General features: G+C 39.0%; 57 protein-coding genes (1 of these 57 running past the window's edge). 22 read left to right on the forward strand and 35 right to left on the reverse strand.

All coding sequences use genetic code 11. The features are described from left to right. Positions 1–74: 74 nt before the first annotated feature. Positions 75–347, forward strand: a complete 273-nt coding sequence (locus VKY50_RS02980; RefSeq protein WP_324298693.1) for a hypothetical protein — start codon at positions 75–77, stop codon at positions 345–347. Positions 348–529: 182 nt separating this feature from the next. Next, positions 530–844 (forward strand): hypothetical protein, encoded by a 315-nt coding sequence (locus VKY50_RS02985; protein WP_324298695.1) that lies wholly within the window; start codon positions 530–532, stop codon positions 842–844. A 259-nt stretch (positions 845–1,103) separates the two neighbouring features. Here VKY50_RS02985 and VKY50_RS02990 read toward each other — a convergent pair whose 3' ends face one another. The 5 genes from VKY50_RS02990 to VKY50_RS03010 all read right to left on the reverse strand — a co-directional run bounded on the left by VKY50_RS02990 (position 1,104) and on the right by VKY50_RS03010 (position 4,432). Next, on the reverse strand, positions 1,104–1,937 hold the full coding sequence (locus tag VKY50_RS02990; RefSeq protein WP_324298697.1) for a TPM domain-containing protein: 834 nt from the start codon (positions 1,935–1,937) through the stop codon (positions 1,104–1,106). Then, entirely contained in the window at positions 1,906–2,352 is a 447-nt protein-coding gene (locus VKY50_RS02995) for a TPM domain-containing protein (protein WP_324298699.1), read from the reverse strand. Before VKY50_RS02995 ends, VKY50_RS02990 begins: the two co-directional genes overlap by 32 nt. Before the next feature lie 79 nt (positions 2,353–2,431). Next, entirely contained in the window at positions 2,432–3,043 is a 612-nt protein-coding gene (locus tag VKY50_RS03000; protein ID WP_324298701.1) for a LemA family protein, read from the reverse strand. Between the two features lie 79 nt (positions 3,044–3,122). After that, entirely contained in the window at positions 3,123–3,452 is a 330-nt protein-coding gene (locus VKY50_RS03005) for a MerR family transcriptional regulator (RefSeq protein WP_324298703.1), read from the reverse strand. 2 nt (positions 3,453–3,454) lie between these two features. After that, complete coding sequence (locus VKY50_RS03010; RefSeq protein ID WP_324298705.1) at positions 3,455–4,432, reverse strand: M23 family metallopeptidase; 978 nt, start codon at positions 4,430–4,432, stop codon at positions 3,455–3,457. Positions 4,433–4,547: 115 nt separating this feature from the next. Between VKY50_RS03010 and alaS the strand changes: the two genes are divergently transcribed. The 3 genes from alaS to VKY50_RS03025 are packed head-to-tail and all read left to right on the forward strand — an operon-like array spanning position 4,548 to position 8,768. After that, positions 4,548–7,169 carry an alanine--tRNA ligase gene (gene alaS, locus VKY50_RS03015; protein WP_324298707.1) on the forward strand — a complete coding sequence of 874 codons (2,622 nt, stop codon included), beginning with the start codon at positions 4,548–4,550 and terminating at the stop codon, positions 7,167–7,169. 14 nt (positions 7,170–7,183) lie between these two features. Further along, the gene (locus VKY50_RS03020; protein WP_324298709.1) at positions 7,184–8,137 is read left to right on the forward strand and encodes a GSCFA domain-containing protein; all 954 of its coding nucleotides are present in this window, start codon (positions 7,184–7,186) and stop codon (positions 8,135–8,137) included. Positions 8,138–8,147: 10 nt separating this feature from the next. Beyond that, positions 8,148–8,768 carry a DUF4230 domain-containing protein gene (locus tag VKY50_RS03025; protein WP_324298711.1) on the forward strand — a complete coding sequence of 207 codons (621 nt, stop codon included), beginning with the start codon at positions 8,148–8,150 and terminating at the stop codon, positions 8,766–8,768. A 556-nt stretch (positions 8,769–9,324) separates the two neighbouring features. Here the strand turns inward: VKY50_RS03025 and VKY50_RS03030 are convergent. The 5 genes from VKY50_RS03030 to VKY50_RS03050 all read right to left on the reverse strand — a co-directional run bounded on the left by VKY50_RS03030 (position 9,325) and on the right by VKY50_RS03050 (position 15,911). Then, positions 9,325–11,010, reverse strand: coding sequence for an XAC2610-related protein (locus tag VKY50_RS03030; protein WP_324298713.1), 1,686 nt, complete (start codon positions 11,008–11,010; stop codon positions 9,325–9,327). 54 nt (positions 11,011–11,064) lie between these two features. Then, on the reverse strand, positions 11,065–12,825 hold the full coding sequence (locus VKY50_RS03035; RefSeq protein ID WP_324298715.1) for an aromatic amino acid hydroxylase: 1,761 nt from the start codon (positions 12,823–12,825) through the stop codon (positions 11,065–11,067). Between the two features lie 306 nt (positions 12,826–13,131). Then, on the reverse strand, positions 13,132–13,695 hold the full coding sequence (locus VKY50_RS03040) for a DUF4136 domain-containing protein (RefSeq protein ID WP_324298717.1): 564 nt from the start codon (positions 13,693–13,695) through the stop codon (positions 13,132–13,134). A gap of 23 nt (positions 13,696–13,718) precedes the next feature. Next, the gene (locus tag VKY50_RS03045; RefSeq protein WP_324298719.1) at positions 13,719–15,707 is read right to left on the reverse strand and encodes a urocanate hydratase; all 1,989 of its coding nucleotides are present in this window, start codon (positions 15,705–15,707) and stop codon (positions 13,719–13,721) included. A 51-nt stretch (positions 15,708–15,758) separates the two neighbouring features. After that, positions 15,759–15,911, reverse strand: a complete 153-nt coding sequence (locus VKY50_RS03050; protein ID WP_324298721.1) for a C1orf53 family protein — start codon at positions 15,909–15,911, stop codon at positions 15,759–15,761. 90 nt (positions 15,912–16,001) lie between these two features. On the opposite strand from VKY50_RS03050, the gene VKY50_RS03055 reads away from it, so the two are divergent. The 5 genes from VKY50_RS03055 to VKY50_RS03075 all read left to right on the forward strand — a co-directional run bounded on the left by VKY50_RS03055 (position 16,002) and on the right by VKY50_RS03075 (position 20,082). After that, positions 16,002–16,328, forward strand: coding sequence for a hypothetical protein (locus tag VKY50_RS03055; protein WP_324298723.1), 327 nt, complete (start codon positions 16,002–16,004; stop codon positions 16,326–16,328). 63 nt (positions 16,329–16,391) lie between these two features. Beyond that, entirely contained in the window at positions 16,392–17,285 is an 894-nt protein-coding gene (locus VKY50_RS03060) for a 1-aminocyclopropane-1-carboxylate deaminase/D-cysteine desulfhydrase (protein WP_324298725.1), read from the forward strand. Next, on the forward strand, positions 17,285–18,088 hold the full coding sequence (locus VKY50_RS03065) for a glucosaminidase domain-containing protein (RefSeq protein ID WP_324298826.1): 804 nt from the start codon (positions 17,285–17,287) through the stop codon (positions 18,086–18,088). Before VKY50_RS03060 ends, VKY50_RS03065 begins: the two co-directional genes overlap by 1 nt. 12 nt (positions 18,089–18,100) lie before the next feature. Beyond that, on the forward strand, positions 18,101–19,384 hold the full coding sequence (gene hemL / locus VKY50_RS03070; protein WP_324298727.1) for a glutamate-1-semialdehyde 2,1-aminomutase: 1,284 nt from the start codon (positions 18,101–18,103) through the stop codon (positions 19,382–19,384). Between the two features lie 356 nt (positions 19,385–19,740). Beyond that, complete coding sequence (locus tag VKY50_RS03075; RefSeq protein WP_324298729.1) at positions 19,741–20,082, forward strand: hypothetical protein; 342 nt, start codon at positions 19,741–19,743, stop codon at positions 20,080–20,082. Positions 20,083–20,196: 114 nt separating this feature from the next. On the opposite strand, the gene VKY50_RS03080 is transcribed toward VKY50_RS03075, so the two are convergent. Further along, the gene (locus VKY50_RS03080; protein WP_324298731.1) at positions 20,197–20,958 is read right to left on the reverse strand and encodes an ABC transporter ATP-binding protein; all 762 of its coding nucleotides are present in this window, start codon (positions 20,956–20,958) and stop codon (positions 20,197–20,199) included. Further along, entirely contained in the window at positions 20,958–21,695 is a 738-nt protein-coding gene (locus VKY50_RS03085; protein WP_324298733.1) for an MlaE family ABC transporter permease, read from the reverse strand. The genes VKY50_RS03080 and VKY50_RS03085 overlap by 1 nt, the downstream gene beginning before the upstream one ends. 118 nt (positions 21,696–21,813) lie before the next feature. Between VKY50_RS03085 and pafA the strand changes: the two genes are divergently transcribed. After that, entirely contained in the window at positions 21,814–23,466 is a 1,653-nt protein-coding gene (gene pafA / locus VKY50_RS03090; protein WP_324298735.1) for an alkaline phosphatase PafA, read from the forward strand. 83 nt (positions 23,467–23,549) lie between these two features. Here pafA and VKY50_RS03095 read toward each other — a convergent pair whose 3' ends face one another. The 4 genes from VKY50_RS03095 to gcvP form a co-directional block, all read right to left on the reverse strand. After that, a complete protein-coding gene (locus tag VKY50_RS03095; protein WP_324298737.1) occupies positions 23,550–24,404 on the reverse strand; it encodes a glycosyltransferase family 2 protein in 855 nt (284 codons plus the stop codon). 14 nt (positions 24,405–24,418) lie between these two features. Beyond that, entirely contained in the window at positions 24,419–24,949 is a 531-nt protein-coding gene (locus VKY50_RS03100) for a class I SAM-dependent methyltransferase (protein ID WP_324298739.1), read from the reverse strand. A gap of 1 nt (position 24,950) precedes the next feature. Further along, positions 24,951–26,006 carry a 3-oxoacyl-ACP synthase III family protein gene (locus VKY50_RS03105; RefSeq protein WP_324298741.1) on the reverse strand — a complete coding sequence of 352 codons (1,056 nt, stop codon included), beginning with the start codon at positions 26,004–26,006 and terminating at the stop codon, positions 24,951–24,953. A gap of 149 nt (positions 26,007–26,155) precedes the next feature. After that, positions 26,156–29,005, reverse strand: coding sequence for an aminomethyl-transferring glycine dehydrogenase (gene gcvP / locus VKY50_RS03110; protein WP_324298743.1), 2,850 nt, complete (start codon positions 29,003–29,005; stop codon positions 26,156–26,158). Positions 29,006–29,140: 135 nt separating this feature from the next. Here gcvP and VKY50_RS03115 point away from each other — a divergent pair, with 135 nt between their 5' ends. Beyond that, positions 29,141–29,998, forward strand: coding sequence for a UbiA prenyltransferase family protein (locus VKY50_RS03115; protein WP_324298745.1), 858 nt, complete (start codon positions 29,141–29,143; stop codon positions 29,996–29,998). Here the strand turns inward: VKY50_RS03115 and VKY50_RS03120 are convergent. Next, entirely contained in the window at positions 29,950–30,201 is a 252-nt protein-coding gene (locus tag VKY50_RS03120) for a hypothetical protein (protein ID WP_324298747.1), read from the reverse strand. The genes VKY50_RS03115 and VKY50_RS03120 overlap by 49 nt on opposite strands. Then, positions 30,194–30,757 (reverse strand): sigma-70 family RNA polymerase sigma factor, encoded by a 564-nt coding sequence (locus VKY50_RS03125; protein ID WP_324298828.1) that lies wholly within the window; start codon positions 30,755–30,757, stop codon positions 30,194–30,196. Before VKY50_RS03125 ends, VKY50_RS03120 begins: the two co-directional genes overlap by 8 nt. Before the next feature lie 80 nt (positions 30,758–30,837). On the opposite strand from VKY50_RS03125, the gene VKY50_RS03130 reads away from it, so the two are divergent. After that, positions 30,838–31,212, forward strand: coding sequence for a rhodanese-like domain-containing protein (locus tag VKY50_RS03130; protein WP_324298749.1), 375 nt, complete (start codon positions 30,838–30,840; stop codon positions 31,210–31,212). 46 nt (positions 31,213–31,258) lie between these two features. On the opposite strand, the gene VKY50_RS03135 is transcribed toward VKY50_RS03130, so the two are convergent. Both VKY50_RS03135 and VKY50_RS03140 read right to left on the reverse strand, forming a co-directional pair. Continuing rightward, positions 31,259–32,509 carry an MFS transporter gene (locus VKY50_RS03135; protein ID WP_324298751.1) on the reverse strand — a complete coding sequence of 417 codons (1,251 nt, stop codon included), beginning with the start codon at positions 32,507–32,509 and terminating at the stop codon, positions 31,259–31,261. A 169-nt stretch (positions 32,510–32,678) separates the two neighbouring features. After that, the gene (locus VKY50_RS03140; protein WP_324298753.1) at positions 32,679–33,392 is read right to left on the reverse strand and encodes a pyridoxine 5'-phosphate synthase; all 714 of its coding nucleotides are present in this window, start codon (positions 33,390–33,392) and stop codon (positions 32,679–32,681) included. A gap of 220 nt (positions 33,393–33,612) precedes the next feature. Between VKY50_RS03140 and VKY50_RS03145 the strand changes: the two genes are divergently transcribed. From VKY50_RS03145 to murI, 8 genes are all read left to right on the forward strand, one after another. Beyond that, positions 33,613–34,269, forward strand: coding sequence for a CBS domain-containing protein (locus VKY50_RS03145; protein ID WP_324298755.1), 657 nt, complete (start codon positions 33,613–33,615; stop codon positions 34,267–34,269). Between the two features lie 34 nt (positions 34,270–34,303). Beyond that, complete coding sequence (locus VKY50_RS03150) at positions 34,304–35,191, forward strand: NAD kinase (RefSeq protein WP_324298758.1); 888 nt, start codon at positions 34,304–34,306, stop codon at positions 35,189–35,191. Between the two features lie 110 nt (positions 35,192–35,301). Further along, positions 35,302–35,988, forward strand: coding sequence for a type IX secretion system protein PorG (gene porG / locus VKY50_RS03155; protein ID WP_324298760.1), 687 nt, complete (start codon positions 35,302–35,304; stop codon positions 35,986–35,988). A gap of 10 nt (positions 35,989–35,998) precedes the next feature. After that, entirely contained in the window at positions 35,999–36,736 is a 738-nt protein-coding gene (locus tag VKY50_RS03160; protein WP_324298762.1) for an isoprenyl transferase, read from the forward strand. Then, positions 36,708–39,287: an outer membrane protein assembly factor BamA gene (gene bamA / locus VKY50_RS03165; RefSeq protein ID WP_324298764.1), complete on the forward strand. Its 2,580-nt coding sequence runs from the start codon at positions 36,708–36,710 to the stop codon at positions 39,285–39,287. The genes VKY50_RS03160 and bamA overlap by 29 nt, the downstream gene beginning before the upstream one ends. A 124-nt stretch (positions 39,288–39,411) precedes the next feature. After that, positions 39,412–40,215 (forward strand): OmpH family outer membrane protein, encoded by an 804-nt coding sequence (locus VKY50_RS03170; RefSeq protein ID WP_324298766.1) that lies wholly within the window; start codon positions 39,412–39,414, stop codon positions 40,213–40,215. 67 nt (positions 40,216–40,282) lie between these two features. Then, positions 40,283–40,792, forward strand: a complete 510-nt coding sequence (locus VKY50_RS03175; RefSeq protein WP_324298768.1) for an OmpH/Skp family outer membrane protein — start codon at positions 40,283–40,285, stop codon at positions 40,790–40,792. 72 nt (positions 40,793–40,864) lie between these two features. Beyond that, the gene (gene murI / locus VKY50_RS03180) at positions 40,865–41,653 is read left to right on the forward strand and encodes a glutamate racemase (RefSeq protein ID WP_324298770.1); all 789 of its coding nucleotides are present in this window, start codon (positions 40,865–40,867) and stop codon (positions 41,651–41,653) included. Between the two features lie 6 nt (positions 41,654–41,659). Here the strand turns inward: murI and VKY50_RS03185 are convergent, their stop codons facing one another. The 6 genes from VKY50_RS03185 to surE form a co-directional block, all read right to left on the reverse strand. Continuing rightward, positions 41,660–42,148, reverse strand: coding sequence for a dihydrofolate reductase (locus tag VKY50_RS03185; protein ID WP_324298772.1), 489 nt, complete (start codon positions 42,146–42,148; stop codon positions 41,660–41,662). Then, a complete protein-coding gene (locus VKY50_RS03190; protein WP_324298774.1) occupies positions 42,148–42,549 on the reverse strand; it encodes a 2TM domain-containing protein in 402 nt (133 codons plus the stop codon). The genes VKY50_RS03185 and VKY50_RS03190 overlap by 1 nt, the downstream gene beginning before the upstream one ends. A 75-nt stretch (positions 42,550–42,624) precedes the next feature. Continuing rightward, entirely contained in the window at positions 42,625–43,161 is a 537-nt protein-coding gene (locus tag VKY50_RS03195; RefSeq protein WP_324298776.1) for a C40 family peptidase, read from the reverse strand. Between the two features lie 27 nt (positions 43,162–43,188). Next, positions 43,189–44,301: a lipid-A-disaccharide synthase gene (gene lpxB, locus VKY50_RS03200; protein WP_324298778.1), complete on the reverse strand. Its 1,113-nt coding sequence runs from the start codon at positions 44,299–44,301 to the stop codon at positions 43,189–43,191. Positions 44,302–44,318: 17 nt separating this feature from the next. Next, positions 44,319–44,603: a hypothetical protein gene (locus tag VKY50_RS03205; RefSeq protein WP_324298780.1), complete on the reverse strand. Its 285-nt coding sequence runs from the start codon at positions 44,601–44,603 to the stop codon at positions 44,319–44,321. Beyond that, positions 44,593–45,372 carry a 5'/3'-nucleotidase SurE gene (gene surE, locus VKY50_RS03210; RefSeq protein ID WP_324298782.1) on the reverse strand — a complete coding sequence of 260 codons (780 nt, stop codon included), beginning with the start codon at positions 45,370–45,372 and terminating at the stop codon, positions 44,593–44,595. The genes VKY50_RS03205 and surE overlap by 11 nt, the downstream gene beginning before the upstream one ends. A gap of 285 nt (positions 45,373–45,657) precedes the next feature. Here surE and VKY50_RS03215 point away from each other — a divergent pair, with 285 nt between their 5' ends. Next, complete coding sequence (locus tag VKY50_RS03215; RefSeq protein WP_324298784.1) at positions 45,658–47,850, forward strand: carboxy terminal-processing peptidase; 2,193 nt, start codon at positions 45,658–45,660, stop codon at positions 47,848–47,850. A gap of 273 nt (positions 47,851–48,123) precedes the next feature. Here the strand turns inward: VKY50_RS03215 and rodA are convergent, their stop codons facing one another. The 9 genes from rodA to groL form a co-directional block, all read right to left on the reverse strand. Then, the gene (rodA, locus tag VKY50_RS03220; protein WP_324298786.1) at positions 48,124–49,401 is read right to left on the reverse strand and encodes a rod shape-determining protein RodA; all 1,278 of its coding nucleotides are present in this window, start codon (positions 49,399–49,401) and stop codon (positions 48,124–48,126) included. After that, entirely contained in the window at positions 49,394–51,340 is a 1,947-nt protein-coding gene (gene mrdA / locus VKY50_RS03225) for a penicillin-binding protein 2 (protein ID WP_324298787.1), read from the reverse strand. Before mrdA ends, rodA begins: the two co-directional genes overlap by 8 nt. Next, positions 51,337–51,846 carry a rod shape-determining protein MreD gene (gene mreD / locus VKY50_RS03230; RefSeq protein WP_324298789.1) on the reverse strand — a complete coding sequence of 170 codons (510 nt, stop codon included), beginning with the start codon at positions 51,844–51,846 and terminating at the stop codon, positions 51,337–51,339. The genes mrdA and mreD overlap by 4 nt, the downstream gene beginning before the upstream one ends. Then, on the reverse strand, positions 51,839–52,660 hold the full coding sequence (mreC, locus tag VKY50_RS03235) for a rod shape-determining protein MreC (RefSeq protein WP_324298791.1): 822 nt from the start codon (positions 52,658–52,660) through the stop codon (positions 51,839–51,841). The genes mreD and mreC overlap by 8 nt, the downstream gene beginning before the upstream one ends. Positions 52,661–52,669: 9 nt before the next feature. Continuing rightward, positions 52,670–53,698 (reverse strand): rod shape-determining protein, encoded by a 1,029-nt coding sequence (locus VKY50_RS03240; RefSeq protein WP_008612051.1) that lies wholly within the window; start codon positions 53,696–53,698, stop codon positions 52,670–52,672. 132 nt (positions 53,699–53,830) lie between these two features. Next, entirely contained in the window at positions 53,831–55,363 is a 1,533-nt protein-coding gene (purH, locus tag VKY50_RS03245) for a bifunctional phosphoribosylaminoimidazolecarboxamide formyltransferase/IMP cyclohydrolase (RefSeq protein WP_324298796.1), read from the reverse strand. A gap of 64 nt (positions 55,364–55,427) precedes the next feature. Then, entirely contained in the window at positions 55,428–55,898 is a 471-nt protein-coding gene (locus tag VKY50_RS03250; protein WP_324298798.1) for a GAF domain-containing protein, read from the reverse strand. A 64-nt stretch (positions 55,899–55,962) separates the two neighbouring features. Further along, on the reverse strand, positions 55,963–56,835 hold the full coding sequence (locus tag VKY50_RS03255) for a pirin family protein (RefSeq protein WP_324298800.1): 873 nt from the start codon (positions 56,833–56,835) through the stop codon (positions 55,963–55,965). Between the two features lie 471 nt (positions 56,836–57,306). Next, positions 57,307–57,671, reverse strand: the final stretch of a protein-coding gene (gene groL / locus VKY50_RS03260) for a chaperonin GroEL (protein ID WP_324298802.1). It continues 1,267 nt past the right edge of the window; only the last 365 of its 1,632 coding nucleotides appear in the window; its start codon lies off the right edge, out of view; the stop codon is at positions 57,307–57,309.

A 57,671-nucleotide genomic window follows, 5' to 3' on the forward strand; every position in this document is an offset into this window, starting at 1 on the left:
ACAGGATCGATCTAAAAGGAGAATCGATGAGAAAAGGGAGTTTAAAAGTAGATTAACAATAATTTTTTATATCATTGTACGATCTTTCAAAGTGGCACGGTTTGCTCCGATATCACTGGCATGGTCACTCCGAAATAGCCATTTTGCCCCGAGAAACAAATAAGACGTTTTTAGAAGAGGATTACCTTATTGCTTATTTAGATCAAAAGCGGAGTGGTAAATCGGATGTGGCGAAGGATTCCACGAAGCCTAACATGGTGCAGTTCGTAGCGGATTTCGATGTGGTGGTAGGTACCTTAATGAAACGATTTAATGGAAAACCTATTAATTTACTTGGTTCTTCCTGAGGTGGAACTTTAGGGCTGTTATATATGATAGAAAACCAAGAAAAGATAACTTCCTTTACGTGTGTTAGTGGAAAAGCGGATGGGATGTATCCTATTTTAGCCCTTATAGATAAGGAAAGAACGTTGGCTGGCTGCTTAGTAAAGCGAAGGATTTTGCAGGAAAAGAGCGTTATAAAGAGATTTTGAATAAATTGATTGAAATTGAACAAAGTGGGTTTAGTGAATTTTTTAATGATATGAATCTCATCAAACACCCCTTTACTAAAGAATTAAGCTTCAATGCTTACTGGGCCAATAAAGAGGCGCAGAAAACAGCCTTAGCATTAGGAAAAGACACCGCCTATTACAACAGGGCTAGGTATACTATGAAATCTTTTGATTCAACTATGGTCAAATTCGAATACGCCAATAGGATTTTTCGAAACACCTACGCCTATAACCATCTAAATATGCTAGATGAGATTTCTGTGATCCAAAAGCCTGTTGTAGTATTGTAAGGCGAGAATGATTATGCAATTGGAGTTCATCAAGCCCAGATGATTTATAATGCGCTAACAGGTGCATCAGTCAAGAGCAACGTATTTAAGATTATTCCAAATGCGGCTCATAATTTAAATCTAGAAGCGCCTAAGGCCTATGCTGAGAGTATTAAATAGTTTTTTTATAATCACAACAATTAGGCATTTAAAGCCATCTTTGAAATCATGTACCCGTAATATAAGCTGAAGATAATTGGATTGGCCAACTTGGAGGTGTTTACCAGCTACCGCCAGCACCACCCCCGCTGAATCCACCGCCACCGAAACCTCCGCCGAATCCACCTCCGCCGAATCCACCTCCTGAGCCGCCAAAACCTCCTGTGCCACCTCTTCCAAGGTTGCTAAGAATGATGATGTCCAAAAGGTCAATGCCGCTTCGACCACCGTTTCTTCCTCCACGATTGTTTCGGTTATTCGATAGGATAATAATGATAATTACAAAGACAATAAAAATAAACAAGAAACCTACCCCTGAAGAGCCAGATGGTCTGTTTGAAGGTTGTGGGGTGCCTTGATAGCTTCCGCTAAATAGATCCATAAGGGCGTTTGTACCTTTATTTAGTCCAGCGTAATAATCCCCTTTTTTAAATTCAGGAATGATTATATTTCTAACAATTTCACCATTGATGCCAGCCGTTAGTAAATGTTCTAAACCATAACCTGGAGAAATCCAGATGGATCGTTCTTTTTCTGCCAGTAAGATAAATACACCGTTATCTTCTTTGGATTGGCCAACACCCCATTCTTGTGCCCATCGTGGGGTTAAAAGACCAATGTTTTCACCATTGATTGACTCCACAGTTGCAATAACAATCTGAGTGCTAGTGGTATCGGCATAATTAATTAACTTTTGTTCAAGGGCAGACTTTTCTGATTCTGATAAAATGTTCGCATAATCATACACGCTGGTTTGCGTGGCAGGTTTTGGTGGAACATCAAACTGTGCAAATAGGGATGGAAGCTGAAAACTTCCAATAAATAATATTATGAATAACAGCTGTTGCTTTGCTTTCAAGATGCTAATTTTTTGAAATTTGGTCAGGGAGTTCATTGACATCATCATGTTGCCAAGGGAAGTGTGCTTTAAGTTCTTCTCCTGCTTTTAGAATGCCTTCAGTGAGTCCGAGTTTAAAATTGTTATTTCTAAAATGGTATTGGATTTTATCCTTGGTGGTTTCCCAAAAGTCCTTTGGAACCACCTTATTAATCCCTTTGTCTCCATATATGGCAAAGGTTTTATCCTTGGCAGCCACATAAATTAGAACGCCATTGCGATCTGCTGTGTTGTCCATTTTTAAATAATGAAATACCTCTGATGCTCTTTTTAAAGGGCTTAATTCTCCAGATGATGGTTCGATATGGACTCGTATTTCTCCAGAAGTTTCTTTCTCCGCCCGTCTGATGGCCTCAATAACTTCTTGTTCTTCTTCTTGGGTTAACAATTGCTCTACATTGGAAGACTTCATCTTTTTGATGTTTAATTCTGCAAAGTATTCACTTGAAAAAATGAAAAAGCTGCTCGGTATAAAAGAGCAGCTGTATGATTTAACTTTCTTTATCGTCGAAATTGAAGTCTACCTCAACGGGTTGGTCTGCTCCAGTTTCTGCATCGAAATAAGGCTTGCCTTCAAAATCAAAGATTCCAGCTAAAATGGAATTCGGGAATCTCTTGACATGATTGTTATAAGGATTAATCGCCTCGTTGTAACGAATTCTCGCTGTTTGAATGGTATTTTCTGTTGAAGTCAGTTCATCCTGAAGCTTTAGAAAATTTTGATTGGCTTTGAGTTCAGGGTACCGCTCCACACTTACAAGTAAACGGCTTAAAGCGCTGCTTAGTCCACCTTGGGCCTGATTAAATTCCTGTAACTGCTCTGCAGAAATGTTTTCAGGGTTGATGTTTACTGAAGTTGCTTTGGCACGAGCTTCGATTACATCAGTAAGGGTGTTTCTCTCGAAATCTGCTGCACCTTTAACGGTGTTCACTAGATTTCCGATGAGGTCATTTCTGCGTTGATACGCTGTTTGAACATTTCCCCAACTCTGTGCCACGTTTTCATTTAGGCTGATCGCAGTGTTGTTAAATCCTACGGCCCAGTTGTATAGTCCAAATCCAATGACTACCAGTACAATAAGGGCGATAATCCACTTTTTCATATTGTTGATGTATTAGTGTTATTTTAAGTAATAAGTATGTGAAATATAGATGATGTTACAATAATTAAGGACAAAAATACTATAATTGTTCTTTTATTTTAGAAAGCTCAGCCTTGATTCCTTCTAATTTACGAATTATCTCAAAATTAGAAAGTGTTTTTTTCTTCTGTTCTTTCAGATGCGTTTTAGCCCCTTCAAGTGTAAAACCACGCTCCTTTACCAAATGATAGATAAGTTCTAGGTTTTTCACGTCTTCTTGTGTGAACCTCCTGTTCCCCTTGGCATTCTTTTTTGGTTTTAGAATGTCGAATTCTTTATCCCAAAAGCGGATCAAGGAAGTGTTCACATCAAAAGCTTTAGCCACCTCTCCAATGCTGTAATACAATTTATCAGGAAGATCGATATGCATTATTAGTCAAGTGATTGATTTTCTTGTGATGCAGCATGCAATAAGGCTTCGTATTCGCTGGCAGATAAAGAGCCGTAATAGAAGTTAATAGGGTCGATTCGTTGTCCGTCTTTCCAGACTTCGTAGTGACAGTGTGGGGCTTGGGATCTTCCAGTACTTCCAACAAATCCAATAAGATCACCGCGTTTTACACGTTGACCTTTACGGACATTGTACTTGCTTAAATGGCCATAAAGACTAAGATATCCAAAACCGTGGTCAATTCTAATATGTTCTCCATAACCAGAGGAGTTGTTGTCAGCACGAACTACTATTCCGTTTCCGGTGGCATATACAGGAGTTCCTTTCGGTGCTGTGAAATCCATCCCGTAATGCATTTTTCTAACCTTGGTAAATGGATCAGAACGCCAACCATAACCAGAGGCCATCCGTGTTAGGTTTTCATTGCTAATGGGTTGAATGGCAGGAATGGCCGCTAGTAATTCTTCTTTTGCTTTAGCAAGCTCCGTGATCTCATCGAGGGATTTAGATTGGATCACAAGACGCTTTTGAAGTTTTTCTAATTTTTGAGTCGCTCTAATAATTAGGTCAGATTGGTTAAAGCCTTCTAGGTGTTTGTAGCGATTTATTCCCCCAAATCCAGCGGTTCGCTGTTCATTTGGGATTGGATTGGCTTCAAAATACACGCGGTAGATATTGTTATCCCTGTCTTCAATATTTTCGAGTACTTGTTCTATTTGCGCCATTTTTTTATTCAATAGCTCAAATTGAAACTCGTAGTTTTTTAATTCTCGCGCTTGGGAAAGTTCTTTTGGTGTGCTAACAAGGCTGGTGTTCAATAAGATCAATAAACAAATTCCTCCAAAGAGAAAGGCTGCCAGAAAAAACAAACTGATGTTAAGGGCTTTTTTTCCTTTCTTAGGTTCTATCCTTCTGTAAGATAATGTTTCGGAATCGTAATAATATTTAACCTTCGACATTAGTTTAAAAGTTCTATTTTTGCCATATGAAATGGTCGTGCGCTTTGTTGAGTAACGAACAAATATATAAATTGTTTTTAAGCCGAGTATAATTTTTAGTAAAAGTTAAGATTTAATGATAAAATCGAGAGATATCCGGAGAAAATTTTTAGATTTTTTTAATGAAAAAGGGCATGCCATAGTCCCATCGGCACCTATGGTTATCAAGGATGATCCAACCCTGATGTTTACCAATGCGGGGATGAATCAATTCAAAGAATACTTCCTTGGGAATAAAACCCCGAAAACCCAGCGAGTAACGGATACTCAAAAGTGTTTAAGAGTTAGTGGAAAGCATAATGATTTGGAGGAAGTAGGAAAGGATACCTACCATCATACCATGTTCGAGATGCTAGGGAACTGGAGTTTTGGCGATTACTTTAAAAAAGAGGCTATTGAATGGGCCTGGGAGCTATTGACTGAAGTTTACGGAATTGATAAGGATATCATATATGTGACGGTATTTGAAGGGTCTGAAGCAGACGGGTTGCCATTGGATCAAGAAGCTTATGACTTTTGGAAGGCTATCGTCCCGGAGGATCGCATTATTCTTGGGAATAAAAAAGATAACTTTTGGGAAATGGGGGATCAAGGGCCTTGCGGTCCTTCATCAGAGATTCATGTGGATATAAGACCAGCGGAGCAGCGCGCTGAAATATCGGGCGCATCTCTTGTAAATAAGGATCACCCTCAGGTGGTAGAAATCTGGAATTTGGTATTTATCGAATTCAACCGAAGGGCTGATGGAAGTCTTCAAAAGCTTGCCCAGCAACACGTGGATACTGGAATGGGCTTTGAGCGTCTTTCGATGGTCTTGCAAGGAAAAACGAGTAATTACGATACGGATGTCTTTACACCACTTATCAGAGAAATTGAAACCATCACTTCGATGCAGTATGGGACAAGTGAAGAAACCGATATTGCTATTCGAGTAATTGCGGACCACGTTAGAGCCGTTGCCTTTGCCATTGCTGATGGACAGCTTCCTAGTAATACAGGTGCAGGATATGTGATTCGAAGAATCCTCAGAAGAGCCATACGTTATGGATTCACCTTTTTAAATCAAAAAGAAGCTTTTATCTACAAGTTAGTGGAGACACTAAGTAAGCAAATGTCAGAATTCTTCCCAGAGCTTAAAAAACAAAAGAACATTATATACAATGTGATCAAAGAGGAAGAGAATTCCTTTTTGCGCACATTAGCTCAGGGCCTATTGCTCTTGGATACCGTTATTAAGGAAAATAAAGGTTCTGAAATCCCTGGTGATAAAGCTTTTGAACTTTATGATACTTTTGGGTTTCCAATAGATTTGACAGCACTTATTCTACAAGAGAAAGGCTATACCCTAGATCAAGAAGGGTTTAAAACCGCCCTTGATAAGCAAAAAAACAGATCCAGAGCCGCCACCAAGGTAGAGACAGGTGACTGGGAAATTCTCATCGATGATCCTGTAGAAGAGTTCGTGGGATATGATCTTTTAGAGACTCCTGTAAAGCTTACGCGTTACCGAAAAGTGGATAGCAAGAAAGAGGGCACCATGTATCAGTTGGTTTTTAATATAACCCCGTTTTATGCAGAGGGTGGAGGACAAGTTGGCGACAAGGGATACCTACAATCATCCAATGGAGATATCGTTTATATTTTGGATACTAAAAAGGAGAATAATTTGATTATTCACCTGGCAAAACACCTTCCAAAAAACCTTCACGAAACGTTCACTGCGGTAGTGGATGCCAAACAAAGAGAGCGTACAGCGGCAAACCATTCCGCTACACATTTGTTACACCAAGCCCTTAGAAGTGTTCTTGGGGATCATGTGGAACAAAAGGGGAGTATGGTTCGAAGTGGATATTTGAGATTTGATTTTTCACATTTTAGTAAATTGACAAGCGAAGAGCTCGCGGCGGTGGCTGATTTTGTCAATGCTCGTATTAAGGAGCATTTACCGTTGGAGGAAAATAGGCAAACGCCTTATAATCTAGCCATTGAAAATGGTGCTATGGCACTCTTTGGAGAGAAGTACGGAGATGTGGTAAGGACCATTAAGTTTGGCGATAGTATAGAACTTTGTGGTGGAACGCATGTGAAAAACACCAGAGATATCTGGCATTTTATTATCACCTCTGAAGGGGCGGTAGCTGCAGGCGTGCGTAGAATTGAGGCCATAACCTATGATACAGCACAAGAATACTTTACCACACAGACAGCGGAATTCCAACAGGTCAAAGATGCCTTGAAGGGTAATTCATCGGATCCATTAAAAGCAGTTACTGCTTTACAAGAGGAGAATTCGGCCTTGAAAAAACAAATTGAGCAGCTTTTAAAAGAGAAGGCAAAATCGGTCAAATCAACCTTAAAAGCATCCCTGGAAACCATTGATGGAGTGCAGTTCTTAGCTCAGGAGGTAGATTTAGATCAAGGAAGTATAAAAGACTTGGCTTTTGAATTAGGTTCCGAATTTGACAATCTTTTCTTAATGTTCGGTTCAAGTTATAATGGCAAAGCCATGTTGAGTTGTTATATTTCTAAGAAGCTGGTTAAAGACAGAGATTTAAATGCGGGAACCATAGTAAGGGAACTTGGAAGACTCATCCAAGGAGGTGGGGGAGGACAACCATTCTTTGCAACAGCTGGCGGTAAAAATCCTGCAGGAATTCCAGAGGCACTTCAAAAAGCAAAATCCTATATCGAGGCTTAAGTGTACAAAGGCGTATGAAATTACAAACGCAAATCCCTTTAAAACAGCATAACCCTTTGATTGACTACCAATCAAAGGTATTGCTGATAGGGTCTTGCTTTGTGGATAATATAGGGCAGAAGCTGGACTATTTTAAGTTTCAGAGTCAGTCCAACCCTTTTGGAGTTTTATTTCATCCAAAGGCTTTGGAGCGCGTGATTACTCGGATCATCCGAGGGACAGGTTTTACTGATAAGGATTTATTTTGGCATAAGGAGCGCTGGCAATCTTTAGAGGTCCATTCTAGCTATTCTGATACCGATAAAGATCGATTACGTGCGAAGTTAAACCAGAAAATCGCTTTACAACATAACAATGTCAAGGAGGTATCACACATCGTAATTACCCTTGGAACAGCATGGGGGTACATGCATTTGAAATCACAAGCCATCGTTGGCAATTGTCATAAACTTCCTCAGAATCATTTTCAAAAGCACTTAAGTACCGTAGCAGAGATTCAAAATAATCTACAACATATAATAAAGGGTATAAGGGATGTAAATCCTGATGCCACCATCATCTTTACCATCTCACCCATTAGACATCTAAAGGATGGTTTTGTGGAGAACCAGCGAAGCAAAGCTCACTTGATCGCGGCGGTTCACCAGTGTGTAGCGACCTTCAAGGATGCCAAGATCACCTATTTTCCTTCCTACGAAATTGTCATGGATGAATTAAGGGATTATCGTTTCTATGGGGAAGATATGATCCACTTAACACCGATGGCCATCGGTTATATTTGGGAACGATTTTCATTCTCTTGGCTTGATCCAAAGACCAAAGAGATTATGGAAAAGGTAGATACGATTCAAAGGGGGTTGTCGCACAGGCCATTTGATCCAAATGGTGCGTCTTACCTGGCATTTAAAGAAGAGCTTCAACAAAAAATTGCGTATATTTCTGAAAAATACCCCCATATGCAATTTTAATAGAATAGTTATGCGAAAAATCTTATTTGGCGTCTGCATCACCCTGTTTTTGCTTTGGATGTTTCAGTGGTATAGAAACTACCAGCAGCGTTCTGAGCAATTAAAACAAGGCACAGAACTTATTCAAAAGCAGATCAATAACGTCAGTAAACTTGTCGTAACCGAGGGGCATTTTTCCCAGGTATTTAACTATGAGCAATCCGAAAAAATATTTGCCAATTTACTCACTACTAAAAAACGCGCCCTGGTGGTGGTCAATGCAGAGGTAAGTGTTGCCTATGACTTAAGTAAAGTTACCTTCAAGTTGGACCAGGAAAATAGAACGCTCTACATAACCAAGATTCCAGAAGCAGAGGTCAAAATAACTCCTGATATTGAATACTATAATACCTCAGGTGATTACCTGAACCCTTTTGATGCCCAAGATATTAATAAAATTAAAAGAGAAGTTATTGCTGAAATTGCAAAGAAAGTAGAAGCCTCTGGCCTTGAGAAGAATGCCCAAAACAGATTATTGACAGAGATGTCAAAGTTTTATGTGCTCACCAACTCCTTAGGTTGGTCCTTGGTCTATAACAAGGTGCCGGTAACTACCGATCAATATTTGGATCACCTTGAATTTAAGAATTGATCGACTGCTGTATTAAGCTGGTTATAACAGATTAATTTTTCTATTTGCCCAATAAAATATCTTCCTACTAGTAAAAATCCGATAAATAAAAGCGGCAGTAGGAATTTTATAATTAAGTAGGTATAATTCATTTTTTTTAGTTCTTCCATGGTACTCTCCAAAGGTGTTATATCCTTAAAAATAGGCTTAAGATGTTTTTTGGCAATATGGCTATAGGCAAGTAAAAACAGTAGTGTGATGGGGACCGCGAACAGACTACCATCTAAAGCTCTACTGGTATTGAAAAAACAAGGTCCTAATAGCACTATAGCACTATAGAAAAATAGCAGTAAGAGTAGACTGCCAATGCTGTTTCTAACAGCAATATAGGCAAGCTCTTGTGCTGTTTCGATACTGATTGTTTTGGTTAAAGAGAACCCGTTATAGTCATAGGATTTGTAATATATGACCGTTAAAAACTATTGATAACTATATTTTAAAATGATTTTCATCTAAAAAGGGATCTTATTCTTTTGGGCAAGGGTGTATACCTGTTTTGGTTTAAGACATTAACCTGTTATTTACCCTTTCCAATTTGATTGCTTACCCAACTTAAGAATTGATTTTTAAAATCAGTGGTGCTCCATTGTTGGTCTTTCGCCACATCACTGGCTTGTTCAACCACTGCATTGGAAACGGTCTTTTGATAGTTTACACTGATTTTATTGTTTTCATGGGTAGTCCAATAGGTTTCTCTATAGGCTATTCCTCCGCCATCTGGAAGCATGCTCACAATACGGACACTGTAATCATCAGCTCCAATCTTAGCAGTGTAGATGGCAAGTTTATGGTCTTTGTCTATTAAAATATACGGCGCTAGGGATGGTCCTGTGAGCGCATCATTTTTAAGATATGTTTTTAATTGTGGGTCATAGATATAAGCAGAATGTGTAGCATTTCTGTTAAGGTCATAACCTTCTGGGAAACTCAAATCATTATAGCCATCGAAATTAATGTCAAAGTCCCTTGGATTGAATTCATGTTGCGAAAGTTGTGTTATCGCGGTTGGTTTTTTAATCGGAGCCAAAGGAGCTTGAAAAACGACACTACTATCAGCAAAGCGGATCAGCTCTCTATCGGAGATCGATACCGCTATTGGATTTGGGTTGGTATTGGTCGCTCTGGTATATCGTACTGAATAACGCCATAGTAGTTTTTCATTGTTCATCACAAAATCTTTGCTATAGGTATAGAAGGTGCTATCTATAAGACTTCGGTAATACTGTGGGTAATTCTCGTATCGCTGGAAGGAGTCAATGCTCTTGAGCGTAAATTCAAAGGCTTTATTATATTGGTAAGTTTTGATTACAGAATCAATGGTATAGCTTACCAGGTGTTTCGAGTTTTTGGTTAATCGCTCCGCGAGCTCAGTTTGCTGAAAACTTTGATCATCTTTAAAGATACTGCTAATGGTTACATTTTTTTCGGGATGATTGATTTGGCCACTTAGGGTAATTTGATCGCCCAAACCTTTCGTGTTTTGAACGATTAATTTTTCTAGGACACTTTCATTAAAAACATAATAATAGGTGTCTATGTTGAGGTTTTGACCAATTCGAAGTAATTCTTGGCCTTTATATACCAGGGCCCCACCGCTGAGTGAATCCAATAAGGGATTATCTGTGATTCGTTGATCCTTTATCGTATTAAAATACTTTTGCAGGTGATCGATCTCAAATGTAAATTCCTTCTTTGGTAACAAATCATAATAGTAATTACCCGTTTGAAGACTTCGTTTAATACGAACGGGTTGTTTGTCAAAATCGATATCATAGGCAACAAACCGGTCTTGGTCAGATTCGTAGGTGTAGATCTTATAAACTTCATTTTTCACCTTATCTATTCTAAATACGCTCCCTTGTATATCAGAAGTCACTGTTTTTTGATCTCTTAGGATGGCGGTCTGTTTAAACTCTTTTAGTTTGTTTTCCTGTTTGGTTTTCCCGTAAAGATTAAGGGCGGTAAAACTGGAATCCGATGGTCTTTTAATGACTCCTCTATAATACACGCTATCAGGACCTTTGAGGCTGTTATTTTTTATTCGCAGTAGTTTGGAAATTAGTTCTTCATCACTCAGGCGTATAGGTTCTTTTTGTTGTAAAGCTAAGGAGTCCGTAGTGCTTTGACTATCGGCTTTTTTCGTGTCATTATCACATGCAAAGATACTCAAGGCGATACTGATGATAAATACTATTTTTTTCAAAATGGTTTGTATATAGATTTGGGGATAAATTTAAAAAACTTTTGGAGATTTGGATTATTTGATTGCAAGGGTCTTCTCAACTAAAGAGATTCCGTCATCGATTAGCTGTCCTACCTCAGGTTGACGCTGTTTTATGCCTTCTAGGTGTTGGGATATTTCTAGCGCGAATTCCTGATCATTGGAGGTTTTAGCGAGCTCATACAACTCAACTGTTAGTAGCCATTGATCGGGAAAATCGTTTTGAATTTGCTCCAATACCTTATGTCTGGAAATGGTTTTATTTTTTCCTTCTCTAAAGTCACGCACTTGTTGGTACAAGGTTTCTAATTGTTTTTGATCTTCACTTTTAGGTTGTGGGGTTTGGTCAGGGGTACTTTGATGGGTTATTAAATCAAATCCCTTGACATCTGCAACGCCATTATAAGCTGAAATGGCTTCTTTGCCAATGGCCAGGTGATATACGCCTTGGTCAGGAGAAAATAATATACGATCTCGGTGTTTTACGGTACAATTATTTAGACTGATAAGGATGATTTTACCTAGGAGGTTTCGGGTTCCTGTAATGATTTCACCTTCCATATAAATGTCTCCTTCAAATTCAAGCTGAACCTTGTGTCCTTCATAAATGTTATAGGCCTTTAAATCACGTGGACTCATATCTTCTATGGCAAGATTGATTCCTTTGAGTTTGCCAATTGGACTCCCAAACCCATGGCGGTAACGACTGCTTCCATGCCCTACGAGCTCCTTATCTCTATAGGCTAAAGCTGTTTTTCCTGTGGTGGCAACGTATATGGCTTTTCCTTGATATTCAATTACCTCTTTGAAAACGCCTGAGATTTGTATTCCAGTACTGAGTTCAAGGGTTCCTAATGCGTTGGAGTCAATAAGCTTTTTAATTCCTGATAAACCACCGCGCCTAATTGCCATGGTATTTGCAAACTCCTCCAAGACTTGGCTTAAGTGAGCAAAGTCAGGTGTGACATATAGTTGCGGTTGGGGTTTGGTGATATCAAACCCTTGATCGGCCGCTTCTATGGTATAAGGAATCTTTTGAACTGCATCTGTCATACACCATTTGCTTTCACCAATGGAGGATAGTAGTCCAGCTCCATAGATTTTTGGGGTAGTTACCTTACCTATAAGGCCGTATTCAACGGTCCACCAATGTAAATTCCGAATACGTGCCATCTCACTGAGTTCCGTATTTTGTTCTTGTAGCTCATTAAGCTTTGCTTCAGCTTCTTCGATGGCTTTTAAATCGGTATTTTCCGATTCTTTTAAAATTGATAGCCTGCGTACAGCTTGATATATTTGGTGATCCTTCTCATTAGAAATGGCCTTGGCACCAATTTCTCCAAACCTTCTTAAGTACTCTGCGTACTCTGGATTGGCTATAATCGGAGCATGTCCGGCTCCTTCATGAATGATATCTGGAGCTGGGGTGTATTGGATATGTTCGAGTTGTCTTATTTCACTGGCGATAACAAGCACGTTATGGGCCTGAAATTCCATAAAGGCATTCGGGGGTATAAAACCATCGACCGCTACTGCTGCCCACCCTATGTCCTTTAGGATACGATTCATACCATACATGCTTGGGATATGGTCAATGGCAATCCCTGTTTTTTTTAATCCTTCTGTATAAGAATCGTGTGCAACCCTTTTTAAGTAATCCACGTTTTTTCGCATCACATACCTCCAAGTCGCTTGGTTTATGGCGGAATAGTGCTTATAATTTTGTGGTTTAATGTATTGCTTAAGATGCGCTGGTAAGCGATCAATTAACGGATTGCTTTGATAGTTTGATTCCATTTCCACTTTTTTGTTCCTCTAAAGTTACAAAAGCATATGTTAATCTGCTAAAATTCAGTTGAAATGCTGTTTTTAGCATGCTTATAGTACAACAAAGTGTTTTGGCCTTGGTTGGTGTAATCTGAAGGATGAATTTTTGTTGCTTTTTACTTGAAAGTCACATTTAAAATAACATGAAATTTTAAACCTTGCTAATTAATTAGGGTGTTGATGTGCGATCAAACCTAAAGCAGCTCCCTACTATGAGATAAAAAAACCACGCGACTAAGGCGTGGTTCGTATCTGAATTTATCCTATCAACTACCATTACTCTGAAACTCCTGCAACGCGGGTAGCTGGTTGTACCGGAGGAAACTGTTCTAAAATTTCTTTTACAAATTCTCTAATGCGCTCCTCCTTCTTGGCAAGATCACCATTTGTAATCAATGCTCCTGTTCCTTTACCCTGCCATACGAGTTCTTTTCTATCGGCATCAATTAGATCGATGTATAAAGAACCTTCGGTTTCTCTGGAAATAGTATTGTAGCCCATTCCTGCATAGGGATAGCCATACCAACCCCATCCCCAACCAACGTTGTTGTACACATTTACACGGTCTACTTCTTTGGTAAAGATACTTACCAAAATGTCAGGGTTCTCCGATAACTGATATCCTCTGGATTGTAGTTCGTATTGGATGGATCTTAAAATTCGCTTAATATCTAAATCCGATATTTCTGCTTTATCAATCCCAGGCTTGTAAAAGGCAAAGGTTTTGTATTTGTTAAAATCGACTTGCCGGTCGTAGTCTGTAGCTACCTGAATTGTACTACACGCTCCCATTAGGAGGACAATTACTAGTATTCCAGAAAATAGTTTAATGGCTTTCATGGGTAATGTTTTATTTGTTGTTTTTATAATATCGTATCCAGTAAATCTTCATCTACGTGGTTTGGAAGGTGAACCTTTAAATTAGATTCTTCTTCCATAGCTCGTTTAATTGCAAACTCGGCTCCTTTATTTCGAGCCCAGCTTCTTCTAGCAATGCCGTTGTTTACATCCCAAAATAACATGGATTGTAAGCGATTACTAGCCTCTTTAGAACCATCAAGAACCATGCCGAAGCCTCCATTTATCACCTCTCCCCAACCAACGCCACCACCGTTGTGAATGCTCACCCAAGTGGCTCCTCTAAAGCTGTCCCCTATGACGTTTTGTATGGCCATATCCGCTGTAAAGCGTGAGCCATCATAAATGTTTGAGGTTTCTCGATATGGAGAATCCGTTCCGCTGACATCGTGATGATCTCTACCTAAAATTACAAAACCTATTTCATTTTTGGAAATAGCTTGGTTGAAAGCTTCTGCTATTTTTATCCTTCCAAGAGCATCTGCATACAATATTCGAGCTTGAGAGCCTACCACTAGCTGGTTTTGTTCTGCTGACTTGATCCAATGGATATTGTCCTGTAGCTGTTGCTGAATCTCTGGAGGAGCATCTTGTTTAAGATTTTCAAGGACCTTTATAGCCAGCGCGTCAGTTTTACGTAAATCCTCTTCTTTTCCACTGGCGCACACCCATCGAAATGGACCAAATCCATAATCAAAGCACATTGGTCCCATAATGTCCTGTACATAACTAGGATATCGGAAATGTTGTCCATCTTCGGTCATAATATCAGCACCTGCCCTAGAGGCTTCAAGTAAAAAAGCATTCCCATAATCAAAAAAGTAAGTGCCTTTTGCGGTGTGTTTGTTAATGGCTGCTGTTTGCCTTCGTAAGCTTTGTTGCACCAAGGCTTTGAATTGTTCGCCCTCTTGTGCCATAAGTTCTTGCGCCTTCTCAAATGATATCCCTGCCGGATAATACCCACCTGCCCATGGGTTGTGAAGTGAGGTTTGATCTGAGCCTAGATCAATTTTTATTTGCTGGGTATCAAATTCTTCCCAAACATCTACTACATTTCCCTGGTAGGCTATGGAGATTACTTCCTTTTCTTGAACGGCTTTTTTAACCCTACGGACTAAATCATCTAAATCTTTTATAATGATATCGACCCAACCTTGACAATGGCGTGTTTCGATGACTTTTGGATTTACCTCTGCACATACGGTAATACATCCTGCGATGTTTCCAGCCTTTGGTTGAGCCCCGCTCATACCTCCTAGGCCCGAGGTTACAAAAAGTCCTCCTTTTGGACTCCGACCGATTTTTCTAAATCCATTCAATACCGTGATGGTTGTTCCGTGTACAATACCCTGAGGCCCAATGTACATATAACTTCCAGCGGTCATTTGGCCATATTGGGTCACCCCTAGGGCATTAAATTTTTCCCAGTCATCGGAACTGGAGTAATTGGGAATCATCATACCATTGGTTACTACCACTCTAGGGGCATTTCTATGCGATGGGAAAAGCCCCATAGGATGTCCACTGTACATCACCAGTGTTTGTTCATCGGTCATCTCCGCTAAGAATTGCATCGTAAGTCTGTATTGTGCCCAGTTTTGAAATACAGCACCGTTCCCTCCATAGGTGATCAGTTCATCTGGATGTTGGGCTACTTTGGGATCTAAATTATTCATTATCATTAGCATAATAGCCGCTGCTTGTTTTGATTTGGCAGGATACTGATCAATATCGCGCGCATAGATTGGATAGCTGGGTTTAAAACGATACATGTAAATGCGGCCAAAACGATCGAGTTCTTCCTTGAATTCCGGGAGCAGTTGTGGGTGCACTTGTTTATCGAAATAGCGTAGGGCGTTTTTGAGTGCCAGTTTCTTCTCCTGTGCGCTTAAAATGTCTTTGCGTTTGGGGGCATGGTTGACTTTATGGTCGTATGCTTTTAGCTCGGGTAGTTGTTTCGGTATACCTTGAAGTAGTTCTTCTTGAAATGTCATTGTTACTTGATTTAATACATTATTAACTAGCTTTTGCCCTTGGAGGAAATGTTAATCCTTACTTTTGTCATACCCATACGGGCAATGCCTACAGCCACTTTTACAACAATACCCTCTCCTTAGATGGTATTGTTCTGTGAAGACCCTGTACCCCTCGGCGGACAGGTAAAAATCTCCCTCTTGGATTGGAATAATTTTTTTCATAAAAAAGGCCTAAATTAGATTATGCTATCTTTACCCAGATAACGCAAGTGGAAAAATACAAATAAGCAGGTACTTATACCAAATTTTAATTTGATTCTAGTCTTTAAATACATATTGCCAAAACGTTATGATGGCCTTACATTATGGCCGTTGATCATACTCAAGGAAAATAAGCTGAAACTTGATACTGTTTTAATTAACCACGAGCGCATTCATCTTCGACAACAACTAGAACTTTTGATCGTCTTCTTCTACCTTTGGTATTTAATAGAATGGTTTGTTGGAATAATACGCTTTAGAAACGCTGTTAAAGCTTATAGAAATATAAGTTTTGAAAAAGAAGCCTATGCTCATGAGACTGACTTAGATTATTTGGATCATCGGCCAGTTTACAGTTTTTTAAAGTATCTTTTTTAAGCCTAATGTCATTTTTCTTTGGTAGGGGTTTGTCGTATCTTGGTCAACTTAAAAAAGGAAGGTTTGTACAATCAGCAAGTCAATTTACCGATACTCAAAAACAATGGCATAAGGTTGTATATAAAAAGGGAGGATCAGATACATCCGTTTGTTTCAGGGAATAAATTTCGTAAACTGAAATACAATCTCGCTATGGCCAAAACCAAGGGCTATGACTGCCTGCTTACCTTTGGCGGCGCTTTTTCGAATCATATTGCTGCCACGGCCTATGCGGGGTATGAGCAAGGCTTTAAGACCATTGGCCTTATAAGAGGAGAAGAGCTTTGCGGTAAGGATGATAATCCGACAATGAACTTTGCAAAATCCCATGGCATGGAGCTTGCCTTTGTCGATAGAGTACAATACCGCGATAAGGATTCTGAAAGTTTTTTAAAGGAGCTGGAGGAAAAATTTGGAAAATTTTATGTAATACCAGAAGGAGGAACCAATGGTCATGCAGTTCGAGGATGTGAAGAGATTTTACAAGACCAGGATGCCGATTTTCATTACATCTGTGTAGCGGTAGGTACTGGGGGTACCATCAGTGGATTAATCAATAGCCTGCAAGATGATCAACAAGTTTTGGGATTTCCAGCCTTAAGAGGGGATTTTTTAAAATCAGAAATCCGTAAGTTTGCCACAAACAATAGGTGGAAATTGATTGATAAATATCATTTTGGAGGTTATGCTAAAATAAATCGTCAACTTGTGGAGTTTATCAATGCGTTTAAGTGTGATACCGGCATACCACTTGATCCTGTATATACAGGGAAGATGATCTATGGCATTATGGATCTTGTGGAAAACGGGTATTTTAAAGGCCCCTGTAAAATTTTAGCGATACACACTGGGGGGCTACAGGGCATAGAAGGTATGAATCAAGTTTTAAAACGAAAAAAATTACCATTATTAACATGATGATAAAAAAGATTTTTGTGGTTTTCGTATTGGTTTTATTAGCCAGTTGCGGTAGTAAAAAGAAGGCAACTAAGTCCAAGAGACCTACTGAAAGAGAAGTGGTTAGCGAAAAAAATGATCGCAGCAGGGAAAAAGAGCGAGAGACGCAGACCTTGGAATCGACCTCAAGAACAACGGTGTATACCGAAACTGTAGAAGATTATATTCGTGTCTATAGCCCAATTGCAGTGCGTCAAATGCGTGAATTTGGAGTTCCTGCAAGTATCATACTCTCCCAAGGAATTTTAGAGAGCGGAGCAGGTAAAGGAGAATTGGTTCGTAAGGCCAACAACCACTTTGGTATAAAATGTCACACCGGATGGCAGGGTGAAAGAGCCTATCATGATGATGATGCTAAGGGCGAATGTTTTCGAAAATACGACTATGCAGAATTATCTTTTGCGGACCATTCGAGGTTTTTAACCACCAGAAGTAGATACGATTTTTTATTTGATTTAAAACCCGATGATTACAAAGGTTGGGCTCGAGGTCTGCGAAAAGCAGGGTATGCCACAGATAGACGCTATCCGGAAAAACTAATTTCGCTTATTGAACGGTATCGTCTCTATGAGTACGATGACCAGGCAATGGGGAAAAAGTCGCGTAAAGGTCAGCGCACCGCTGAGAGACAACATGTGGTGTCTAAAGGAGATACGTTGTATTCTATATCCAGACGCCATAACATGTCGGTAGATGAATTGAAAAGAAAAAACGACTTGAGGGATAATACCATTCATGTCGGACAGATATTATATTTAAATTAAAAAAAGTTGACAATGCTTTATAAAAGAAGTAGTGCCCTTTTTGCTGAGGCCAAAAAATATATTCCAGGGGGGGTAAATTCTCCTGTTAGAGCTTTTAATGCGGTAGGTGGTGAGCCTATATTTATTAAAAAAGCCAAAGGTGCTTATCTATATGATGAAGACGATCGCATTTATATTGATTATATCGCTTCATGGGGACCTATGATTCTAGGACATGCTTTTGAGCCCGTTGTGGATAGTGTGATTGAAAAGGCAGCTCTTGGAACTTCCTTTGGGATTCCGACCAAGATAGAGACTGATATCGCCAAATTAGCAGTTTCCATGGTTCCGAATATCGATAAAATTAGATTTGTAAACAGTGGGACGGAAGCGTGTATGAGTGCAGTTAGACTAGCCAGAGGTTATACCGCCAAGGATAAGATTATCAAATTCGCAGGTTGCTACCATGGTCACTCTGATTCGTTTTTAATTCAAGCGGGTAGTGGAGCGGTTACTTTCGGTAGCCCAAATAGTCCAGGCGTTACACAAGGAACGGCTAAAGATACCCTACTGGCTCATTATAATGATCTTGAAAGTGTCAAGCAACTCATCGATGCTAACCCAGGGGAGATCGCAGCAATTATATTAGAACCTGTCGCTGGAAATATGGGTTGTGTCATTCCTCAAGAGGGGTTCTTAAATGGCTTGCGCGGGCTTTGTGATCAGCATGAAATTCTGCTGATTTTCGATGAGGTCATGACAGGCTTTCGATTAGCAAAGGGTGGTGCTCAGGAGTTTTTAGGAATCGATGCGGATATTGTGACCTTTGGAAAGGTAATTGGAGGGGGACTTCCGGTGGGAGCTTTTGCTGCCAGCGATGAAATTATGAGTTTTCTAGCGCCAGTGGGCCCTGTTTACCAAGCTGGTACTCTTAGTGGAAATCCATTAGCGATGGCTGGTGGTTTAGCAATGTTGAATCATTTATCGCAGAACCCTGATGTATTTCAAAGCTTAGCGGATAAGACGGCCTATCTACACAAAGGATTGAAGGCGGTCCTTTCTAAGATACAGGTGCCAAATACGATCAATACCATTGGTTCCATGATATCAGTTCATTTTACGGACAAAGTTGTTGATTTTGAAACAGCCGTTAACGGGAATAATGAATACTTTAAGAAGTTTTTCCACGGAATGCTTCGAGAAGGGATTTATCTTCCTCCAAGTGCATTTGAAAGCTGGTTCCTTAATGACGCACTGAGTTACCAGGATTTAGATCGTACTATTGAGGCTGCCTCGAAGGTGTTAAATAGCCTATAAAGAGATTGCTTTTATAATAGGGAGTGAATTTTATTTTCACTCCCTTGGGTTACTTTTTAATGGTAAGACTAAAGCGTATTGGTGGTTTAGTTTTGAGAAGCGATCGGATGGTATTTTCAAAGATAGCTGCTATTAATTGTCCGCTCTCAAAGAACGTTACTATCTTTCAAATTAAGCATTGGGAGCTGGATTTGCCTTATTTTTTCTTAAAAGATGCTTTTTGACAAGGTTTTTTTTACGTTGAACGATTGTGTCATAGGAAAAATACCCTTTTAAAATCAAGAATTTACCTCTGTTTTCCCCCTTAATGATTCTATAGATTTGTTGTACAATAAACCAACTTAATACTTAGAATCATGACTGCATTAAATTTCAAAATTGAACGAACTACTATCGATACGGAACCCAAAGATATTCTTTGGAATGGAAGAAAGATTCCAATTAAAGGAACGATGATTAGTAGCGGTATGTCCTACCGATTTATGGTCTATTTTGTCGATCGTCAATACTGTAATATTCAATCGACCTATATGGAGCATCAAAGACTTGTAGTGAAATTTGTTCCAGTAGATGAAATTTACAACTATTTTACTGTTGCAGAATGTAAGAATAAAGCAGTTTATGGATATTTTAATGTGGAATGTCCTGAGTTGAATTGCATTACGGTAAACCAACCAGTTCGCGAACTATGTTACTAATGTACTGGGGAACTAGTAGGTTGTTTACCCTTAGGCAACACCTGGAGTTTTGAGATGTTAACTAGCGATCCTGTTGCACTGATTTTAATACAGGATCGCGCTATAAATGCTCTTTTATTTTTTAAGATAAACCTCTCGGACTTTCTTAAATAAGTCAGACGAATAAACAAAGTCGGTAACGGTTTTATTATCTGTTCGGAAGATTTCTTCGTTTGTACCTTCCCAAGCCTTGAGACCATCTTTAAGAAATAGGATTTTTTCCCCTATCTCCATTACGGAATTCATATCGTGGGTATTAATTACGGTGGTGATATCGTATTCTTTAGTGATCTCTTGGATGAGGTTGTCGATTACAATAGCTGTTTTTGGATCCAATCCTGAATTCGGCTCATCACAGAAGAGATACTTTGGTTGGTTGACAATGGCTCGAGCGATGGCCACGCGTTTTTGCATTCCTCCCGATATCTCTGATGGTAATTTATAATCGGCATCAACTAAGTTGACACGTTCTAAAACGGTTGCTGCCCGATCCTTCATTTCCTCTCTTGTAAGTGTTGTAAACATACGAAGAGGAAACATGACATTCTCAATAACGGTCATAGAATCAAAAAGAGCACTCCCTTGGAAAACCATTCCCATTTCTTGCCTTAATTGGGTTTGCTGATCCTCGTTCATCTGGGAATAATCCAGATTGTTGTATATGATTTTACCTTCATCTGGTTGGAAAAGACCCAATAGGCATTTTAAAAATACGGTTTTTCCCGATCCACTTTGACCGATAATCAAATTGGTTTTACCCTTGTCGAAACAACTCGTGATCCCTTTGAGAATCTTGGTGCTTCCAAATGATTTATGTAAGTTTTCAACTTTGATCATTATCCTAAGAGTAATTGAGTGAGTAAATAGTTGGCTATAATAATTGCGACACTAGTCCAAACAAAAGAAGAAGTACTTGCTTTTCCTACCTCTAGTGCGCCACCTTTCATATAATATCCATAAAATGATGGTATGGTGGCCAGTAAAAATGCAAAGACCATGGTTTTAAGGAAAGCGTAAATGACATGGAAGGTATCAAAATCAATCTGCAAACCTTGGATGAATTCGGCGCTAGAGCTATATCCACCAAATACAGCAGCCATCCAACCACCCAGTATTCCCATGTACATGGCAATGGCAATCACAAAAGGATAAAGCATCAGGGCCACAATTTTTGGCAGTACAAGGTAATTTAATGAGTTAATTCCCATAACTTCTAAGGCGTCAATTTGCTCCGTTACCCGCATGGTTCCAATACTCGATGTGATATAAGATCCCACCTTACCAGCCATGATAATTGAGGTGAAGGTCGGAGCGAACTCTAGAATCACCGATTGCCTTGTGGTAAATCCAACAAGATATTTCGGAATTAACGGATTGTTGATATTTAGTGCTGTCTGAATAGAAACCACACCGCCGATAAAAAAGGAAATAAAGATAATGATGCCCAAGGAGCCATAAATGAGATCATCGATATCCTTTAAAATAAGTTTTTTTAGCATTGGCCATTTGGTAGTTCTGCTAAATACTTCTCCTAGCATCATAAAATACCGACCAATATTTTCCAAATATACCATAAAACAAAAATAGGATAGTTAATGCGAATATTATACTAATAAGTGGGGTTTTAATCTAAATTTTAACTTTGCTGCTGATTTTAAAATAGTAGCTTTGTAACATTCAACATTAAAAAACATGAAAAAATATCTTTTACTCAGCCTTTTTATCGCTGGGTTTATTAATGCAACCGCGCAAAGTAAAGAAGATGTAAAACCTTTTACTAAACCTAAACTTGTAGTTGGAATCGTAGTTGATCAAATGCGCTATGATTATTTAGTCCGTTTTTGGGATCGCTATCAGGATGGTGGATTTAAACGAATGGTCAATGAAGGATTTAATTGTAAAAACAATCATTTTAATTACATCCCCACCTATACCGCTGTTGGTCACACCTCTGTCTATACTGGAACAACACCCAATGTACATGGAGTCATCGGTAATAATTGGTATGATAAAGTAGCCGATAGAATGGTCTATTGTACCGAAGATAACAATGCTAATTCTGTAGGAACAACATCCGATGCTGGAAAAATGTCACCCTGGAGAATGGAATCTTCTACCATAACCGATCAGTTGAAGTTAGCGACTGTTTCTAAAGGAAAGGTCATCGGGGTATCTGTAAAAGATAGAGGTTCAATATTACCTGCTGGGCATGCTGCTGACGCTGCATACTGGTTCCATGGGAGTGATGAAGGGGTATGGATAACCAGTGATTACTATATGAAAGAACTGCCTAAATGGGTGAAAAAATTTAATAAGTCAAACCAGGCGGAAAAATATAAAAAAGTATGGAATACCCTGTATGATATTGATACTTACCATCAGAGCCTTGCAGATAAAAACGCTTATGAAGGTCCTTTCAAAACGCAAGGAGCCGCGGTATTTCCTTATGATATTCCTGCTTTATGGGAAAAAAATGGAGCCTTTGACTTAATTAAAGGAGTGCCTTTTGGAAATTCTTTAACGACTGATTTTGCGATGGCTGCCATTGAAGGTGAGGACTTGGGACAAGATGATATTACGGATTTTATTGCTATTAGTTTTTCTTCTTCTGATTATGTAGGGCATCGCTTTGGGGTAAGTGCTGTTGAAACCCAGGACATGTACCTTCGATTGGATCTTGATATCGAACGCTTGTTAAACTATTTAGATGACAAAGTTGGTCAGGGTGAGTACACGGTGTTTTTAACCTCGGATCATGCTGCAGTGGAAGTTCCTGCTTATTTGGAAGATTTGAAAATTCCTGGGGGGTACGCTGATAGTAAGGGATTCCGCAGTAATTTAGATACGTTTTTAAAAGAGACTTATAATAGTGAAGACCTGGTTAAAAATATCTCCAACGGGCAAATATTCTTAAATCAAGAACGGCTGAAAGAAATAGGCATCACCTCAAAGGAAATTGAGGATGCAATTGTAAATGAAATTAAAAATTACAAGCATGTCGCTCAGGCCTACACAGGGTATGCTATGCGTAATCAAACTTTTACTAGAGGGATTGCATCAAAGCTACAATTAGGCTACAACTTTAATCGTTCAGGTGATGTGCTATTTGTATGGGAGCCAGGGTATTTAGCTACGAGTTCTCGAACTGGTACCTCACATGGGACTGGATATGCATACGATACACATGCGCCACTGCTATTTTTTGGTAAAGGAATTAACCATGGATCGACGGTAAAAAGAACCGAAATACCAGATATTGCAAATACTATAGCTGCACTTTTAGGTATTGCATTTCCTAGTGGAAGCAATGGGGAGCCTATTAGTGAAGCCCTTCAACTAGACTAGAATATCATAAAAGATATATGAAAACACCTCTTTTGGGTTAACCAAGGGGTGTTTTTTTATCCTTTATAGGCTGGTTTAAATTATTAAAGTCCTATTTTAGATTTTATTTTCTTAAAGCGATAGGCGCGGATAAACTTGGCCTCTTTGTCATTTACAATTAGAGGAGTTCGCGAGTTTTTGGCCTTAAAGTATCCCCTGAGGTTGTCTATTACAACCCTAGGTCTTTTATTCATAAGAGCCATTTTAAAGGAGGAAATCACTGTTAAAATTAGCCCGTACCCCATCGTAAACATTGCTTTTCCCTGCAGTAGACGTGCTTTTTTATTATATGATTTTCCAGTGGGCCGGAGGTGTTTTACTTTTAAAGATTCGATACTTTGAATCTGGTATCCATGGTATCTGGCTAATAACTCATCTAAGGTGTCCCAACCCATGGCACATCGCAACCCACCGATAGCTTTAAAAGTTTCCTTTCTATAGGCCTTAAAGGCACCTCTTATATGATCCTTTCCCATGGGGTGGTTAAGTAGCCACGCTCCGTTTTTATCTTGTTCATAGGCAAAACCACCAGCGATACCAATTTCTGGATGCTCACTAAATACCGTTGCAATCTTTTCAAAATACGTTTTGGGAAGAATGATGTCAGCATCTAATTTGACGATAAAATCATAATGATCATCCAAGAGCGCGAGTCCTTTGTTGAACGCATTAATAACCTTACTTCCTGGCATGTGGGTCTCTGACGATTCGGTGTTTAACTTGGTTACAAAAGCATATTTCTCGCTGTAGTGATCAATGAGTTGTTCTGTATTATCAGTGGAATGGTCATTAACCACAATTACTTTTTGTGGGGGTAAACTTTGATCCACCAAACTCTCAAGTGCTTGAACAATAAAATCCGCCTCATTATGCGCTGGGATAACCACGTAATATCTCATAAGCTCAAAGGGAATTATGGCTGGTTGACCCGTTGGGCGTAAATCAAATAATACCGAGGGGTAAAACTTCGTAATAAAGGACGAAAACCAAGCTTTTTAACGGGGTTGGTGAATTTCGCTGATTTTTTAATCTGCCATCCTGTTTTCTCTAAAAGCCAATCGAATTGCCAATCTTCAAATTCATGGTAGTGTCTGTCCCATGGATCTGTCTTACTTCTGTAGGCCTCTGAAAACCATAGTCGGAGTGGGACCGAGGCTACTAATTTCTCCGCCTTAATGGCCTTTAACAAATTATAGGGCGCTAGTAAGTGTTCAAATATTTCAAAAGCTGTCACCGCTTCAATTTGAGGGTTTTCAACTACTTTGTAGTCCACATCGAGGTCTTCTCCTGTGGTGTTGATCACCTGATAGCCTCTTTGTTGCATAAGCTCACTAAAGGGGTTTTTTACGCCTAAATCTAGGATATTAGACGGTGCGGGAAGTGAACTTTCTAGAAACTCAATAGTTTTTTTATAACGTCTACTTGGAAAGCTATTTTCGTACATATCAATATTTATAAACCAGCGCATTAATGTTCATTCCTGCGCCTACGCTTGCAAATATAATAACATCTCCTTTATGTAATTCTTGATGGTTCATGTTTCCTTTACGAACCATATCAAAAAGGGTGGGTATGGTGGCCACAGAGCTGTTTCCTAAGGTATGAATATTCATGGGCATGATGTGCTCAGGTACGGATGAATTATATTGGCGGTAAAATCGTTTCAAGATGGCATCGTCCATTTTTTCATTGGCCTGATGTAAGAATATTTTTTTAACATCTTCTATAGCTACCCCGCTGTTGTCCAGGCATTCTTTCATCGCTTTTGGGACATGAGTGACTGCAAATTCATAAATTTTTCTTCCAAACATTTTAATGTATTTTCGGTTGTCCGAAATCTCTTTATTATAGGATGCTCCAAAGAAAAGGTAGTAGGCTTGCTCTTGAGTGTAGGATGCGGAGAGTTGCGATAGAATTCCCTCTTCTGGGGAAGCTGAAAGTACAGCTGCTCCAGCACCATCTGCGTAGATCATCGAATCACGATCGTGCTTGTCGACAATTCTGGAAAGGGTTTCGGTGCCGACCACGAGACAGTTTTTAGCCATATTGGCCTTTATGAATGCTGAGGCGTGATTACATCCTTCGATCCAACCTGGACATCCAAAGAGTAAATCGTACGCCACACATTTAGGATTTTTAATACCTAGAGCGTGTTTGACACGTGTGGCAATGCTAGGCACAGTATCCGTTTGGGAGCTTCCGCTAGCAATATCACCGAAATTATGAGCTACGATAATATAATCTAAGATTTCTTTGTCGATTCTTGCGTCCTCTATAGCTTTCGCTGCGGCTAAAAAAGCAATATCCGAACTGTTTTGATCCTCGCTGACATAACGTCTTTGTCGGATCCCAGTAATAGACTCAAATTTCTCAATTATTTCAGCAGTATCACTACCAAAAGCACTGCCATCTGTATTGAGAAAATCATGATTGATAAAATCTTCATTTTTTGTAATCACTGATGGAATGTAAGATCCTGTTCCAATAATTCTTGTATGCATAGAGTCTATATTTTTCTAAAGGTAAGTTATGTATTGGAGAAATTAATACCAATAGCCATTTAATTACGATGTTCAATACCAATTTTGCGATAAAAAAATAGCCCTCTGAATATCAGAAGGCTATAAAAGGTTTTATGGTGTATGGAAAATTAGGCTTCCATATAAGCATCTATTGGAGGACAGGTACACATTAAATTACGATCGCCATAAGCCTCATCTACCCTGCGTACAGTAGGCCAGAATTTGTTTTCTGCCACATAGGGCAGTGGATATGCAGCCTCTGTTCTACTGTATGGGAATTCCCATGAATCCGCAGTAACCATTCGCAAGGTATGCGGTGCATTTTTTAATATATTCTCCTGATCGATATCGGTGATTTGATCAATTTCATTTTTAATAGAAATTAAAGCATCACAGAAACGATCTAATTCGGCCACACTTTCACTCTCTGTAGGTTCGATCATGATCGTTCCAGCCACAGGGAAAGAAACAGTAGGTGCGTGGAATCCATAATCGATAAGACGTTTAGCGATATCCGTTACTTCGATTCCTTTTACTTTAAAGGGTCTACAGTCGATAATCATCTCGTGCGCCGCTCTTCCTTTCTCACCAGTGTACAATACTTCGAAAGTACCCGTGAGCTTAGCTTTGATATAGTTGGCGTTCAAAATAGCTGCACGAGTTACTTTCATTAGTCCTTTTCGTCCGAGCATTTTGATATAGCCATAAGATATTAAGCAAACAAGTGCACTTCCAAATGGAGCAGAAGAGATCGCCTCGATAGGGTTTTTTCCGCCAGTTGTAACCACTGGATTGGATGGTAAGAACTCCACTAAATGTGGCGCCACGCATATGGGACCTACGCCAGGACCACCACCACCGTGTGGGATAGCAAAGGTTTTGTGCAAATTCAAGTGACAAACATCAGCACCAATGGTTGCTGGGTTGGTAAGTCCTACTTGAGCATTCATATTAGCACCATCCATATAGACCTGTCCACCATTGCTGTGAATGATTTCCGTGATTTCTTTGATGGAAGATTCAAATACCCCATGGGTAGAAGGATAGGTCACCATTAATGCGGCTAACTCATCCTTGTGTTTTTCGGCCTTTTGAGCTAAATCTTGAACATCGATATTGCCTTTTTCATCTGTTTTAGTGACCACTACTTTAAAGCCTGCTAGCGCAGCCGAAGCTGGATTTGTCCCGTGTGCCGAAGCGGGTATAAGGCATATATTTCTATGGCCCTCTCCATTGGATTCGTGGTAAGCTCTAATGACCATAAGTCCACTGAACTCTCCTTGAGCACCTGAATTAGGCTGAAGTGAGGTTGCTGCAAACCCAGTAATGACATTGAGTTGATGCTCTAACTCCTTTAGGACTTCCAAATACCCTTCTGCTTGGTTTAATGGAACAAACGGGTGAATGTTACCCCATTCATCCCAGCTAATAGGGAGCATTTCAGAAGCAGCATTTAACTTCATAGTACAGGAACCAAGAGAGATCATAGAATGATTAAGCGCTAAATCTTTTCGTTCTAACTTTTTGATATAACGCATAAGTTCTGTCTCGGAGTGATAGTTGTTAAACACCTCATTTTCCAAGAAAGTACTTCGTCTTAGATTCGCATTAAGGATATTGGATTGTTGGGTAAGTTCTGATATGTCTTGGGCAGTTCTTCCAGCGGCCTGAGCAAATACCTGAACAATGGTATTTAAATCCCTAAGGCTTACTGTTTCATTTAAAGAAATAGCAACCTTATCCTCTTGAGGATATAAAAAGTTGATTTGTTGTGCCTCTGCTAGGGGTCTAATTTTGGCTGCATCTGCATCGATCAATAGGGTGTCAAAATAAGAAGTGTTGTGCTGCTGATATCCTAAAGATTCTAGTGCCTCACAAAGGGTTACGGTGGAACGGTGTACTTTGTCAGCAATATATTTCAAGCCTTTTGGCCCGTGGTAAACCGCATACATTCCAGCCATCACCGCTAGCAGTACCTGAGCTGTACAAATATTGGAGGTTGCTTTGTCTCTTTTAATATGTTGTTCACGGGTTTGTAAGGCCATACGCAATCCCATGCGTCCGTCCATATCTTTCGTAACCCCAATAATTCTTCCTGGAATATTTCTTTTATACGCTTCTTTGGTGGCGAAAAATGCGGCATGTGGTCCGCCATACCCTAATGGGATACCAAATCGCTGGGTGGTACCCACCACTACTTCAGCGCCAAATTCACCAGGAGGTATTAGACTAACCAAACTTAATATATCTGCAGCAACGGCCACTTTGATATTATTGGAATTGGCTTTGGCTACAAATTCTTGATAATTGTAAACGGCACCAAACTTTCCTGGATATTGCAGTAACGCACCAAAATAATCGCTGGAGAAATCAAAGTTTTCGTAAGCCGCTATATGTAGTTCGATTCCAAGGGGAACTGCATGGGATTTAAGGATTGAAATGGTTTGCGGTAATACCAGATCAGAGACAAAAAATTTATTCGATCCATTTTTCTTCTGATCACGGCTTCGAACACTAAAAAGCATGGACATGGCCTCTGCAGCAGCAGTACCTTCATCGAGTAAAGAAGCATTGGCAATTTCCATTCCTGTGAGATCACAGACCATGGTTTGGAAATTTAATAAGGCTTCTAAACGTCCTTGCGCAATCTCTGCTTGATAGGGGGTGTAGGCTGTATACCATCCTGGGTTTTCAAGGATATTTCTTTTAATTACCGACGGGGTAATAGATTCATTATATCCTAATCCTATATATGTTCTGAAAACTTTGTTCTTTTTTGCTAGGTTTTTTAAGTGACCTAAATACTCATATTCCGACATGGCCGGGGGCAAGTCTAATTCCTCCTTCAGCCGTATTCCAGCTGGGACAGTCTGTGCTATAAGTTCGTCAATAGTATCCACGCCTATGACGTTAAGCATACTATTTAAATCATCTTCTTGAGGTCCAACATGGCGAGTAACAAAAGAATCTGTTTTCATACTAATCGACTAATAATGTTATATTTTTCGCAAAAATACATATTATATTTCTTTAAAAAAGTACTTTTGAAATGCCTTTAATGAAAGTTTTAAACAACTTTTCGGAAGTTATAAACTTTGTGGGACCTCTCGAAAATGGAATGGTTAAAGAAGCTTTTTAACTTTTATCTTGATGCGAATATACACGTGGCTTTGGGCGTATATGCACTGGTACAGGTGACCTTGATGGAGTATGGCCTTGATTATGATCAGCCAATAAGTTTAGCCTTGTTTTTTGGTACCATAGTAGAGTACGGCTTTATCAAATATGCTTCCCTTGCGAAACATTATCTTTTTGTAAAGCAGAAATACCTTAAGTTGATCCAACTTTTTAATTTCTCATGTGCACTTATTGCAATGTACTATGTGAGCCAGTTGAACTTAAAAACAGTGTTCGTTGCGGCAGCACTAATTCTGGTAGCTTTTTTATATGTAGTGCCTTCTATGACGACAAAAAAAAATCTAAGAAATTTAAAAGGGATCAAGGCTTTTGTGGTGAGTTTGACCTGGTCTGTCTCCACTGTATTGCTACCGCTTTTAAATAACCAGGTACCTATTACCGATGAAGTGTTAATTGATTTGGTACAGCGCTTTTTATTTATTCTTGCCCTAATGGTTCCCTTTGAAATCAGAGATCTTAAGTTTGACGAACCCGATTTAAGAACCATACCTCAGGTTCTCGGTATTAATGGTTCCCTTTTTTTAGGGGTAATTTTGTTGGTGTTTTTTGTAGTATTTGGCCTGTTGAGGCCTGAATTAAATACCAATAGTCTTTATGTAGAGTGGGGCATTGCCCTATTGTTGCTTCTCGCCCTTGGTTTTACCAAAGAGAACCAGTCCAGATATTATGCGAGTTTTTTTGTTGAGGGCATCCCAATAGTGTGGTGGATAGGGTTGCTGTTGGTTTACGAGAAATCATCAATTTTTCGCTTCATCGCTACTTTCTTTTCCTGATCCAAGGTCTTAATTTTTGCTTTTTTACAGAGCTGCGTTAAATCAGAATTCTTTTTAGAGTAAGACTTGGTAGCTCTACACCACATGATTCGAAACCTTAATTTCAATCGTTCGAGAAGAGTCGCTTCTCCATACTGCATCTTGTCACAAATATGTTTCGCCTCCTCACAGGAGACCAAAAGCGTGTTCTTTTTTTTACTCATTTTTATACCAATTATTTTCCAAGCATTCCATTAAGTTTGTTCTTGCTCTATGGATGATAACCCATAGGTTAGACGCTGTGATATTCAATTCTTTACAAATATCTTCAGTATCCATTCCTTGAATGGTTTTCTTGATAAAGACTTCCGCTTGCTTTTTAGGAAGTTTTGTTAAACAATCTTGAATGGCTAATCCTAGTTCTTTGTTTTGTAAAGCATCCTCTGCGTTTAGGTCATAATTGTCAGCTACTTTTTGCTCGAGCCAAGAACCTTCCTGTTCACTATCAAAGTTTAAATCCATCTTGACCTCTGCCTTCCCTTTATTGGAGTTGATTTTTCGGTAGTGGTCGATGATTTTTCTTTTTAAAATGGAAATAAGCCAGGTGCGTTCGGCGGCTTCCCCCTTGAAGTTTTCTGCGGATTTTAAACCGGCCAAAAAAGTATCTTGTACCAAATCTTCCGCGATGATGGTATCATTTACTCTGGAAATTGTGTAATTGTATAGGTAGTCTGCGTAGAGATCAACCCATTTAGAAGGATTTAACTTGTGTTTTGGCACGGTTGTAATAGTTTCCTTCAAATGTAAAATAAAAAGTTTAAATAGTACCTTTGCAAGGTGTAAATTTAAATTTGGCGAAAATGAAATATCATGTTCTTTTGGCTTTTTTAGTATCATCTTACCTGATGAGTGCGCAGTTTAAGTCTGTCGCTATCGCAACATGGGATGGTGATGCTCATAAGGAGGTCGTTTTAGTGGATGTAAGAACTCCAGAGGAATTTGATCAGGGACACCTTTGTGATGCGTTGAATATTGATTTTAAAGCAGAAGATTTTAAGGATAAGATTCAGGAGCTTTCTAAAACCACGCCAATTTACCTTTACTGTCGAACTGGAAAGCGGAGTAAAAATGCGGCGAGCTTGCTTGAGGAACTTGGTTTTGAAAATATTACCAATCTTGAAGGGGGGTATGTAGCCTATACTGAAGAAGGTGGCAAGCCGTGCCCTGAAAATTAGGGATGGTGATTGAGAGGTCTGAATTGTTGTACCATAATGCGTATTCTTAACTATCTGACGCTGGTAAGTTGTTTTGATACCCTAGTGGTAACATGACTTTGCAGAAAAATGAAAAGATTCCAATCAATATAATGGCAGCGCCTAAAATGATAAAGGTGATATTGATTCCAACGGTGTCCGCCAAAAAGCCAGTACCCAATAGGCCGACTAATGAAGGGAGTAGAGAAATACTAAAAAACATAGCGAAAACTCTTCCAAGGAGTAAAGGGTCAATGTTTTCTTGTATGATGGCAGTAAAGCACGCATTGTAGACCGATCCTGCTACACCAGATAGAGTGGTCAGTAAAACAAAGATCCAAAAAGCCCAGGATGGTAATAGGCCAGAAATAGCAAAAGCAAATCCCATCAATACATAGGTGTAATTGATTAAGGTGACTTTGTTTGTTTTTAATTTTAGGATCCCAAGAATACCACCGCCAATGAGCATACCCACACCCCAACTAGCCTCTACAACACTCATGTGGAAGGGCTCCCCGTTATAATGTTCTAAAGTCATCAGCGGAAATAATACAGCGATCGGCATAATACAAATGGTGGCTAGGATGGAAAACAAAAACAAGAGTGAAATTCCTTTATCAGAGGTAATCGCCCGTAAGCCCATTAACATATCAACCACGAGCTGTCTTGTCTCTATAGTTGTTGAGTCTGTTTGTTTTGGATGTGGTACTTGAACCAATAGTAAGGAAACTATGGCAAATACAGCTCCTATTATATCGATATACATCACAAATGCGATGTCCATAAGTCCGATTGCTAAGGCTCCTAATGCTGGGCCAGCTATATTAGAAACCGATTGGATTATTTGATTGATGCCCGCAACTCTCAGTAATTCAGATTTGGGAGCAAGCATTGGAATGGCAGCTTGCATTGCAGGCATGTGGAATGCTGAACCCGCAGATCTAAATGCTAAAAGGGTATAGACCAGCCACAAAGCAGCGTTCCCGTAATGAAATAAAAGTGCAATGATTAAGGTACAGCATGCTATGAAGGCATCAGAAAGAATCATTGTTTTTCTACGATCCCAACGGTCCACAAAAACACCTGAAAACAGCCCTATAATGGACTGTGGTAGTAAAGCGGCAATAGCGGCGTAGGCTAACACCTCGGCAGAACCAGTTTCAACGCTTAACCAGATAATGATTGCAAAATTTACAAGGGAACTACTGATTAGGGACATAAACTGCCCTGCCCAAATAATCCCGAAATTGCGTTTCCATGTATTTTTGACCGCTGACATAACTTTTTTAAAACAAGTTTTTATAGGATGCAGATGGCGTGTTAAGGTTGCTTTGGAAGAACCATTATAAATACCGAAGTAAAAAAAGGGTAATGATAAGAATGTGATCGCTATAACTTTGGCAAAAAATTAATCTGTTTGCCAAAGATATTTCATAAAAAGGTGTTGCTTACTTTAAACGATGCAGATACATTTGAATGACATTTTCCAATCCCAGATATAGGGATTCTGCTATAAGGGCATGGCCTATAGAGACCTCTAATAGGTTTGGAATATTTTGTTTAAAAAAAGCGGTGTTATCCAAATTCAAATCATGACCAGCGTTTAGTCCTAAGCCTATTTCTTCTGCCATTTGAGCCGCTTCTATGTAGGGATTGATCGCTGATTTATCGCCTTTTTCAAATGCCTTTGCATAACCCTCCGTATATAGTTCGATGCGATCCGTCCCTGTTTGAGCTGCCCCTTGAACCATGGCAACATCAGGGTCTACAAAGATAGAGGTACGAATGTTGTTGTGCTTAAATTCTTGAATGATTTCGGTTAAAAAATTCTTATGTTTTAGCGTGTCCCATCCTGCATTGGAAGTAATAGCATCTTCTGCATCTGGGACCAAGGTGACCTGCGCAGGTTTCACTTCCAAAACCAACTGAATAAAATCATCAATAGGATTTCCTTCGATGTTGAATTCCGTAGTAATCACCCCAGGAAGATCTCTGGCGTCTTGGTATCGGATATGACGTTCATCTGGTCTTGGGTGAACTGTGATGCCTTGTGCTCCAAATAACTCAATGTCTCGGGCTACTTTTAAAAGATCAGGTACATTCCCACCTCGTGAATTACGAAGGGTTGCTATTTTATTGATGTTAACGCTTAACTTTGTCATAAGGATAATCTTAATAAGGTCACTGGTAAAAAGTGTTTTTGGTACCTAGAATATGGAATGCGAAGATACTTAAAAATATGATTTTTCACCTTATTTCTAACAGGCTATAAAATCAGGGTATATATCCAAGGGGAGCTTTTACCTGAAAACTTTAAAATACAAACTAAAGCCTGCAATATTTCAACAGAAAATCATTAATTTGCATTTCAATATCATTGTGATGAATTTACATTCCTATATAAATAATGACGTTTTGCCATTACTGCCGAATTATCCGGTAAAAATGGTACTTGGAATGTTTTCCGTTTGTACCAATACGCATATTCCACTTGTGGAAGATCACAAATTGCTTGGGCTTATTTCAGAGGATGATGTGCAAGGTTTTGATCCCGATAAGCGGATGAGTGATTATTTATACGTTTTGGATCTTTTTTTTGTGCGTAAAACCACCAACTGGATTGATGTGTTAGAGGCATTTGCTAAATTTAACGCCAATGTCATGCCTGTACTAGATGAGCACAATAACTATGTTGGTTATTATGAACTCATCGATATTATGAGTTTGTTTAAAGAAACCCCTTTTTTAAATGAACCAGGGGCGGTTTTGATTGTGGAAAAAGGGCATAAAGATTACTCCTTTAGTGAAGTCTCTCAAATCGTAGAAAGTAACAATGCAAAACTATTAGGTGCCTTTATTTCAGAGGATAAAGATGATATTGCTCAAATCACCATGAAAATAGGAGGAAGCGGCCTTTCTGAAATTCTACAGACCTTTAGAAGGTACAGTTATAAGATCGTAGTGGGTATTGAGGAGGACACCTATGTGGAAGGATTGAAGGAACGCTCGGATTATTTGAATAAATTTCTTGAAATATGATTATAATAACGCTTGTGTTAACAACATTGGATAAATGAAAATAGGTATTTACGGGCAATATTATAAAGAGGACTCCAAAGACTGTGTCACCAACCTGCTCAACTTTCTTCAAAAAAATAATATAGAGGTTCATATCGAGTCTAACTATTTAAAACAGCTCAGAACGTTTCTAAAAGTGGAACAAGCCTATGAGACTTTTTCTGGTTTTGAGGATCTCGATGATTCATTTGATGTGTTCTTAAGTGTCGGAGGGGATGGTACCATGTTAAGTACTGTTCTTTTTGTCCGAGATCTAAATATACCAATCCTTGGGATTAATACAGGTCGGTTAGGTTTCTTAGCCACTGTGCAAAAGGATGACGTGGAAAAAGCCATGAAGGAATTGCTCGAGGGTAAATACGAGGTAGAAGAACGTGCCTTATTACAGGTAAGTACCAGTAATGGAAGTATTGCAGATCAAACCGTGGTGAACTTTGCGCTGAACGAGGTTACCGTGGTTCGAAAAAACACGACTTCCATGATTACCATTGCCACCTGGCTTGATGACGAATATTTAACCTCTTATTGGGCTGACGGGCTTATTCTTGCAACCCCAACAGGATCAACAGGATATTCATTGAGTTGTAACGGGCCAGTGATTGCGCCTAGCACGGATGCTTTTGTGTTAACACCCATCGCACCACATAATTTAAATGCGCGTCCATTAGTTATCCCTGATAAAACTAAAGTGCAATTAAGGGTCTCAGGAAGAGAAGATCAATATTTGATATCTTTGGATTCTCGCATAGCGACCTTAAATAACGATACTGATGTTTATATTCAGCAAGCGCCCTTTAATATTAAATTGATACAATTAAGGGACGAGAGTTTTTTAAAGACCCTCAGACAAAAATTACTCTGGGGTGAAGATAGACGTAATTAAGAGCGCTTCATGAACACTATTAACCAGACCATGATAATTTTATAGCATATAAATAGCCACTTACTGCATATAAAATATCAGAATGTATATATTTGCAAACTTTGAAAGGTATGAACTTTAGAAACTTAGCCATACTATTTATACTGTCCACAAGCTTGTCGAATGCGCAGATGTTTGAGATTGGTGGATTTGTGGGAGGAAGTAACTACATCGGTGATGTCGGTTCTTCTAGGTATATAAACCCCAATAGTTTAGCCGTTGGGGGTGTGTTTAAATGGAATGTCAGTGAACGTTATGCTTATAGAGCTTCACTCACTGCCTCACAATTAAAAGCCTCGGATAAGGATGCCGATACGCAGGGAAGATTTAATAGAAATTTAGATTTTTCGAATCAAATTTATGAAGGAGCCTTGGGAATGGAGTATAATTTTTGGGAGTTTGATCTAGGGCCGTTTTCAAGGTCTGTGACACCATATATATATGGAGGAGGGGCTATATTGTGGTATCAAGATATATATTATACAAGTATCAGTGATGACACTGCGGTTAGAGACGGTAAAAAAATTACTTTTGCCATCCCGATGGCACTGGGTGTGAAAGCTAAAATTAACACACGATTTGTAATAGGAGCCGAGGTAGGGGTGCGATATACCTTTACAGATAATTTGGATGGGAGTTACCCGAGCGATGCGAATAAGATAAGGCTAGGGAATGTTTTAAGTGATGACTGGTATGTTTTTTCTGGAATCACGCTCACCTATACCTTTGGAAAAGAGTCGTGTTATAGCTGTTTTTGATTGATTAATAATGAATGAAGATATAATTAATAAAGATAATTTACCAAAGCATATTGCTATTATCATGGATGGCAATGGACGATGGGCCAAACAAAAAGGGAAGCTCCGAGTTTTCGGTCATGAACATGGTGCTAAGACGGTAAAGAAAATCGTTGAAGCATGCGGATCTTTGGGGATCGAAAATTTAACCTTGTACACTTTTTCAACCGAAAATTGGAGTCGACCTAAACGTGAGGTCGAAACATTGATGCGCTTATTAGTGTCTTCTTTAAGAAAGGAATTAAGTACCTTGGTTAAAAATAATATTAAACTTAAGGCTATTGGCAGTCTTGATAGTTTACCTTCACTAGCTCAAAAGGAATTGATGGAAGTGATTGAGAAAACCGAGAAAAATTCAAAAATGACACTCACCTTAGCGCTAAGTTACGGATCGAGGGAAGAGCTTAAAAATGCCATAGTTCAGATAAGTAACAAAGTTAAAAATAATATAATTTCTCCTGATTCTATTGATGAATCGATTATAAATAATCATCTTTACACGCATGATTTGCCAGATGTGGACTTGTTGATCAGAACAAGCGGAGAGTGCAGGATAAGCAATTTTTTACTTTGGCAAATAGCTTATGCGGAATTGTACTTCACCGATACACTTTGGCCAGATTTCACCAAAGAGCACTTGTGTGAGGCGATTGTAAATTATCAAAACAGAGAACGTAGATTTGGAAAGACAAGCGAACAACTTAACTAAGAATATCATGTGGAAGCGATATTTGGGTATCCTTTTATTACTACTAACTTTTACGAAATACGCAAGTGCACAGGATACGACCTTTGATAAGGGGGAGGAATACATTCTCGGAGGTATTGAAGTTACTGGAGTAAAGACGTATAATGACCAAAGTGTTATAAGTTACACCGGATGGAGAATCGGACAAAAAATTACTGTGCCGGGAGAGCAAATCAGTGATGTGATTAGTAAGCTTTGGGGACTTAATTTATTTAGTGACATTAATATCTACAAGACTAAAATTGAAGGTGATAAGATATTTCTAGAGATCAATGTTGTTGAGCTTCCTGTCCTAGCAGATGTAAAGATTACTGGTATTAAAGAAAGAAAGGTAGAGGATCTTATTGAGGAGGCCGATCTTAAAAAAGGTAAGAAAGTAACCGAAGGTTTCCTTGCCAATACCAAGACGTATCTTACTAATAAATACAAAAAAGAAGGGTTCCTAAATACCAAAGTTAATATTAATACCATTGAGGCCGATACACTTGAGACCAGTAATGCCCTTAAAATGGTTGTTTCTATTGATAGAGGTGAAAAAGTTAAAGTTGGAAAAATCGAGTTTCACGGAAATGAAAAGCTCAGTGATAGGAAGCTTAGAAAGTCTATGAAGAATACCAAGCAGAAGGTGTTTGGACGATTTTGGAAAAAATCGAAATTTATTCCAGAAGATTTTGAGACGGATCTAACTTCGGTGATTGATACTTATAAAGAGAACGGTTACCGTGATGCGCGCATCATAGCAGATACCGTTATTCGTCAAAATGAAAAAACGATCGATATAGATGTAACCTTAGAGGAAGGTGATAAATATTACTTTGGAGATATCGACTTTGTAGGTAATACAGCTTATTCAGATCAGCAACTAAGTAGAATCCTAGGACTTAAAAAGGGAGATGTCTACAACGGTGTTTTATTTGACAAGCGAATTGAAGATAACACCAAGCCTGACGGGAATACTATTGCGAACTTGTATCAGAACAATGGATATTTGTTCTCACAAGTGAACCCAGTAGAGGTTTCTGCAAAGAATGATACCATCGATTTTGAAGTGCGTATTGTGGAAGGGAAATTGGCTTATTTCCAAGAAGTAAGTGTTTCTGGAAACGAGCGAACTAATGACCATGTGATTTACAGAGAGCTTAGAACGCGTCCTGGACAATTATACTCTAAAGAGAATGTTGTTCGAACCATTAGAGAGTTAGGACAATTAGGGTTTTTCGATCCTGAAACCATTAGCCCTGAAATTAAAGATGCCAATCCAGAGGCTGGTACTGTTGGAATCAACTATGCCTTGACTGAAAAAGGATCTAGCCAGATTGAACTTCAGGGAGGATACGGTGGTGGTGGATTCATCGGAACGATAGGGCTTTCTTTTAATAATTTCTCCATTAGAAATATTTTCAATGGCGAAGAATACAAGCCAGTTCCAATGGGGGATGGTCAAAGATTATCGTTGCGTTTACAGGCAAGTAGATTTTTTCAGACCTATAGTTTCTCTTTTGTAGAACCTTGGCTAGGAGGGAAGAAACCAGTGCAGTTCTCCACTTCCATTTCCAGAACTTTACAATTTAGATACAACCCAAGAACGGGAGATGCTGATAAGGATCAACGTTTTGTAATCACTGGTGCTACCGTTGGTCTTGCGAAAAGATTGCGTTGGCCTGATGATCACTTCCAGTTATCGCATGCTTTGAGTTACCAGCACTATGATCTTCAAAACTACAACACCTCGTTGTTTACTTTTGGAAACGGATATTCGCACAACTTTGCATATACCATTCAGCTAAGTCGAAATAATACATATGTGAACCCAATCTTCCCATTGGGAGGGTCGGAGTGGAATATTAGTTTAAAGCTCAGTCCACCTTATTCACTGTTTAACAATATTGATTATGGAAATTTAGCGAATGATCCAGAATATCAAATGATCAACTCACAGAATCAGGTGGTGCCAGATCAACCTAAAATTGATCAGGAAAAATATAAATGGCAAGAATTCTATAAAGTTAAGTTTTCCGGAAACTGGTATACCAACATTGTCGCGAAGCTCGTCTTGAAAACAGGAATCGAATTTGGCTTTTTAGGAGCTTATAATGATCAACGAGGAGTGATTCCATTTGAGCGCTTCTTCTTAGGAGGAGATGGTTTAGGGAATTATACATTGGACGGAAGGGATAATATCTCTTTAAGAGGGTATCCAAATCAATCGTTATCAGGTATTGACGGTTCTACAGTGTATAATAAGTTCTCGTTGGAACTTCGATACCCAATTACCTTAAAGCCGACAGCATCTATTTATGGATTGACATTTGTAGAAGGCGGTTCTGCTTATGATACCTTTAGTCAATACAATCCGTTTAATCTAAAAAGATCTGCAGGTCTTGGTGTACGTATTTTTATGCCTGCCTTTGGACTCCTGGGGATTGACTTTGGATATGGATTTGATCCAGTTCCTGGAGAGGTTGAACCCAGTGGATGGCAAACGCACTTTATTATTGGTCAGCAGTTTTAAATTTTGGCACGATATTTTCTATATATAAGTCGTTGCTGTTTTTCGGTCGAAGAATACAAGGAATACTTGATATATAAAATATTTTTAGTTTCTTCGTATTCTGTATGTAATTAAACCTAAGACCATGAAACCAACTACCGTTCTTTTAGTATTGTTATTATTTGTTGGGAGCTTTAGTGTAAATGCACAAAGAGGTGTTCGTATTGGATATGTAGATATGGATTATATCCTAGAGCAAGTTCCAGAGTACCAAATGGCTAACGAGCAATTAGCTAAAAGGGTTCAGAAGTGGAAGATGGAGGTAGAGCAGCAGCAGGCAAGTATTGCACAAATGCGTAGCGATCTTGCTGCAGAGAAGGTGTTGCTCACCAAAGAACTCGTACAGGAACGTGAAGATGAAATTAATGCTTTAGAGCTTCAGATGAAGGACTATCAACAAGATAGGTTTGGGCCTCAAGGGGATTTAGTGCGTCAGCGTAGTCAATTGGTTAAACCAATACAGGATCAAGTATTTAATGCAGTCCAGGAAATTGCAGCAAACAAAAAATTTGATTTTGTTTTTGATAATTCTGCTGATGTTGTTATGTTGTACTCCGATAAACGTTTTGATATTAGTGATCAGGTATTACGAAGTATCAATGCCACTAGAAAAAGAGGTGGCGTAAGTAACAACAGTGCTTTAGAGCAGTACGAGGAGGCAGCACTAGATCCGGAGCTACGAGAGCGCCAACAAGCTTATGAGCAAAAGAAAGAGGATAGGGCAGCGGAGATTGAACAAAGACGGGCTGAAAAGCTAAAGGAGATTGAAGCGCGTAAAAAAGCATATGAAGAACGAAGAAAGAAGATGTTAGAAGAACGAGAGGCTAAAAGACAAGAGAAATTGGAAGAACGAGCCAGGCTCATAGAAGAGCGGAAAAATTCAAATTAGAAAGGAAACGACCACGACGTTGTCAATTAATTAATAAGTAAAAACAATTTAGAAATTTTTAAAAACCATGAAACAGTTTAAATCATTAGTAATTGCGGTTGTATTGGCCATATGTTCAGTAGGTTTTGCTAGCGCACAGAGTAAGGTAGCTCATATTGATGTACAGCAATTGGTGCAGGATATGCCAGAGATGAAGGCTGCACAAGCAGAATTACAAAAACTACAGGGTACATATAAAACTGATATTGACGCAAGTTATCAGGCACTTCAAAGTAAAATGAAGACCTATCAGGCCGAGGCTGCTACCCAAACTCAAGAAGAGAACCAAAAACGTGCACAGGAAGTTGAAGGAATGCAACAAAACATTATGCAAGCGCAACAGCAAGCACAACAGGAGCTTAGTCAAAAAGAAATGGAGCTGTTAAAACCAATTCTAGAAAAAGCAAATGCAGCTATCTTAAAAGTAGGTAGAGCTCAAGGTTTTGATTATGTATTAGATTCCTCTAGTGGCTCTGGAGTTATTTTGGCTGATGGTAAAGATCTTTTAGCTGATGTTAAAAAAGAACTTGGATTTTAAGACTTAAATTTTAGTATAATATGTAAGGAACTGTCTATATTTACATAGGCAGTTTTTTTATTTTATAAACAAGTGAGCGCTAACCCCATTGGTATATTTGATTCAGGACTTGGTGGACTTTCCATTTGGGAAGCCCTCTATGATCTGATGCCCGAGGAGTCCATGCTATACTTGGCCGATAGTAAATACGCGCCATATGGACAACGTCCTCAAAGTGAAATTATTCAGCTCTGTAAAAAGAATATGGATTATCTGCTACGGCAAGGATGTAAAATAGTGGTCGTAGCTTGTAATACTGCCACTACCAACGCCATCGAGGTTCTGCGCCAATCTTACAGTGTTCCAATAATCGGTATAGAGCCGGCTATAAAACCAGCGGCACTAAATTCTAAAACAGGCGTAGTTGGCGTGCTAGCCACAAGAGGAACTTTGGCTAGTAGTTTATTTGCCAAAACAGCTGCCTTGTATGCTAAGGACCGTAAAGTGATCGAGCAATTCGGCGATGGACTTGTTAACTTAATTGAAGCTGGAGAAATGGAATCCGATCAGATGCGGGAATTACTGCGGAAGTATTTGAACCCGATGATCCGTGCTGGAATCGATTATCTAGTGCTTGGTTGTACGCATTATTCTTTTTTACGCCCTCAATTGGAAGAAATTCTTCCCAAAGAGGTCAAGATCATTGATGCCGCCAATGCAGTAGCGAAACACACTAAAAGTATTCTAGAGAAGCATCAGCTTCTCAACCTGGGAGAGGAAAAGCCAACGCTTACCTTTTACACCAATAAAGACTCTAGTATTATGCGGCGCTTTTTAAGCGCGCATCCTGCCAATAAAATCATTGAACAAATTGATTTTTAAATCACCTTATTTCCTTTTTAAGTACGTAAGGTAGCTAAAGGAGTATTTATGCCTATCATCTGCCCTGTGATGTTCTTTTGCTATAAGTTCCCATTTCTTTGGATCAATTTCTGGAAAAAAGGTATCCGCTTCAACAGTGGTATGCACACGAGTGAGTTCGATTTTATCGGCGACTCCTATGGCTAGTCTGTAGATTTCTCCACCACCAATAATAAAGGGTTGTGGGTCACTCTGAGCTGCTTTTAAGGCAGTCTCTAAGCTGTGTACCACGATGCAATTACCTACGGCCTTGTAGTCTTCTCTGCGGGTGATGATAATATGGGTGCGATCGGGGAGAACTTTGGGTAAACTTTCAAAAGTTTTACGTCCCATGATAATATGGTGATCACTGGTAAGTTCCTTAAATCTTTTAAAATCATCCGGTAGGTGCCAAACCAGATCATTGTCCTTTCCAAGGGCGTTATTCTCGGCTGCAGCGGCTATAATAGTAATCATTAAGGTAATGGATTTTTAGGTTTAGTACTGGCTTGTTTCGCCGCTTCTCGTTCGATCTCTTCTTGAATGCTGGCTAGTTTATTTTTTTGAAGATTGACGAGTTTTTCACGCTGTGCACGTTCCCATGCTTTACCCAAGAATCTATTGGTGACAAAGACATTGATCAAATGTAAAAGAAAAATAAAAGCCCAAATACAAATCCCCCATACAAACCAATTGTATTCCACATAATAGTTTAAAAACTTATTGGCTACGATCATAAATATACTTCCTAATAGAAAGAGTACAAAATGATAATACAAGCGCTTTTTTTGTCGAATCCTACTTTGTGCAGTTTCGATCAGTTCGTGCTGGTCTATATCGATCTCTAGAAGCTTCTTTGGGTCTTTTTTAGAAAACATAGTGCTGATATTTTTACTAAAGTTACAAAATACAACCTATTCTCGATAAAATTAATTTAAGTTCCCTTAAGAGTGTTAAAGAATTCTTCTGGCATGATCAAATGCATAATTCCAGTAACCTTCACTTAAGGAAGACACCAGAACGCCTCTCGAGGTGGTAGAATGAATAAATTCAATATCGCCGCCACGAGTACTGACAACGAGTCCTACATGGTTAATTCTCCTTCTATTTTTACTGGTGGTAAAAAATAAAAGGTCCCCTTTTTGCACTTCTTTCAGCTTTATTTTTTTGCCTTGTTTGGCCATCTTGGCCGATACACGTTGTAACGGAATCCCATGCTCTTTAAAAGAGATATAAACGAGTCCTGAACAATCCATTCCTTTTTTTGTGGTTCCGCCGTATCGGTAAGGGGTTCCATTATAGGCCATGGCAGTTTTTATAATGGCATTGGATTTTTTGGATTCTTTTCCAGGTTTTATCCTGTCATTTTTAGGATCACTTGTAGGTGCAGTTTCTTGCTGTGAAGTGGTTCCGGAAACGGATATCGACCGTTGTTTGGATTTACATCCGATAAGGGTAATAAGTAGTATGGCAATAAATAAATATCTCATGTTATTATTTTGGGCTTGGTGGGCAAATTAAGAAATTTTATCATAAATCAGTTGCGCTGTCTTTAAACTTGCGCCATTTCCACCTAATTTTTGTTCGAGCTCAAAATAATCTAAAAACATCTTCTTGCGAACTTCTTCACTGAGAATTTTTTCCAATTCTATTTTGAGGTTTTTGGAATTAAAATCTAATTGGATAAGTTCCTTAACCACCTCTCTGTCCATAATTAAATTGACAAGGGAAATGTATTTTAAGGTAATAATGCGTTTGGCAATTTGATAGCTGATCCAATTTCCTTTATAACAAACCACCTCTGGTACTTTGAACAGGGCAGTTTCTAGGGTGGCTGTTCCGCTGGTAACAAGTGCAGCTTTGGAGACACTCAGTAATTCATAAGTTTTGCCACTTAAAAACTGGACATTGCTTTTTTTGATAAAGTGTGCATAAAACTGGAAATCCTGACTCGGTGCTCCCGCGATTACAAATTGATATTGTTTAAAATCATCTACAATACTAAGCATAACACTGAGCATATTTGAAATCTCTTGTTGCCTACTCCCTGGTAATAAGGCGATAATTTCCCGTTGGTCCAAATTGTTTTCCAATCGGAACTGATCAGGGGTGATCTGGGGGATGTTATTAATAGCATCGAGTAATGGATGGCCGACGAAGTGAACTGGGAAGTTATGTTTTTCTTCATAAAATTTCTTTTCAAAGGGAAGAATAACAAACATTTCATCGATATCTCTTTTGATGGACTCAATTCTTGATTCTCTGGAGGCCCATATTTGAGGTGATACGTAATAAAAAGTTTTGAAGCCCGCTGGTTTTGCCCATTTGGCAATACGTAAATTAAACCCAGAATAGTCGATAAAGATTAGTGCATCTGGCTGAAACTTCTCAATATCCTGCTTGCAATATTTGATATTAGAGAAGATCTTTCTCAAATTCAGTAGCACCTCGAAAAAACCCATAAAGGCTTGTTCTTTATAGTGGCGAACGAGTGTTACCCCTTGATCTTTCATCAGATCACCTCCCCATCCTCTAAAGACAGCATTAGCATCAATAGTTTTAAGTGCTTTAACTAAATTGGAGGCATGCAAGTCGCCTGATGCTTCTCCAGCAATGATATAGTATTTCACGATCTTCTAATTTAAATTCAAAACAACTTTAGCAGCAAGATTATTATTGCAGTTAAAAAGGTAGCAATTAATACGCCTTTTGCCCTGTGATCCCGTTTTAGTTTAATAAAGCCAAAAAATGCCGCTAGATTTAACAAGGCACCTAAGGCTAGGATACTACCTATGTGACCTTCTTCTCTAGCGAGTTGTAGGCTGGTAGCAACAGAAAGATCTGAAAAAATTAAGATATAACCTAGTGTTCCAACAATGTTGGCTATAATACCTACGATAAAGCCGGTGATAATTTCTTTTCTAATGATCAAATTCCCAAGTGTTTAAATCTTGTATGGTGTGATGTGCTGTCAAGTCAAATTGTACAGGAACAACAGAGACATAACCATTCTCTAATGCCCATTCATCGGTGTCCTCCCCTTTGTCTTGGTTGACAAATTCTCCAGAAAGCCAGTAATAATCTCTTCCCATAGGATTGGTTCTTTTGTCTACAGACTCTATCCATCGTGCTTTAGCTTGGCGGCATATTTTAATCCCTTTAATGTCATTTTTCTTTAGTTTAGGAAAGTTAACATTTAAAACCACTCCTTTTGGGATACCGTTTTTAAGCGCATTTTCAGTAATGGTTTTAACGTAGTCTTTGACGGCGTCAAAATCAGCTTCCCAAGAATAGTCACATAGTGAAAACCCAATAGCTGGAATCCCTTCAATTCCTGCTTCAACGGCAGCACTCATAGTTCCTGAGTAAATGACGTTAATGGAGGAGTTGGATCCATGATTAATACCGCTTACGCAAATATCGGGTGGACGATTAAGTATTTCATTCACAGCGAGCTTGACACAATCTGCAGGGGTGCCACTACAACTGTATTCCAAATGTATATCTTTCTCATCTATGGTGATAGGACTGCAATATAGTGTTGAATTTAAAGTAATAGCATGCCCCATTGCACTTTGTGGGCTATCAGGTGCTACTACAATCACATCGCCAAGTTGATTCATTACCGCTATAAGCGCTCGTAGTCCTGGCGCAGTAATACCATCATCATTGGTCACTAGTATTAAGGGTTTATTTTTCATTTTAGTACATAATTAATGTCGCTAAAATAATCAAATTAAAGTACATTGGAGGAACTTAGATGTTTAACAAAATATTAGTTGATATTTAGGTATTTGGCACAATATTTTCTTTAATTTAGTCGTCCTTTTGCCATGATATTGCCAAAAAGCAAATCTTATGAAGGTAAGAATTACTTTAACACAGAAGTTTTTTCTTATATTGGAGGCATCACAGGGATAATGGTTAAGAGTGTAGGCCATTGAAAAAATGAAGAAATAAGAATCTCTGTAAAAAAAAAATAATAAATGAAAAGGAATTTAGTGTATCTATTGGCCGTATTACTTATCTCGGCTGCATCGTGTAGTTTTACTAATAAGTCGTTTGATAATCCTGATAAGGACAAACTTCTTATAGATCTTATTACGTATGTATTGGAAAACGGTCATTTTGACCCAAAGACTTTTAATGACGAATTTTCACGGCAGGTCTATGATAATTATATAGAGAGTTTAGATCCTTTAAAGCGTTATTTTCTACAATCCGATATTGATGAATTTAGCGCCTATCGTGAGGCTATTGACGATCAGATTAAAACCTCAGATATCAGCTTTTTCAACTTGACCTATGAGCGATTGATGCAACGCATGGATGAGGCCTCGGTAATGTATAAGGATGTCTTGGAGACTCCATTTGATTATTCCAAGGATGACACTATAAATGTTGATTATGACAATTTGGGGTATGCTAAAAGCAAAGAAGAGCGATGGGAGCGTTGGAGAAAACAACTAAAGTTCTCTACTCTTGAGCGTTATGCTTCTGCATTGGAAAGTGCAGAAGATTCCTTAGGTAGTGAAACCTATGACGATAAAGTTGCCTTAGATCAGGCGGTGGAATTTGAAGAAGGGATCGATAGTAGCGAAATGCCAACTGATGATCCAGTGGCATTGGAGAAAAAAACAAGGGAGGCCACGCTTAAAACCCTTGGGGAGTATTTTGAGTTTATGGAAGATCTGGACCGTGAAGATTGGTTTTCGGCTTATCTGAATGCCATTGTCAGTGGCTTTGATCCGCATACGGTGTATTTTGCCCCAGAGGAAAAGGAGCGTTTTGATACCAGTATGTCTGGGAAATTCGAAGGTATTGGTGCAAGGCTTCAGAAGAAAAGTGACCATATTAAAATCGTTGAAATTATCTCAGGGGGTCCCGCGTGGCGTGGAGATGACCTTGAGGTAGGGGATGAAATTGTTAAAGTGGGTCAGGAAGGTGAAATACCCGTAAGCATTGTTGGAATGCGATTGGAGGATGCTGTAAAACTCATCAAAGGTCCTAAAGGGACCAAAGTGTTGCTCACCGTGAAACGAGTGGATGGTTCCATTGTTGAGATTCCGATCATAAGGGATGTGGTGGAATTGGAAGAGTCCTATGCAAAGTCTTCCATCGTTGAGAAGAATGGTCGCATCTTTGGAGTGATTAACTTGCCTAAGTTCTATATTGATTTTGAAGATTATGATGGAAGAAATGCCTATTCTGATGTTGCCAAAGAAATAGAAAGAATGAAGGAAGCTGGTGTGGAAGGTCTTGTGCTTGATTTGAGAAACAATGGCGGTGGATCCCTTAAAACGGTTGTTGACATGGCAGGACTTTTTATCAAAGAAGGACCTATTGTTCAAGTCAAATCAACTGGTAAGAAAAAAGAAGTATTATCGGATAAAGATAAACGGATACAATGGGAAGGTCCTCTTGTGATATTAGTGAACGAATTGTCGGCATCTGCGTCCGAAATCCTGGCTGCTGCCATGCAAGACTATAAAAGGGCTATTGTACTAGGGAGTAAACAAACCTATGGTAAAGGTACGGTTCAAAACATCATCAATCTGAACCAGTTCTTAAGGGGAAGCAATGAATTTGGTGATGTTGGGGCGCTTAAAGTGACCACTCAGAAGTTTTACCGTATCAGTGGTGGATCAACACAGCTAGAGGGCGTTAAAAGTGATGTGGTTGTGCCAGATAAATACAGCTATACGGATATAGGTGAAAAGGATCAAGACAATCCACTTCCGTGGGATAAGATAGAGCCTGCGCCGTATGAAAAATGGAGTGGGTATATTGATTATGATCTTACTATTGAGAAAAGTAAAGAGCGTATGGCTCAAAACCCGCAACTTCAGTTGATCGATGAAAATGCACAATGGATCAAAGAACAACAAGAGGAAAAAGTATATCCTTTAAATATAGAGGCCTATAAGCTAGAAGCTCAGAAGGATAAAGAGGTAATGAAACGATTTAGAGAGATTTCTGAGTATCAGACCGATCTGAGTTTTACTTCACTTGCCTACGAGAAGGAATTAATGGCACAAGACACTACTTTAAAGGCCAAGAGAGAGCGTTGGCATAAAAATTTGTCAAAAGATGTGTATATTGAAGAAGCGATACATGTACTTGAGGATTTAAAATTAAGTACCATGAAAAGTGGAAAGGTCGCTCGAATAAGGGATTAAAAATTCTAGACTTTTATTGATGGGAAGGCCGCATAGTTTATATGAATTATGCGGTTTTTTCTTGGTTTAAAGTAATAATCTTGCTTATTATATGGTCTACAAAGGAAAATATTGGTCTATCAAATCCTGGGTAGGAAAGCGCATATGAATCTACCCAAGAAAGTGAAAGGGCAAGAAAAGGGGATCTCCTCAATTTAAAAAGTAATTTTCTACGGGGGGCAAATATGCACGGTAAATACTTTGGTCTGTTAAATTCGATCGCTAAACGATCCCTTACCATTCATTGATGCGGTTGGCATCGAGTTTTAAAAATATAAACAAGAGCATGGTGAATCCTAAAAGACCTGAACCGCCATAACTAAAGAAGGGCAGCGGTATGCCAATAGTAGGCAATAGACCAATGACCATTCCAATATTAATGGCAAAATGAAAGAATAGGATCGATGCCACGGAGTAACCATAAATCCTGCTAAAGGACGACTTCTGTCGCTCTGCCAAAAAGATCACCCGTAGAACTAAAGCGGCGAATAGGAGTACCACCAGCGTGCTACCTAAAAAGCCCCATTCTTCTCCTACGGTACTAAAAATATAATCAGTGTGCTGTTCTGGTACGAAATTTCCTTTGGTCCTTGTTCCTTCTAAGAAACCTTTTCCGCTAAATCCACCAGAGCCAATGGCAGATTCCGACTGATAGGTGTTATAACCAATGGTTTTTCTAATATGATCCAATTCTGAAGGGTCATGTTCCAATCGTAACCATAGGCTGAATCGATCACGATGGCGTTGTTCAAACACATGGTCATATACAAAGGATACCGAATAAGAAACCGCTATGGTAACTATAGTGATAATGACAAGCCTAAAGATCGAAATCTTCCGTTTTCTTTTCTTATAAATCAAATACCAAATGGTGAGTATGGCGATCGTGATTAAACTTACCCATAGGGTGCCAAATAAGAGAGTGGATATAAAAATAATGGCTCCCAAGACCCCGATAAGCAAATAGTTGGCCGATAAACCTTCTCTGTAGAGGACAAAGAAAAAAGCCAAGTAAACCAGGGCGCTTCCAGGGTCTGGTTGTGGAATTATCAGTAGTGCTGGTAAGCATATAATGGCAAAAGCTTTTAAAAGATCCTTAAAGCTATTGAGATCTGTCTGAATATCACTTACAAAATTAGCCAGTGCCAGTGCAGTAGCTACTTTTGCGAATTCGGAGGGTTGCAAGGTCATCCCACCAATGGCATACCAAGAGGTAGCTCCGTTAATGTTCTTACCAAATAAAAACAAGCCTGCTAATGATACGATGGTAACTAAATAGATCACACTAGAGAAACGTTCATAAAATTTGGCTTCTATAGCAAGGGTAATTACAATGGTCAAGAAACTAACGATGATAAACATCAGTTGTTTCCCGTGGAAAGTGTCGAGGTTCATCAGTCCTTGATGATCGGATGTATAGGTCGTTGAATAAATGTTTATCCAACCTATAAATACAAGGCAGGTATATAGCAAAATGCTAAACCAGTCTATAGATTTTATAAAATTATTCATCGGCTGTTGGGGTGTTTATTGCCTTGTTTTGAGAAACCTCTTCTTCTTTTGGTTTAGGCCACTCATTGTAGGTTTTACCATCGTTTATAAAAAAGGATTCTCCACCAAGTGGTTTTTCATATTCTTCAAGTAAACTGCCTTGAAGTATATAGTCTTCCAAATCGGTCCTCTGAACAGTGCCGTTTATGTACTTATCAATCATTAGTCCAGCTATTCTACCCGCCCAACGGCTTCCCCAATAACCATTTTCTACAAATACAGCAATTGCAATTTTTGGATTATCCACAGGGGCAAAGGCCACGAAAATAGAGTGGTCGGTCAGCTGCACGCGTTTACCTTCTATTCTGGTGAAATTTTCAGCGGTACCTGTTTTTCCCGCTATTTCAATTCCAGGAATCTTTAAGAATCTCGCTGTCCCTTTTTCATAAACATCGTGCATTCCTTGGACCACCGGTTCAAAATTCTCTGGGTCTATGGTGGTGTGCTTTTCTATGATAAAATCGTGTGCGATGGTATCGTTTTCGATTTTCTTAATGATATGAGGGGTGTAATAAGATCCTCTATTTGCAATGATAGCCGTTAGATTAGCCAGTTGGATAGGAGTGGTGAGTATTTCCCCTTGACCAATGGCGTTGGAAATGGTATTGGTGGCAAACCATCTGTTCTCTCCGTAAATACTATTATAGGTGGCGGCACTTGGGACTCTTCCTGCTTTTCCAATGGGAAGGTCATAACCTAAGAAATCCCCAAGTCCAAAACTCTTTACATGCTCATTCCACGCATTAAGTCCCTCTGCAGCGCTTGGATATTTTTCAATTATTTTTCGGTAAGTTGATGCAAAATAAGTGTTACAGGATCTGTATATCCCACGATTCATATCGTTGATACTTCCATAGGTACAATGACAACGCATAAAGGCGCCACGTCCGTAGTGATACCCACCATTACACACCACTGTGCTATTTTCATCAATGACTCCTTCCTGCAAGCCAATAAGGGCATTTATTGCTTTAAATGGAGACCCGGGAGGATATAAAGCAATAAGACCTCTGTCATATAAAGGTTTTGCTATGGAGTCATAATAGAGTTTGGTGTAGTTCCTAGATCGCTCCCTCCCAACCAGTAGTGCTGGATCATAGGAAGGTGCTGTCACTAAAGTTAAGATCTGACCAGTGGAGGGCTCAATGGCCACAATGCCACCTCGTTTATTTTGCATTAATTTTTCTCCATAGGTTTGAAGGTCAATATCGATTGTTAACTGAATATCTTTTCCAGGTACTGGCAAGGTATCATAAATACCTCCTTTATATGAACCGATCACTCTGTTAAAGCGGTCTTTCTGAATGAACTTGACCCCTTTACGGCCTCTTAGAACCGCTTCGTATTGTTTTTCAACACCTTGTCGACCAATGAGTTCACCAGATTGATAGTACGTGTTGTTTTTAAGATCTCGCTCGTTGACCTCACTGATATACCCCAGGACATTGGCGCCTACATGGGTGATATAATGTCTAAGGGATCGCTTTTGAATATAAAAGCCCTCGTACTTTCTCATTTTCTCTTGAAGTACGGCATATTCCTTTTTGGATAATTGCTGTACAAAAACCGACGGGAGTCGAGGAGAGTAGTTGTTTGCTTTTCTAAATCTTTTATCGAAATCCTCTTTTGTAATATCTAAAAGGGTACAGAACTCTAAGGTATCAAGTGGCTTGACTTCTCTTGGAATTACCATCACATCATAAGAGGGCTGATTATCTACCAATAACTTGCCATTTCTATCGTAAATGTGACCTCGTTCAGGATAATCATAAACTGCCTTTATCGCGGTATCATCCAATGGATTTTGGCTACTATTATCTATTAATTGCAGATAGGCCAGCCTACCCAAATAGACAAACGTAGTTAGGATAATAATAAAAGCTAAAAGTAATTTTCTCATGAACTCCTCCTGCTAAATAATGAGATGAAAATTAAACACAAAAGTAGGGTGAATATTGCAGAAAAAACCGTTTTTTTCAAGATCAATACAATGTGTGCAAAACTAAAAATCTCTAAAGAGAAAAGGATTAGATGATGTGTTAAAATAAAGATAAGAAGGTAGTTGATACGCTGTCCAAAATGGGTCTTCTCAATTTTGATGCTGTAATAGTCATAACTCAATCCAAAAACAAAGCGCATCATCATTGGCCTTAAGTACCCAATGACAAGACATGCAGCCGCATGTACCCCTCCGGAATCGCTAAAAATGTCAATGCATAGCCCAAGGAGGAAGCAACATAGAATGAAAAAGATTCGATTGTCCTTATTGTAGGGGAAGAATACAATAAATAAAATATAGATATATGGATTGATGTACCCCAAAAAGTTAATGTGGTTAAATAGTACTACTTGGAATAGCACTAAAACCAAAAAACGGACTGTATTTATAAAGACAGTTTTATTCATTGAGGCTATTTTCCAATTCTAAAATTTCTTTTCTATTTAAGTTTTCTAATATATAGACCTGGTCTAAGGTGGTCATATCATTAAATAAATCCACATCGATAAGATAGTAATTCTCCGAGGCATCTAAGGAGAAGTCTTTGATCGTTCCAATGAGTATTCCTTTTGGGAATATACTAGACATCCCTCCAGTGATGATGGTGTCGCCTTTTTTAATAGGGGCTGATCGCAGTACATCTACCAGTTGTACGACATTAAAATCCTCCCCATTCCATTTTAGGGATCCAAAATTATTAGTGTTCTTTATAGCGGCGTTTATCTCGGAGTATGTATTGAGAACCGATTGAATGTTGGCATATCCCGTAGAGGTGTTCTCGATAATACCTACAATTCCTTGACTGGTAATCACCCCCATATCTTGGACGATACTATCGGAGCTTCCCTTATCCACTAGAAGGTAGTTGTTTAATTTGTTATAACTGTTCTTAATAATGGAGGCAGGACGAATTTTAAATTTTAGATTCAGAGAATCCGAATCGATAAGACTGTCCGTTATGGGGACCCCTCTATTTAAAAGCTGTTTTCTTAAATAGCTATTCTCCTTAATTAATTGTTGATTGTATTGTTTAAGATACAGATAATCTCCTATGCTGTTGGTTGTATTATAAATACTTCCGGTAACCCAATTGGCGGAGTTTACAAACTTTGTATTGTGATAAGAATGTGACTGAATTACAAGAAAAAGTGAAAAACAAAAGAGCACAAAAAATGTAATAAAGGTTTTATGCCTTATTAAAAAATTGACTATTTGTTGCATTCACCTGTTTTATTTTATCAAGATAGGTTTGTATTTCTCTAAATTCTTTAAAGCAATTCCTGTACCTCTTACTACGGCTCTGAGTGGGTCTTCTGCAATGTATACTGGTAGATCTGTCTTTTGCGAGATTCGCTTGTCTAGTCCTCTTAACATGGAGCCTCCTCCTGCTAAATAAATTCCAGTATTGTATATATCTGCAGCTAACTCTGGTGGGGTCTGGGATAATGTTTCCATGACCGCATCCTCGATACGTAAAATAGATTTATCCAGGGCTTTTGCAATTTCTCTATAAGAAATTTGCACTTGTTTTGGTTTACCTGTAAGTAAATCACGACCCTGAACACTCATTTCTTCTGGCGGAATTTCTAGGTCTTCAGTGGCTGCGCCAATGGCTATTTTTATATTCTCTGCGGTAGTTTCTCCAACATATAGGTTGTGTTGGGTACGCATGTAATAGATGATGTCATTGGTGAATACATCTCCAGCTATTTTCACAGACTTATCGCATACGATTCCTCCAAGTGCAATCACGGCGATCTCTGTGGTTCCTCCTCCTATATCGACGATCATGTTTCCTTTAGGTTGCATGATGTCTAGACCGATACCAATGGCTGCGGCCATTGGTTCGTGGATAAGGTATACTTCCTTTCCATTTACACGTTCTGCTGATTCTTTAACCGCACGCATTTCTACCTCTGTGATCCCAGAAGGAATACAGATAACCATCTTTAGAGTGGGTTGGAAAAAGCGTTTTTTCAGTGCTGGAATGCCCTTGATGAACATGTTGATCATCTTCTCAGAGGCATCAAAGTCAGCAATAACGCCATCTTTTAGTGGACGTATTGTTTTGATGTTTTCATGGGTTTTACCTTGCATCATACTAGCCTCTTTCCCAACAGCTATGATTTTCCCCGTCATTCGGTCTCTAGCAACAATTGATGGACTATCTACCACCACCTTATCGTTATGTATAATCAAGGTGTTCGCAGTTCCAAGATCAATGGCTATTTCTTCGGTCAAGAAGTCAAAAAATCCCATGAATAATTATTGTATTAATAGGTTATTTCTATTTTAAAGGGCTCTATAATAAACCGTTTTATTTTTATTTAACCTCACAGTTTTAGCTACTGTGAGGTTCATGATTTTATAAATCTCCCAAATGTAATAAAATTAATGCTTAAAATGACGTGTTCCCGTAAATACCATGGAAACATTGTTTTCATTACAGTAATCGATGCTTAATTGGTCTTTAATCGAGCCCCCTGGTTGAATAACACTTTCCACCCCAGCCTTGCTTGCGATTTCTACACAATCAGGGAAAGGGAAAAATGCATCACTTGCCATGGCAGCACCTTTTAGGTCAAATTCAAAAGACTGTGCCTTCTCAATGGCCTGTCTTAAGGCATCGACTCGACTGGTCTGACCTGTTCCGCTAGCACACAATTGTTTGTTCTTGGCCAATACGATGGTATTGGATTTGGTGTGTTTGCAGATCTTAGAAGCAAAGATTAAGTCCTCTAACTCATTTTCTGAAGGTTTATTGTTGGTGACATAGGTAAGATCTTCGACCGTATCGGTTTTAAGGTCTTTTTCTTGTACTAGCATGCCATTAAGACATGTGCGAACACTTTGGGTGGCGAATTCAACCTCTTTTTGAATTAGGATTATTCGGTTCTTTTTGCCTTTAAGAAGTTCAAGGGCCTGAGATGCGTATGATGGTGCAATGACCACCTCACAGAATAAATTGTGAATTTCCTCAGCGGTCTCTAAGTCGATTTCTTTGTTTGAAATGAGTACCCCACCAAAGGCCGATACTGGGTCTCCAGCTAAGGCATCCACATAGGCTTGTTTGATAGTGCTTCTTGTAGCAAGCCCACAAGCGTTGTTGTGTTTTAAAATTGCAAAAGTCGGATCGTCATTTTTAAATTCTCCCATCAAATTCACTGCTGCATCAACATCCAATAGGTTGTTATATGAAAGCTCTTTTCCATGGACCTTGTCAAAAAGTTCTTCTAAGTCACCGTAGAAGAATCCTTTTTGGTGTGGGTTCTCTCCATATCGAAGGGTTGTTCCATTGGTTTGACTTACTTTAAAAGCTTCGAGGGACTCCTCAGCATTAAAGTAATTGAAAATGGCTGAATCATAATGAGAAGAGATGTTAAATGCTTTGGCTGCAAAACGTCTTCTGCTTTCAATAGAAATTTTACCATTATCTTGAAGTAAAAGATCTAAAAACTCTTGGTAGTCGTCCATAGAGGCAACGCAAAGTACATCTTTGTAATTCTTCGCTGCTGCCCTGATGAGTGAAATTCCACCTATGTCGATTTTCTCGATGATATCTTGTTCTGATGCGCCACTAGCAACTGTCTTTTCAAATGGATAAAGATCAACAATAACGATGTCAAGTTGTGGAATTTCAAATTTTTCCAACTCTTGCTGATCGGATTCATTTTCTTGACGGTTTAAAATACCTCCAAAAACCTTTGGGTGCAGTGTTTTAACTCGTCCACCTAAGATAGAAGGGTAGCTCGTTACATCTTCTACAGGAACAACGGGGATCCCCAAATCTTTAATGAATTTTTCGGTGCCGCCTGTTGAGTATATGGTTATACCTAGTTCATCTAATTTTTTTACAATTGGCTCAAGGCCGTCTTTACTAAAAACTGAAATTAAAGCCGATTTGGCTGATCTGAAATCGTTCATTGTCCTTGTGTTATGATGGAGTGCAAAAGTAGTTTTTTTGCATTAATTTGCGAATCTATACGCACTAAAAATCTTTTTTCTTAATTATTTGGGCTACACTTTGATTGACAAAGGTCAAAAAGTCTTCATCCGCTTTAGAAAATGGATCCACTGTATGTGAATCGATATCAATTTGACCGATGTTTTCACCTGCTACAAACAGGGGTATTACCACTTCTGCTTTGACATCCAAACTGCAGGCAATGTAATTGTCCTGTGCTTTTACATCGGGAACTACAAAGTTTTGGTTTGAAACCGCTACCTGTCCGCAAATTCCCTTTCCAAAAGGAATAATCACGTGGTCCGTGGGCTCACCAGCAAAGGCTTTAAGCTTTAATTCTTCTTTGTCTCCATTTTTAAAATAGAAGCCCACCCAGTTGTAATAGTCGATGGACTGTTTTAATAGTTGGCAAACTGCTGTAAGTTTCTTGGTAAGGGTTTGCTCTTGATTTGCAAGTAGCGCTACTACCTTTGGTTTTAAGCTTTCGAATGGCATTTTATGATTTTTTACAAAGGTAACTTTCTTGGCTTTGGAAACCTCTTAATTTTTAAAAATTGTTTTACTCAGGCAGGTTGATATAAGAATCATCGACAGGTACTTTTGGGAATTTTTTGTTTTTCCAATCGGTCTTGGCTTGTGCAATGGTTTGGGGACTTGATGATACGAAATTCCAGAAAATGTGGCGCTTCTCTTGAAAAGGTTCTCCTCCAAAGAGTAAAAGATGCGTATGGTTTGAGACCTCCACTTTACAGGTATCTTCTGTTTTGGACACAATCATGTTTCCTTCCGATATCCTTTGCCCACAGGCATTAATACTTCCTTTAATAATGCAGATGCCAATTTCTCCTTTGACCTGATCTTGTATTTCTAATAGAGTGTCTTGTACGCTTTTAATCTCAAGCATAAAAAGGTTAGAGTGAACTGGTACAGGTGATTTTTGGTGGTAGCCTTCTCCTGCGACTAATCGGAATTGTAAGCCATTTTCTTCCCAATTTGGAAGCTCATCTTTGTCAAAATGGTGAAACTCAGGTTCCATATTCTCCAGATGGTTTGGAAGAGCAATCCATATTTGAAACCCATGTAAAGGATACGTTTTGCCGTCCCGAAGCTGCGCAGGGGTGCGCTCTGTGTGAGTAACCCCTTTGCCAGCGGTCATCCAGTTCACAGAGCCTGGAGTGATGATTTGATCACTGCCTAGACTGTCTTTGTGGTGGATTTGTCCTTCGAAAAGGTAGGTTAGGGTAGAGAGCCCGATATGCGGATGTTGCCCCACATCTAAATAGCTTCCTGGTTGAATACTCGAGGGTCCCATGTGATCGATAAAGATAAAGGGCCCTACCATTCTTTTTTTACGAAAAGGTAAATAGCGACCTACTAAAAAATCACCTATATCCCTGCTTCGTTGTTCGATGATTAATCCTTTATTAGACATGTGAAGTTGTTTTGCTTAAAGATAACACTATTTAATGGTTTTCAAAATCCTAAATTTCTGAAAGTCTGAGCGTATACCTTACAGATTAAAAGGTACTATGGCGCTATTTTCTACGTTATCTAATTCAGGTAAATTTACGGTATTGGTGCTGGCTCATTTTAAATCTGCGAGAGATAAATCAGGGAAAGTCACCCTGGAAAAGACCTCGAAAAATGGAAGATAATTAAGATGTCCTTCCCCCAAATTAAAATTATATGACATTAAATGGTACTGGCCAGCGATTGTTCATTGCAAAATCCAATGGATAGAAGGTTTCTAATCGTGCTGTTTTTGTCGGTTCTCGCATTTTTTTCTTTTACCCCTAAGTTTTTAAGTGTAGTACATAACAGTACGATAGTGCCTTTTGTTTAAAAATAAAAGAGCCATACTTATTTAAAAGTACAGCTCTTAATATTATGGATGGTATGCTTCTTACATCATACCTGGCATTCCTCCTCCGCCCATTGGAGGCATTGCAGGAGCGTCTTCTTTAATGTCGGTTAAAGAACATTCAGTAGTTAGGATCATTCCAGCTACTGAAGCGGCGTTCTCTAATGCAATTCGTGTTACTTTCGTTGGATCGATAATACCAGCTTCTAGCATGTTTACATAAGCGTCGGTTTTAGCATTGTATCCGAAATCTTTTTTGCCTTCGTATACTTTAGCAACTACAACTGATCCTTCTTTACCAGCATTCTCAACGATAGTTCTCATTGGTGCTTCAATTGCACGACTTACGATTTGTATACCTGTTTCTTCGTCGTCGTTTTCAGCTTTGATTTTATCTAGAGTAGCTT

Source organism: Galbibacter sp., assembly GCF_035306585.1.
Classification (GTDB): domain Bacteria; phylum Bacteroidota; class Bacteroidia; order Flavobacteriales; family Flavobacteriaceae; genus Galbibacter.

What these genes read in the sequence shown, in the direction of transcription:
- VKY50_RS02990 (WP_324298697.1), bottom strand. Translation starts at nt 1,937, where the DNA reads ATGAACTCCCTGACCAAATTTCAAAAAATTAGCATCTTGAAAGCAAAG.
- VKY50_RS02995 (WP_324298699.1), bottom strand. Translation starts at nt 2,352, where the DNA reads ATGAAGTCTTCCAATGTAGAGCAATTGTTAACCCAAGAAGAAGAACAA.
- VKY50_RS03000 (WP_324298701.1), bottom strand. Translation starts at nt 3,043, where the DNA reads ATGAAAAAGTGGATTATCGCCCTTATTGTACTGGTAGTCATTGGATTT.
- VKY50_RS03005 (WP_324298703.1), bottom strand. Translation starts at nt 3,452, where the DNA reads ATGCATATCGATCTTCCTGATAAATTGTATTACAGCATTGGAGAGGTG.
- VKY50_RS03010 (WP_324298705.1), bottom strand. Translation starts at nt 4,432, where the DNA reads ATGTCGAAGGTTAAATATTATTACGATTCCGAAACATTATCTTACAGA.
- alaS (WP_324298707.1), top strand. Translation starts at nt 4,548, where the DNA reads ATGATAAAATCGAGAGATATCCGGAGAAAATTTTTAGATTTTTTTAAT.
- VKY50_RS03020 (WP_324298709.1), top strand. Translation starts at nt 7,184, where the DNA reads ATGAAATTACAAACGCAAATCCCTTTAAAACAGCATAACCCTTTGATT.
- VKY50_RS03025 (WP_324298711.1), top strand. Translation starts at nt 8,148, where the DNA reads ATGCGAAAAATCTTATTTGGCGTCTGCATCACCCTGTTTTTGCTTTGG.
- VKY50_RS03035 (WP_324298715.1), bottom strand. Translation starts at nt 12,825, where the DNA reads ATGGAATCAAACTATCAAAGCAATCCGTTAATTGATCGCTTACCAGCG.
- VKY50_RS03040 (WP_324298717.1), bottom strand. Translation starts at nt 13,695, where the DNA reads ATGAAAGCCATTAAACTATTTTCTGGAATACTAGTAATTGTCCTCCTA.
- VKY50_RS03045 (WP_324298719.1), bottom strand. Translation starts at nt 15,707, where the DNA reads ATGACATTTCAAGAAGAACTACTTCAAGGTATACCGAAACAACTACCC.
- VKY50_RS03050 (WP_324298721.1), bottom strand. Translation starts at nt 15,911, where the DNA reads ATGAAAAAAATTATTCCAATCCAAGAGGGAGATTTTTACCTGTCCGCC.
- VKY50_RS03065 (WP_324298826.1), top strand. Translation starts at nt 17,285, where the DNA reads ATGATAAAAAAGATTTTTGTGGTTTTCGTATTGGTTTTATTAGCCAGT.
- hemL (WP_324298727.1), top strand. Translation starts at nt 18,101, where the DNA reads ATGCTTTATAAAAGAAGTAGTGCCCTTTTTGCTGAGGCCAAAAAATAT.
- VKY50_RS03075 (WP_324298729.1), top strand. Translation starts at nt 19,741, where the DNA reads ATGACTGCATTAAATTTCAAAATTGAACGAACTACTATCGATACGGAA.
- VKY50_RS03080 (WP_324298731.1), bottom strand. Translation starts at nt 20,958, where the DNA reads ATGATCAAAGTTGAAAACTTACATAAATCATTTGGAAGCACCAAGATT.
- VKY50_RS03085 (WP_324298733.1), bottom strand. Translation starts at nt 21,695, where the DNA reads ATGGTATATTTGGAAAATATTGGTCGGTATTTTATGATGCTAGGAGAA.
- pafA (WP_324298735.1), top strand. Translation starts at nt 21,814, where the DNA reads ATGAAAAAATATCTTTTACTCAGCCTTTTTATCGCTGGGTTTATTAAT.
- VKY50_RS03095 (WP_324298737.1), bottom strand. Translation starts at nt 24,404, where the DNA reads ATGAGATATTACGTGGTTATCCCAGCGCATAATGAGGCGGATTTTATT.
- VKY50_RS03100 (WP_324298739.1), bottom strand. Translation starts at nt 24,949, where the DNA reads ATGTACGAAAATAGCTTTCCAAGTAGACGTTATAAAAAAACTATTGAG.
- VKY50_RS03105 (WP_324298741.1), bottom strand. Translation starts at nt 26,006, where the DNA reads ATGCATACAAGAATTATTGGAACAGGATCTTACATTCCATCAGTGATT.
- gcvP (WP_324298743.1), bottom strand. Translation starts at nt 29,005, where the DNA reads ATGAAAACAGATTCTTTTGTTACTCGCCATGTTGGACCTCAAGAAGAT.
- VKY50_RS03115 (WP_324298745.1), top strand. Translation starts at nt 29,141, where the DNA reads ATGGAATGGTTAAAGAAGCTTTTTAACTTTTATCTTGATGCGAATATA.
- VKY50_RS03120 (WP_324298747.1), bottom strand. Translation starts at nt 30,201, where the DNA reads ATGAGTAAAAAAAAGAACACGCTTTTGGTCTCCTGTGAGGAGGCGAAA.
- VKY50_RS03130 (WP_324298749.1), top strand. Translation starts at nt 30,838, where the DNA reads ATGAAATATCATGTTCTTTTGGCTTTTTTAGTATCATCTTACCTGATG.
- VKY50_RS03135 (WP_324298751.1), bottom strand. Translation starts at nt 32,509, where the DNA reads ATGTCAGCGGTCAAAAATACATGGAAACGCAATTTCGGGATTATTTGG.
- VKY50_RS03140 (WP_324298753.1), bottom strand. Translation starts at nt 33,392, where the DNA reads ATGACAAAGTTAAGCGTTAACATCAATAAAATAGCAACCCTTCGTAAT.
- VKY50_RS03145 (WP_324298755.1), top strand. Translation starts at nt 33,613, where the DNA reads ATGAATTTACATTCCTATATAAATAATGACGTTTTGCCATTACTGCCG.
- VKY50_RS03150 (WP_324298758.1), top strand. Translation starts at nt 34,304, where the DNA reads ATGAAAATAGGTATTTACGGGCAATATTATAAAGAGGACTCCAAAGAC.
- porG (WP_324298760.1), top strand. Translation starts at nt 35,302, where the DNA reads ATGAACTTTAGAAACTTAGCCATACTATTTATACTGTCCACAAGCTTG.
- VKY50_RS03160 (WP_324298762.1), top strand. Translation starts at nt 35,999, where the DNA reads ATGAATGAAGATATAATTAATAAAGATAATTTACCAAAGCATATTGCT.
- VKY50_RS03170 (WP_324298766.1), top strand. Translation starts at nt 39,412, where the DNA reads ATGAAACCAACTACCGTTCTTTTAGTATTGTTATTATTTGTTGGGAGC.
- VKY50_RS03175 (WP_324298768.1), top strand. Translation starts at nt 40,283, where the DNA reads ATGAAACAGTTTAAATCATTAGTAATTGCGGTTGTATTGGCCATATGT.
- VKY50_RS03185 (WP_324298772.1), bottom strand. Translation starts at nt 42,148, where the DNA reads ATGATTACTATTATAGCCGCTGCAGCCGAGAATAACGCCCTTGGAAAG.
- VKY50_RS03190 (WP_324298774.1), bottom strand. Translation starts at nt 42,549, where the DNA reads ATGTTTTCTAAAAAAGACCCAAAGAAGCTTCTAGAGATCGATATAGAC.
- VKY50_RS03195 (WP_324298776.1), bottom strand. Translation starts at nt 43,161, where the DNA reads ATGAGATATTTATTTATTGCCATACTACTTATTACCCTTATCGGATGT.
- surE (WP_324298782.1), bottom strand. Translation starts at nt 45,372, where the DNA reads ATGAAAAATAAACCCTTAATACTAGTGACCAATGATGATGGTATTACT.
- VKY50_RS03215 (WP_324298784.1), top strand. Translation starts at nt 45,658, where the DNA reads ATGAAAAGGAATTTAGTGTATCTATTGGCCGTATTACTTATCTCGGCT.
- rodA (WP_324298786.1), bottom strand. Translation starts at nt 49,401, where the DNA reads ATGAATAATTTTATAAAATCTATAGACTGGTTTAGCATTTTGCTATAT.
- mrdA (WP_324298787.1), bottom strand. Translation starts at nt 51,340, where the DNA reads ATGAGAAAATTACTTTTAGCTTTTATTATTATCCTAACTACGTTTGTC.
- mreD (WP_324298789.1), bottom strand. Translation starts at nt 51,846, where the DNA reads ATGAATAAAACTGTCTTTATAAATACAGTCCGTTTTTTGGTTTTAGTG.
- mreC (WP_324298791.1), bottom strand. Translation starts at nt 52,660, where the DNA reads ATGCAACAAATAGTCAATTTTTTAATAAGGCATAAAACCTTTATTACA.
- VKY50_RS03240 (WP_008612051.1), bottom strand. Translation starts at nt 53,698, where the DNA reads ATGGGATTTTTTGACTTCTTGACCGAAGAAATAGCCATTGATCTTGGA.
- purH (WP_324298796.1), bottom strand. Translation starts at nt 55,363, where the DNA reads ATGAACGATTTCAGATCAGCCAAATCGGCTTTAATTTCAGTTTTTAGT.
- VKY50_RS03250 (WP_324298798.1), bottom strand. Translation starts at nt 55,898, where the DNA reads ATGCCATTCGAAAGCTTAAAACCAAAGGTAGTAGCGCTACTTGCAAAT.
- VKY50_RS03255 (WP_324298800.1), bottom strand. Translation starts at nt 56,835, where the DNA reads ATGTCTAATAAAGGATTAATCATCGAACAACGAAGCAGGGATATAGGT.